This window comes from Salinibacterium sp. SWN139 (assembly GCF_015864625.1).
Classification (GTDB): domain Bacteria; phylum Actinomycetota; class Actinomycetes; order Actinomycetales; family Microbacteriaceae; genus Rhodoglobus.
This window is the reverse complement of record NZ_JADYWV010000001.1, coordinates 57,672-114,414: the sequence shown is the minus strand read 5'-3', so window position 1 is coordinate 114,414 and position 56,743 is coordinate 57,672. Positions and strand designations below refer to the sequence as shown.

Here is a 56,743-nt window from a genome sequence, read left to right as displayed (position 1 = left end):
GGTGTAGGCCGTCATCGCGGTGAGCAGATCGATGCTCTGTTCGGGCAAGAACGCGTCGTACTCGCCCTCTTCGTGGCCGGGAGCTGCCAGGCGATTCACGGCAACGTGGATGGCCGCCATCGGGTCGGGGCTCGATACCGACCAGTCGCTGCCCGACGCCAAGTGCGTTCCGGCGCGGTGCAGATCCGCCCACGGATACTGCCACGAGCTGCGCGGGTCACCCAAGAACGGCAGGGTCAGGTCGACCATCTGCGGTTCGAGCGCAGCCCAGTACGACTGCAGGTTGGCGGTGACGCCCACCTCAGCGAAGCGGTGGATGTCATCCGGGTGCACGACCTGAAGGTGCGCAATGTGGTGACGGTTGTCGTTGGGGCCGTTGATCGCTCGCGCGGCCTCCACCGCATCGAGGCACTCGCGCACGGCGCGGTCGCCGATGGCATGAAAGTGCACTTGGAAGCCGAGCGCATCGAGTTCGGTCACGTTCGAGATCAGCTGTTCGGCATCCACGAAGGAGATGCCCGAGTTGTCGGTGTGGTGACCGCAGCCGTCGAGGTAGGGCTCCAGCATGGCAGCCGTGAAGTTTTCGGCAACGCCGTCTTGCATGATTTTCACGCTCGTCGCGGCGAAGCGACCAGCGGCGTTCTTCTCGCGGCGCATCACGAGCTCGGGAATCTGTTCAGGGCCACGCGTGCGATCCCACCAGAGGGCCCCAACCACGCGAGCGGTGAGGTCTCCCGACTCAGCCGCAGCCATGTACGCGGGAGTGGCGTCGCCGGCATCCCCGTAACCACCGAGGATGGCGTCTTGCCACGCGGTCACACCGAGCGAGTGCAGATACTCCTGCCCGATCATGAGCGCGCGCGTGTAGTCCTCGGGCGAGGTTTCGGGCAGCAGCGTGTTCACGAGCGCCATCGCGCCCTCGTGCAGCGTGCCCGTCGGGTTGCCGTCGGCGTCGCGCTCGATGCGGCCATCGGCGGGGTCGGGGGTCTCAGCCGTGATGCCGGCAAGCTCAAGCGCGCGAGAGTTCACCCAGGCACCATGACCGTCACGGTTCGGGATGAATGCGGGCCGGTCGGTAACAGCCAGGTCGAGATCGGATGCCGTGGGCGTGCCCCCGGGAAAGGCCGACATGTTCCAGCCGCCCCCCAAAATCCACTCGAGCTCAGGGTTCGCCGCGGCATAGTCCTTCAGCCGCGCTACATACTCATCGCGCGTCGAGTCTTGCGAGAGGTCGCAGCGGATCAGGTCGAGCCCGCCCCACACGGCGTGCACGTGAGCATCCTGAAATCCGGGGATCAGCAACTTGCCATCGAGGTCGATGACCTCGGTGTCTGGACCGATAAACGGTTGGATGTCGGCGTCGACGCTGCTGAGCGCGATGATGCGGCCGTCGCGCACGGCCACGCTTCCGCGGCAGGGCTCATCGCCGGTAGCCGTGAAGACGGGGCCACCGGTAAAAACGAGGTCAGCAAACGTCATGGTCGTGCACCTTCTGGTTCATTCGAACTGCTGCGGTCAGGAGCGGGGGAGCGACCTAGCCGCCACCAACGGTCTTCGCGATGTCAGTGGCAGAATCGCCAGCTCGACGCAAGACGTAGGCCACGAGGCCGAGAGCCAGAAGCGTCAGCAGCAGCATGATCGTCGAGACGGCGGCAATTTCAGGCCGCAATCCGGTGCGCACGGCACTCAGCACATAGACAGGCCACGGAGTGGAACCCGAGACCTGAACGAAAGCCGAAACGATTGTGTTGTCGAGGCTCAAGGTGAACGAGAGCAAGCCGCCAGCGAGAACGGCGGGCATCACCAGCGGAAGAGTGATCTGCGTGAAGCGCTTGAACGGGGGAGCGTAGAGGTCAGCCGCGGCCTCCTCCAAGCTCTCATCGATCCCGACTAGGCGCGAGCGCACAATGTACGCCACAACGGCGGTCGCGAACAGAGAGTGACCAACGACGAGGCGCACGATTCCGTTGTCGAACATGCTGAGGCCGACATCCTGACCGAGGAAGACCATCCACGGCAAGAGTGAAACGGCATCCACAATTTCAGGGGTGACGGTAACAAGCACGAGCAAAATCAGGAACGCGGGTGCCCACTTGCCGGCCCGACGAGCAAGCGCAACGCCCGCCATGGTGCCGAGAGCGGTCGCGATGAGTGCCGCAATGAAGCCGGTCTGGATCGACACCAGCACGGCATCCGTGATGGCTGGTTTAGTGACGATGGCGGCGAAGGAGCCGAAACCGAACTCATCCCACGCCACCAGAAGGCGACCCTCGTTGAACGAGTAGATGATGATGACGGCGATGGGCGCAAAGAGGAACACGAAAACGATCACGGCCCAGACCTTGAGCGACACGTCAGTAAGTGTCAGGCGGTTCATGATTTGTCTCCCAACACGAGGCGCTGGTTGGCGCGAAGCGGCCAGGCCGCAAGCCACGCCACAAGCGCCGCGATGCCGACTGTGGTCAGGATGGTAAGCACAAGCACGACGGCCATGGCAGAACCGAGCGCCCAGTTCTGGGCGGTCTGGAACTGGTTAGCGACCATCTGGCCAGCCATGTTTCCCTTTGCTCCACCCAGAACGGTAGCGGTGATGTAGTCACCCATGAGCGGGATGTAGACGAGCAGGATGCCGACGACGATGCCGGGCTTCGCGAGGGGCAGTGTCACGTTCATGAACGTTGACCAGCGCCCGGCGCCGAGGTCTTTGCTCGCTTCACGCATCGGCAGCGATACGCGGTCGAAGGCCACGAACATCGGCAGGATCATGAGCGGCAGGTAGTTGTAGACGACACCGATAAGTACGGCGGTGCGGGTGTAAAGGATTTCGAGGGGCTCGTTCAGCATGCCAATCGACTGGAGGGCTTCTGAGAGGATGCCGCTCGGCGCGAGGATGATCTGCCAACCGATAGTGCGAACCAAGAAGTTGGTCCAGAACGGGATCATGACCATCGCGAGCAGAATTCCGCGGCGAGCGATGGGGGCTTTGAACGCGAGCCAGTAAGCGAATGGGATGGAGATGGCCAGACATATCAGGGTGCCGACCACCCCCACCCACAGTGTGTTTTGGAACGTTGTAAAGAACGTCGGAGACAACGCCTCGGCGTACCGGTCAAACGACAGCACGTCATTAGCGTGGGTTCCGAAGATGCCCGGTTTGTATCCGAAACTAAACCAGACCACGAGCGCGACGGGCGCGACGAAGAAGGCGAACAGCCACGCCCACGCCGGGATGGCGAGGGCAAAGCTGGGCAGCTTCAACCAGCGAGGGCGCTTTGATGGCGCCTTTCGCGGTGGGGCCGTTCGGCCTTCAACGGTAGTGGTCATAGTAAATTCCGGATGGTCGCGGGTTAGGCGCCGGCCGACGCCTTCGTCTTGTCCCAAATTTCGACGATGCGCTGCTGCGCGTCGCCGATGGCTTGAGTGTGCATGGTGCTGATCTGATCTTCATCGAAGAAGACGAGGTCGAGCATTTCGAGGCCCTCGGCACGTGCTGTGTCCTCGATGCCCGTTCCGCCGGTGTGGTAGCCGATGTAGTCGAGTTCGCGCAGCGATGCCTCTGGTGTGAGCACGTAGTTAATGAAAGCGTGAGCCGCTTCAGGGTTGGGTGCGCCCTCAGCGATAGCCCAGTTATCCATCCACAGTTCAGTGTCGGGGGAACCGAGCACCCACTGCCAGCGGTCGGGGTCTTCGCTCTCCATGATGCCGATGCGAGCGTCACCGTTCCACGACTGCATGAGCATGTGCTGCGCCTGCGGAATAGCGGCACCACCGGGGTAGGAGTCGAAAGCGGAGATGTGCGGGGCGAGCTGAGTGGTCAGGAACTCTTCCGCGGCAGCAAGGTCGGCCTCGTCGGTGGTGTTCCAGTCGATGCCGTTAGCCCAGTAGTAGATACCGAGCAGGGGAGCGGGGTCGTCGAGCACCGAGGTCTTGCCACTGGCCTCGTTCTGGGCGGCGTCGATGAAGTCAGTCCAGTTGGTGAGTTCGCGAGTGATCTTGGTCTTGTCGTAGACGAAACCAGTCGTGCCCCAGGCCTTGCAGATGGAGTACTCGTTGTTGGGGTCCCAGTCACGACCAAGGAAGTCGGGATCCATGTCGGCGATATTCGGGATGAGGTCGAGGTTGAGCTTGCTGAGCAAGCCGTTCTCGATCATCTGCGGAATGAACGGGCCGGTCGGAACGACGATGTCGTAGCCACTGGTGCCGCGCGCAGCAACCAGCTTCGAGATGAGCTCTTCGTTGGAGTTGAAGGCATCGAACGTGACCGTCGGGCCCAGCTCGTCAGTGAATTCACTGACCAGATCGGGGTCGTCATAGTCACCCCAGCTGTAGACCGAGAGGGAACTTTCAAGATCACCGCCGGTCGCCTGGGTCGCCGAGCCAGTGTCGGAATCTGTGCTGCACGCGGCTAGAGCGGCAGCGCTTGCTGCGGCACCCGACAGCGCGAGAAAGCGACGACGGTTCAGTTCGCTCTTCATGATCTTCGTTGCCGCGGTAGAGGCAAGAATGCGAATGGGCTGTTCGTGGGACATCGGGCTGCTCCTTCTAGAGAGAAATTGAACTGGTTGGTGGGGCTGGGTTGGAGACCGCGCGAGCAATATCGGCCTGAGCCTGACTCGCCTGATCGCTCGGGAAAAGATGAACGGATGCGGTGTCCCAGGTGCACAGCACTGAGTCGCCGACAGCCAGACGTGGCGCGTTCGGGCGCGGAACCCGAGAGAGCAGCGTCTGGTCGTTTCCGATCGACACCAAGAACTGAAGCGTCTCTCCCTGATGGGACACCCCAATAACCTCGCCGCGAATCTGGTTCGCAGCAGTGCTCGTTGAATCTCCGGTGGCGAGCGCAACAGCAACAGCTTCGGGACGCACGGCGGCCTGAGCATCCATGCCGGCCGCGAGATCTTCATGGGGACCCGAAGCGTTAATAATTCCGAACGGCGACTCCATGACAGACAGATCGTTTGTCATCGTGCCTGCGATGAAGTTCTGCTGACCAATGAAGCCAGCAACATAGGCGCTCGCCGGCGAATCGTAGATCGAGTCGGCGTCATCCAATTGCTCGATGCGGCCCTTGCGCATGATCGCGATGCGGTCACTCATCGAGAGCGCTTCGCCCTGGTCGTGCGTGACGAAAATGAAGGTGATGCCGAGGCGGGACTGCAGAAGCTTGAGCTCGATCTGCATTTCTTCGCGCAGTTGGCGGTCAAGTGCACCGAGGGGCTCGTCGAGAAGAAGAACGGCGGGGCGGTTGATGAGGGCCCGGGCGAGCGCGATGCGCTGCTGTTGGCCACCCGACAGTTGAGTGGGCTTGCGGTCGGCGAACGAGCGCATCTGCACGAGATCGAGTGACTCAGTGACGCGCTCGCGAATCTCAGACTTGGGAGTGCCCTTTTGGCGAAGACCGTAGGCCACGTTCTCGGCAACACTCATGTGCGGGAAGAGAGCGTAGGCCTGGAACACCGTGTTGACGTTGCGCTTGTGGGGAGGAATGCCCACGACATCCTGCCCAGAAATGCGGATGCTGCCCGAGGTCGGCTCTTCGAAGCCCGCGAGCATGCGCAAGGTCGTCGTCTTGCCGCAGCCCGAGGGGCCGAGCAGAGAGAGGAACTCACCGGGGCGCACGTTCAAGCTGATGTTGTCGACAGCGATAGCGCCACCAAACTTTTTGGTCACGCCCTCAAGGACAACAGAACCCTCTGGCTCGCTAGCGCCGGTCATTTCTGCACTGGACCCTCCCGCGGCTGAACCTGCGGGAGCTGTGTTCTGGGCTGACTCTGTCACGACGCTACGTACCTCCAAGATCGCGAAAAGTTATTCGCAACTGTTGGTGTAGTCAACCGGAAAAACCGGCGAGACGCAACGGTATACATGGTTAAGATCGTGTTACAGAACGGATTTCGTTGTTATTGGGCGTTTTTAGTGCGTAAATCTATGAGATTCCCCAGAACCACGACGGGGCGCATCGTTACTCGTAGCGTCGGTGAATCAACCGCGATAGAACGATGGAGCTGCGAGTGTTGTCGATGTTCGAGGCGGTGCGCAGCCGCTCGAGGGCAATTTCAAGCGAGTGGATGTCGCGCGAACGCATATGAACGACAGCGTCGGCAGACCCACTGACTGTTCCGGCATCCACCACTTCGGGAATGGCGCTGAGGATGCGTTTGAGTTCCTGCGGAGCGACGTTGCCACGGCAAAAGAGTTCTACGTACGCTTCGGTTCCCAAGCCATCGACGGCGGGATCGACCTGCACGGTGAAGCCGCGGATGGTGCCGTTGGCAACCAGGCGGTCGACGCGCCGTTTAACTGCGGAGGCCGAAAGCCCCACGGCTTCCCCTATATCTCCATAGCCTGCGCGGGCGTTGAGGCGGAGCATGTCGATGATTCCTGCGTCCAGCTTGTCCATCTCTTCAGCGTACGGTGGATTGTTGTGCGCTGGCTAGGGTATGCGCGTAAATAGTGCGCAGATTGCGGAGACATTGCGGATAGGTGCGTGAAACACTGGGGCTATGACGATCACTGACACCGAATCGACCACGCCTGCACGCCAGGCCATCGCGAAGACCGTGCTGATGTGCCGTCCCGACTTCTTTACGGTCACGTACAGCATCAACCCGTGGATGAATCCCAACGACCCCACCGACACCAGCCTCGCTGTGAAGCAGTGGCAGACGCTCTACGACACCTACATCAACCTTGGTTTCACCGTTGAGCTCATCGACCCCATCGATGGCCTGCCCGACATGGTCTACGCCGCTAACGGCGGATTCGTGATTGATGGCAAGGCCTACGGCGCTCTCTTCACCTACGACGAGCGCAAAGCAGAAGGCCCCGCCTACATGGAGTGGTTCGGCGCCAACGGCCTCGAGGTCTTCGATCCCGCCAACGTTAACGAGGGCGAGGGAGACTTCCTCCTTGTTGGCGACAACATCCTGGCCGGTATGGGATTCCGCACTTCCGTCGAGAGCCACCGCGAGCTTGCCGAGATCTCGGGCCGCAACGTTGTCTCGCTCAACCTCATCAACCCGAGTTTCTACCACGTCGACACCGCCATTGCGAAGCTCGACGAAACCAACATTGCCTACCTCGAGAGCGCCTTCGACGAGCCCTCGCTTGAGAAACTCCGCGCACTGTATCCCGACGCCATCCTCGCCACTGAAGAGGATGCGGCAGTGCTCGGACTCAACTCCTACAGCGACGGCTACAACGTCGTCATCGCCTCGCGCGCCAAAGACTTCGAGCGCCAGCTCAAAGAACGCGGCTACAACCCCATTGGCGTCGACCTCTCCGAGCTGCTGCTCGGCGGTGGCGGCGTGAAGTGCTGCACGTTGGAACTTCGCCGCTAGACAGCGCGGCACGGAACCCGTAACTTCGGCGCTCTCTGCGGTGGGTGCCTCGATTTCACCGGTGAGCGGCGCGATGCCTAGATCTCGCTGCTCGCCGGAGAAGATGCGCTTGGCGCACTGAACAGAACGAATGGCCTGCGCCGCGAGCGCGGGCCATTCGTGTTTTTGCTCACGGCTCGCGGACTAGCGCTCTTCGCAGATAACGACGGGGATGTCGCGCGTGGTCTTGGTCTGGTACTCGGCGTAGCGGGAGTTGGCGGCGACAATCTGAGGCCACAGCTCGGCCTTCTCGGCGGGGCTGGCGGTGTGAGTGTGCACCGGGAAGGTGCGTCCACGAATGGTGAGTTCAGCATCCGGATTCGCCTGTAGGTTGCGATACCAGAGCGGGTCGCGATCGTCGCCACCCTTAGAGGCCACGAGAACCCAGCGGCCCTTGCCGTGCACGGGAGCGGTCAGCATGGTCGACCGGCGGATGCCCGACACCCGGCCCGTGGTGTGAAGCTCGAGTGAGGGCATGCCCCCGAGGGTCCAGCCGAGGCGGCCGCCCGAGACGGCGAGGATCGTGCGGTGCACGCCGTTCATGAGTTTCATACCGAGGTCGCTGAGGCGGTTGCTGGTGCTCATGGTTCTATTGTCGCGCTTCTGCAGGAGTGTGGGTGCGCAGGGGCGTAGGAGCGTACGGGTGCGGGGTTAGGCGGGTTCGGACGTTCGGACAACCGCGCGACGCTGCGGCGGACGCACGAACAGCGCGAGCACAGCGACGGCAATGGGCAGGCTCGCGAACCAGAAGGCCGGCTCGGTGAAGTTGCCGCTGGCATCGACGGCGAGCGAGAGCGCGATGGGGCCGAGGGCCGTCGAGCCCAGAGCGATCGCGGTCGTGACGCCGCGAATGGAGCCGATGTGGGCGGTGCCGTAGTAGCGCACATAGGCGGCGGCCTCCATCCCGCGCAGGGTGCCGCCGGCAGCGCCGAGCACGAGGCCGTAGAGCACGGCGGTGCCGTCGGGGCCCACGACGGAGAGCAACAGCAGCGAACCCGCGAGCGTCAGCATCGAGAAGATGACGAACAGCTTGGGACTCACGCGGTCGACGAACGCGCCGACGACCAGCGTCGCGGCGATGCCCGTGACGGTTTGCGGCAAGAAGTTGGCAGCCGCTTCAAACGGGGTCAGGCCGCGCTCGCCGAGGATCGCGATCTGGTGGAACGCGAGGCCGGTGCTGAGCATGCCCGAGACGGCGAGGGAGGCCGCGATGACCCAGAACATGCCGGTGCGGGCTGCTTCGCCGAGCATCCACGATTCCTTCTGGATGACGATCTGCGCCGTCGAGAGGTCGTCGTCGCTGGCAACAACCCGGGTGCGCTTCGGCAGGATGAACGCGAGGGGCACGACGACGACGAGCACAATCGCGGCTTCCCAGCGCCAGGCAGCGTGGATGCCGACGGCCGAGATCAGCCGTTCGAGGCCGACGGGTGCGAGGGAGATTCCGGCCGATCCGATCGCGGCGGTGATGCCGAGTGCCAGCCCGCGGCGGTGGGTGATGGCGCGGGCGACAGCCGTGGTGGCGGCGAGGCTGAGGGCGCCCTGGCCGAGCATCCGCACGCCGACAAAGCCAGCGGTCAATCCGGCGATGCCGTCGACGAAACTGAGGGCGAGCAGCACGCTCGCGAAGAGGCCGCCGATGACGATGGTGACGGAGCGGGCCCCAAAGCGGTCAAGGGCGCGGCCGATGAAGGGTTGAGCCGAAGCTCCGACGATCGTGCCGAAGAAGTAGCTGACCGAGATGCCGGTGCGGGAGACGTCGAGTTCAGAGATGAGGGGGTCGGTGAAGACGGAGATTCCGGCGGTTTGACCCGGAGCGGTCATCACCGAGATCACGCCCGCTGCGGCGACGACGCTCACCCACGGCAACCACCGTGCTGACGAACGGCGACCCGTGCGAACCACGTTCACGTCAGAGGAAACCACAACCACTCAACCCTTCGAAGCCACCGTCGGGCTAGCGCGTGACGTTGCTGCTTCTGCCGTAACGCCTAGCCAAAATCGTACTCGTGTCTCGCGTGCTAAAAGTCAGGTGCGTGGGGCTGCGGTTGCGGTGGTGTTTGCGGGCGATTGCGCTTCTGCGTGGTCGTAGGCACGCCGATGCTCTTCAACCTGAAGAGAGTTAGCGAGCGCCCATTCGGCGAGAGCACGCACTGGCGGGAGGAGTCTTTGCCCGAGTGCCGTGAGTTCGTATTCGACGCGTGGGGGAACCTCCGGGTAGGCGGTGCGGGTGAGCAGCCCGTCGCGTTCGAGGTGGCGAACGGTGCGAGTGAGCATGCGCTGCGAGATTCCCGGAACTTGATGGCGCAGCTGGGTGAACCGGAGCGGGCCATCGGCCAACATGCCGACGACGAGCAGCGTCCACTTATCGCCGATGCGGTCAAAGGTTTCGCGCACAACGATGCCATCGTTCGAGTGACACATTTCTTCGAGCTCGCGGTCGGACATTCTGCTCCTTGGTTACCTCGGTGTGCCTTTTGTGAGGCTGCTCGAACCAGTCTAAGTTACTGATCGTGCCTTAGGCACTAATCATAACCAACTTAGAAAGAGCATCAATGATCATTGCCGTATGGATCGCCTCCGGACTTCTCGCCCTCGCCTACCTCGCCGCTGGCGGCCAGAAGGTGCGAATCGCGAAAGACGAAGCCTTCGTGACATTCCCGTGGGCTGAACGCGGTGGGCTCGGCATGCTGCGCGCGATCGGTGCCGTGGAAGTTCTGGGTGCTCTCGGGCTGATCTTGCCGGCGCTCACCGGCGTGCTGCCCATCCTGACCGCGATTGCTGCCGTGGGCCTCGTTCTCGTGCAGGTCGTCGCTGTGGTGTTGCACGTTCGCCGTGGTGAGTTCAAGACGCTCCCCGTGAACGCGGTGCTGTTGCTGCTCGCTCTCTTCGTCGCGATCGCACGGTTCTCCGGGGTTTAAGCGGTCGTTGCCGTTCGGGGCCGCTGGGCGCCGATCGAGGGTTGCGCGTGACTCGCAGCGGGTGTGGACTGTGAACGCACGCTAGCCCCAGCGCCCCATCGGTGCGCGCTAGCTGCGACAAGGATGGTGCACGATGTTTGCTCCGAAGAACGCATTCTCTGGATTCAGCGTCAACGATCTTGATGCCGCTGCGGCCTTCTACCGTGACAGCCTCGGCCTCACGGTTGCGGATGGCGGGATGGGCACGCTGCGCCTCACGCTGCCCGGCGGCGCCGAGGTCACGATTTACCCGAAAGAGAACCACGAGCCAGCGAGCTTCACCATCCTGAACTTTGCGGTGGAGGATGTCGAAGCTGCCGTCGATGCGCTCAACGAGCGTGGCGTGGTCACCAAGATCTATAGCGACGGCGACCTCATGGGGGAGCTCGGCACTGACGCGAAGGGCATCATGCGCGGGCACGGGCCGGAGATCGCGTGGTTCAAGGATCCCGCTGGCAACGTGCTCTCGGTTATTGAGGCGTAGCTATGGGACGAGCCTGCAAGACCCGCATCACCCACTAGATGGCTAAAGGCCAGATGATGCGCAGTGTCAAAACTATACTAATTTTGGTATAGTTTTGGCACGGAGGAACCATGACCTTGCGAACAGAGCTCTGGCCAATCGCTACAACGCAGTACGGATTCGTGACCACTCAGGATGCACGAGAGTTGGGTTTCTCGGCTGTGGAGCTGGCCAAGTTGGCATCACGAGAAAAGCTAGAACGCGTCTCGCACGGGCTCTACCGGTTCCCTGAGCTGCCTCACACTGAACGCGATGACTACATGCGTGCTGTGCTCGCCACCGGTGCGCCCGACGCGATCCTGTCGCACGACACGGCCTTGCTGGTGCACGACCTCTGCGACATCAATCCCGACATCATCCACGTCAACATCGGGAAGACGCGAGTGCGCCGCAACATTGCCGGCGTGCAACTCCATAGCGACCACCTTTCACCACGCGAACGAAGCTGGTGGGAGGGGATCCCCGTCGTCACGGTGCTCACGGCGATCGAACAAGGAATTGAGACAAAGGTTCCCAGGCATCTTCTGCATCAGGCAATCGAAGCCGCACGTGCGCGAGGGCAGCTGACCGCGGGAGAGATGATCGAGCTAGAGAGTAACCTGTGACCGGCATCTTCGAAGGGCTCCCGCCGCGCGACGCTCCGCCCAAGAACACCGCGGCTCTCAATTCGTTTCTTAATGCGGCGGCGAAAAAGACCGATCAGGCGGTTGACCGTCTTGGCTGGCTCGCCGGTTCCGTGATCGTGATGGCGGTGCTGCAAAGAGCTCTGGGCGCCGATGGTCGCCCAGAGTTTCTGGTCAAAGGTGGCGCCTATCTCGAACATCGTCTTGAAATTGGCGCGCGTGCGACGAAAGACGTGGACACTGTCTACCGGGGTGCGATAGCGGACTTTGAGTCCGCACTCGATACAACCCTTGCGGAGCCGTGGGAGCCATTCGAGTTGGCGCGCACTGAGATCGAGACAGTTGAGAATGCACGCACGACGAAAAAGCCGCGACGGTTTCACATCCAACTCAAGATTCGTGGACAGGTGTTCCGCAAAATCAAAGTCGAAGTGTCATTTTCCGAGGGCAAGATTGGGGAGGGTGACGAGCGCTTTACGGCTCCCGACCTCAGCGCTTTGGGTCTAGGTATTCCCGACGAGATTGCGGGAATAACTATGGCCTACCAGGTCGCGCAGAAACTCCACGCCTGCACCGATCCCGATGACCCAACCCCAGAAGACGGCGGCAAACCGTTCTTCAACGACCGGGTTCGCGACGTGGTCGACTTGCTTTTGCTGCGTGACGCCTTCTTTCCCACCGGTAGCGAACTCTTCACGGTGAAGGCCGCCGCCGAGGATGTTTTTGGAGCGCGCGCGGCTGAAGCGGAGAAACTCGGGCTCACGCCTCGTAGGTGGCCGCCCGAAATCACGACATGGGAAAGTTGGGTAGAAGGATGGCAGAAGCCGGCCGATCAAGCCGCGATCAAGGCGAGTCTCGAAGAAGCTCTGGCTACGCTCAACGAGTGGGTCGCAGAGATAGCACGAAGCGCGGCGCGGTAGCGTGAACCCATGACGGTACTCACCCCAGCACTGCTCAACCGCATCCGCTCGCGCGCCGAACGCTATGACCGCGAGAACATCTTCTTCACCGAAGACCTGCAAGAGTTGCGTGCCGTCGGCTACCTCAAGCCGCGCAGTCTGCGTGAGCTGTCGGATGACCAGCGCCTGCTTGCCGCGTACGCTCCGGCCACGGCGCTCGCCATCAACATGCACCTCGTCTGGATCGGCGTCGCCTGGGCTCTGCGCGAGCGCGGCGACTCGAGCCTCGACTGGTTGTTGGCGGATGCCGAAGCTGGCGAAGTCTTCGCCTTCGGCTTGAGCGAACCCGGCAACGATCTCGTCATGTGGGACTCGCTCACCACCGCCGAAACTGTCGAGGGCGGTTACGCGTTCACGGGCACCAAGATCTTCACCTCACTGTCTCCGGCGTGGACCCAGTTGGGCCTCTTCGGCAAGCACACCGCCGTCGATGGCACCGAAACCCTCGTGCATGGTTTCATCTCTCGCGACGAGCCCGGCTGGCGTTCGCTCGGCGACTGGGACACCCTCGGCATGCGCGCCACCCAAAGCCACACGACGGTGCTGGATGGCGCCTTCGTTCCCGCGAACCGGGTCGCCCGCGTGCTGCCCGTCGGCCCCAACGCCGATCCGTTCATCTTCGCTGTCTTCGCCAACTTCTTGCCGCTCATCGCGTCCGTCTATGCGGGGCTCGCCGACCGCGCCCTCGAACTCGGTGTCGAAGCGCTGCAGCAGCGCAGCTCGGCCATGAGCGGAGAGGCGTACTCCGAGCATCCAGATCTGCGCTGGCGCATGGCGGATGCCGCCCTTGCGCTCGATGCGATCGAACCCCAACTGCACAACATCGTCGATGACGTTGATGGGCTCGTGGATCACGGGGCTGGCTGGTTCCGCAAACTGACCGGTGTGAAGCACCGCAGCATCGAAACCGCACGCCACGTCGTCGACCAGGTGATGCGTTCAGCCGGGGGAGGAGCCTTCCGCAGCACGAGCGAACTCTCGCGCCTACAACGCGATGTGCTCGCCGGCATCTACCACCCCTCGAACCCGGAGTCGGTGTACAAGACCGTCGCTAGCGACCTGTTCGGTAACTAGCCAGCGCTGCCCCAGATGCTCACCCAGCCGAGGAGGGCGAGAACAACCACGACACCACCCAATGCGATTGCAATGAGCGGTCGCTTGCCCAAAACCAAGTAATACAGCGCGGTAGCGATGGGGGCGCTCCACGCCCCGCCAGCGATCATGCCCAGGCCTAGGAATACGGGAGGGTCTGCGTGGACGGTCAGTCCCGCTGTGAGGACGACAACGCCCGGCACGATCCCGACGAGAGGGCTCACCGCGATAAGTAGAGCGATCAGGAGCGGTCGAGCGGGAACCCTCGCGCTCAGCCACAACCATGCCGGCACCCCGAACAGTGCCGCTACCGGGAGACCCACCGCACTCGCTTGAGCCAGGGTGTGCAGCATTCGCAGGGCAGTCGAGCCGTAGTAGGGACTTGCCGCGACTACGAACACGCTGCCGAGAGCAACAGCGACCGCAACGCAGCCCAGAAAGGCGGCCATGTCCTTGATGCGTCGGTGTGGGCGAGAGCCCACCGGGGTCGGAGCGCTGTCAAGGCGTTCTTCTGGAGTCGCTGTCATCAGTGGTCCCCATTCCCTCGAGCCACCCCGAAATGTGACTCGTTCTCACTCGAGGTTACAGCGAAGGAACCTGCTCGCGCGCCCCGAGCCTCAAGCTCACGTCGTCGTCGCGACGCTCATCGTCGTGATGGCTAACGAGCACCACGATCTTGTCGGCGAGAGCCGTGCGCAGGTCGGTGATGAGTTGCTCGGCGCTCGCGGCATCCAAGTGGGCGGTCGGTTCGTCGAGCAGCACGACATCCGCCCGGGTTAGCAGCGTGCGCGCAACAGCCAGGCGCTGACGCTCGCCGCCCGACAGGCTTTCGCCCGCCGAGCCGACGCGAGTGTCGAGGCCGCGGTCGAGCGAATCGAAGAGCGGGCCAAGACCCACTTGGCGCAGCACCGCAACGAGCTCCTGCTCGGTCGGCTGGTCGTCGTGCGCACGACCCAACAGCAGGTTCGCGCGAATCGTCGAATCGAAGAGGTGCGACTCCTGCGGGCACCACGTCACCGCCACGCGCAGTCGCTCGGGCGAGAGCTCTCGGGCATCCACCCCGTTGAGGCTCCACGAACCCGCGGCCGCCGGAAGATACCCGAGCAGCGCCGCTAACAGCGTCGACTTACCCGCGCCCGATGGACCCTCCACGACAAGCCACTCGCCGCGCTCCACCCGAGCGGTCGCGCCCGAGAACGCCAGCGTCGGGCTCGAAGGCCAGCGGATGCCGAGCTCGCTCAGTTCGAGAACGGTCACGTCACCGAGGGGCTGGTCTGCGCTCGCGGCTCCGGCCTGCGCGCGGTTGCCGCGGCGCTTTCCCGCCGCGCTACGTGCCGCAGCGTCGTCTGCCGAAGCTCGGCCTGAAACGCCACCGCCAGCACCATCCGCACGCTCAACCCCTGCGGTAACCCCGCGCACCTTCGCCAGCGCGGCGCTGAGCGCCGGCCACTGCTGCACGGAGTCGACGAAGGCGATGAGCGAGTCAACGAGCCCGATGGGGATGAGCACGAGCACGGCGACGATTCCGATGGGGAGGGTGCCGGCGATGACGGCGGGCGCGGCGACGGGCAGCATCGCGACGGCGGTCACCGAGCAGGCGAGTACGACGACGGCGTTGCCGATTCCGAGGGCGCGGGCGCTGCGGCGGGAGAGCGCGCCGGCTTCGGCGTCGATGCGATCGAGGCGGGCGAGCATCCGCCCACCAACACCGTTGGCGCGCAAGTCGGTGGCAGCACCGGTCATGGCGGCGAAGGCGCGCACGACGCGGGATTGCACCTCGGCGATGCCGTTGGCGGCCGAGCGGTCCACGATCACGGCGATGATGGGCGCCGCCACAAGCCCGACGGCGAGACCCGCGAGCAGCACGGGAACAGCGGGAGCGTGCAGCAGCCCGACGGCGATGAGGGCGGCGAGCGAGGTGCCGAGAGCAACAGCGGGAGGCAGCACCACGCGGGGAACGAGATCGCGAACCCGGTCGGATGCAGCAACGAGATAGTCGAGCGCGACCCCGCCATTCGCGAGAGCACGCGAGCCCAGAGCGAGAGCACCCAGACCGTTCCAGAGGGCAACCCGCAGCTCAATCACCGAGCCGAGCACAGCGCGGTGGGTGGCGAGGCGTTCGGCGTAGCGCAGTGCCGCACGACCGATTCCGAAGAACCGCACGCCCACAATGGCGACGAGCAAGAACATGATCGGCGGCTGCTCGCTGGCCCGTACAATCAACCAGCCCGAGAGGGCGGTGAGGGAGAGAGCGAAGAGGCTCGCGCCCGTGCCGAGAGCGATCGCTCCGACGAGGGTTCCGAGGGTGGGGCGCACAAACTCGAGCAGGCTGGCGAGAGTCGCGCGGGTGGTGCGGGGCGCGTCGAGAGCGTCAGCATCCACGTCGCCGCCCACGGTCAATGGATCAACGCGAGCTTCAACAGCGCGGGTTCCGCCCGAAGCGCCCACCTCCACAACCTGGTCGGCCAACGCGGCGATTCCCGACTCGTGCGAAGCAACGAGCACTGTCACGGGACGACCACGAAGCTCAGCAAGCGCTGCTTCCACACGCGCAGCGGATGCCGGATCCAAGTGTGCGGTCGGCTCATCGAGTAGCAACAGGGTGGCGCCCGCTTCGACGCGCAGCAGTCCGCGCGCGACGGCAATGCGGCGCAACTCGCCGGGGCTTACCTGGCGAGGGTCGGCATCCGCGACACCGGTGAGGCCGAGGTCGAGCAGCACCGACTTGATCGCTTTCTCGTCGCTGCTGTACAGGCGAAGTTCGTCGAGCACGGTGTCAGCAACGGTGTGCGGATGCTGCGGAACCCACGCCACGCGGGAAACGTCGATGCCCCACACACTGCCGCCGCTGGGCTCGCGATTGCCCGCGAGCACCTCGAGAACACTGGATTTTCCGCTGCCGCTTGGTCCGTCCAGAGCGGTGATGGTGCCGGGGGCGGCGCGAAAGCTGAGCTCGTCGACCGCGGGAACGGCACGACCCTCATACGCGATCGTGAGGTTCACGACCCGGAAACCACCAGCACTTTGGCGGTGCTCCCGAGCGCGCGGCGCATCGATGATCGCGCGGGCGCGGCGCAGAGCGGTGAGTCCATTCTCGGAGGAGTGGAACGCGGCACCCAACTCGCGGAAGGGTGCGAAACACTCGGGCGCGAGCACGAGAGCGATGAGGCCGACGGTGAGGGAGAGCTGACCATCCACGAGTCGAACGCCGACGAAAACGGCGACGACCGCAACCGAAATGGTCGCGATGAGTTCCAGAACGAGCGCGGAGAGGAAGGCGGTGCGCAAGGTTTCCATCGTCTTCGTGCGGTTCTCGACAGAAATCGCGCGCAACGCTTTCGACTGCTCGCCAACTCGACCTAGCCCGACAAGCACGGGCAGACCGCGGGCCAACTCGACCAAATGGTCGGAGAGACGTTCGAGGCTGGCGCTGGCGGCATCGGCTCGCTCGCGCGTGTGCCCGCCCACAAGAATCATGAATACCGGCACGAGCGGCACGGTCAGCACAATGATGAGCGCACTCACCCAGTCCACCGAGAGGATGCGCGCGCCAATCAGCAGCGGAACCGTTGCGGTCGTGACGATCGCCGGCAGCACCACGCGGAAGTAGTTGTCGAGCTCATCGAGCCCCACCGTGGCAATCGCGGTGCTTGCGCCCGGGCGAGCATCGGAACCGGTGAGTACTCGCTCCGCGAGTTCGTGGCGCAGAGACTCCTTGGCGCCTAACGCGGCGCGGGTCGCGAAACTTTCAGTAGCCCAGGCAGTAGCCGCGCGGAGAAGGCCGGCGGCGACACCCAGCACGATCGCGAACTGCCAGGCTGTGGCATCCGCTTCAATAACGCCGACGACGCCGCGAGCGACGGCCTCGGCCATGAGCACGAGGGCCAATCCCTTGAGGGACGACAGTAGCCCCAGCCCGAACAGTGTGTGCACACCGCCCGGGCCGAAGCCTGCTGCGAGTCGTTCGTGGAGTTTGGCTCTCATGCCCTCCATCGTGCCCTAGCTAGCTGAAGAAGCGGGGGCAACCGCGGGCTTTACAATGTGAGCCTCGGGGAGGTGGTGCTCGCTCAGACGGTTGCGGAACACCCAGTACGTCCAGCCTTGGTAGATGAAGACCAGCGGCAGTCCAAAGGCGGTCACGACACTCATCACGCCGAGGGTGTATTCGCCACTCGCCGCGTTGGAGATCGTCAGGTTGAACGCGGGGTCGATCGTCGACGGCAGCACTACGGGGTAGACCGCGGCGAAGATGGATGACGCTCCCGCGACCAAGAACGCTGCGATGCCCACAAAGGCCCAGCCTTCACGCCCGGCTCGCGCACTGATCCAACCGAAGACGACCGCGATCACCGCGACCACAACGAGCAACCACGTAATGAGGGTGCCGTTCTGGAACTGAATGATGAGTACCCAGGCCACGATCGGCAGCAGAGCAACGGGGCTCCAGCGCACGACGAAGTTGCGGGCACGAACGCGCACGTCGCCGTCGGTCTTGAGGCCGAGGAAGACGGAGGCGTGCACGAGAGCGAAACCGACAACGGCAAGGCCACCGAGCACGGCGTACGGAGTGAACCACGCGAAAGCACCGCCAACGCGGTCACCGTTCGCGTCGATCGGGAGGCCGGTGGTGGTTAGCGCGAGCGCCGCACCGATACCGAAAGCGGAACCGAGCGAGCCGAGCCCGAGAGCGCGATCCCACCACATGCGCCACTTGTCGGTGGAGCCCTTACCGCGGTATTCAATAGCAACCGCGCGGAAGATGAGGCTCACGAGCACAATCGTCAGCGGGATGTAGAGCGCCGAGAAGAGTGATGCATACCAAAACGGGAATGCTGCGAAGGTGGCGGCTCCGGCCGTGATGAGCCAGACCTCGTTGCCGTCCCAGACCGGGCCGATGGCATTGAGCATGAGGCGACGTTCGCGGTCTTTGCGGGTGCTGAAGAGCAACAGCATGCCGACACCGAGGTCGAAGCCTTCGAGAAGGAGGTAGCCGATCCACAAAGCGGCGATCGCGATAAACCAGAGTGTAGGAAGATCCATGAGTAGCTGCCCTTCTGCTTAGTAGGCGAACGCGAGAACGTCGTCGCGCTTGTCTGGTTTGTTGGGATCGTCAGGGTCGCTGCCGTCGTCTTCTGGATGCCCGAGCTGAGGCATTGCCGAGGCAACGCCACCGCGTACGTACTTGACCAGCAGCTTGATCTCGAAGACCATCAGGAAGGCATAGACGAGAGCAAGCGCGGCGAGCGAGAAGATGATCTCTTCGCCGCTGACGCCGGGGGAGACGGCGGCGGCGGTGAACATGTAGACACCGTCAATGCCACCGGGCGTCGGGTTGGGCACGACCACGAAAGGTTGGCGGCCCATCTCGGTGAAGACCCAGCCGGCGATGTTGGCGCCGAAGGGGGCTGCGATGCTGAGCAGCGCTGTTCCCATGAGGAACTTCGACTGCGGCACGGTGCCCTTGCGAACGATCCAGAGCGTAAGGGCTGCAAACCCTGCCGCGAGCATCCCGAAGCCGATCATGAGGCGGAAGCCCCAGTAGGTGACTTCCATGAGAGGGAGGTAGTCGATCTCCTGGCCGGCACGCTCGCCATACAGCGGGTCATCGGGGAGGTTGGTGCCGTACAACTCTTGGTACTGCGGGATGAGGGTGTTCACACCCTGAATTTCGGTATCGAAATCGCCGTGAGCGAGAAACGAGAGCAACCCCGGAATTTCAATAATGCCCACGACATCTTCACAGTCTTGGCCTCCGAGCGGACCAATCGAAAGCACTGAGAAGCTCGTGCCGTCGTGGCACGCGGCTTCAGCGGCTGCCATCTTCAGGGGCTGCTGTTCAAACATGAGCTTGGCCTGAAGGTCGCCGGTAATGGAGAGCGCACCGAACCCGAGGATCGCGATGACGGCACCGATGCGGATGCTCTTGATCCAGACGCTGTGGTCCTTGCGGTCGCGGCCGGGGATGCTGAGGTTTTCGCCGACGACGACACGACCCGTGGCATCCACCGTGTCGATTCCGTCGCGACGGCGCTGCCAGAGCTGGTACCAGGAGATGCCGACGACGAAGCCAGCACCGACGGCGATAGCGCCGGTGACCGTGTGAGAGAAAGCGGAGAGGGCGGTGTTGTTGGTGAGCACGGCCCAAATGTCGGTCATGACGGGGCGGCCATCGATGAGTTCAACACCAACCGGGTGCTGCATCCACGAGTTCGCCACGATGATGAAGAAGGCGGAAACGATCGAACCGGCAACAGCGATCCAGAGGGTTGCAAGGTGAAGCTTCTTGGGGAGACGGCTCCAGCCGAAGATCCAGAGGCCAAGGAAGACGGACTCGAAGAAGAAAGCGAGCAGGCCTTCCATCGCGAGCGGTGCGCCGAAGACGTCACCAACGTAACGGGAATACTCGCTCCACGCCATGCCGAACTGGAACTCCTGAACGAGGCCCGTGGCCACACCCATGATGAAGTTGATGAGGTACAACTTGCCCCAGAACTTGGTCATGCGCAGCCACTTTTCGTCGCCGGTGCGCACCCACTGGGTTTGCATGAGCGCAACGATAGGGCCGAGACCCAACGTAAGCGGAACCATGATGAAGTGGTAAACGGTAGTAATTCCGAATTGCCATCTGGCGATCTCTAGGGGGTCCACTCCTGGCCTCTCTAATTGTGACGATTGCCCTCGTAACAGCAGCCAATGTTTTAGCTGGGTAAGTGCTGTATAACATTTCTACACCCTCGTAGAAGTTATTTCTACTTAGGGTAGAATTCGTTTATGAATTCGCTTGGTGAACTCGAACGCAGTGTCATGGACCTGCTGTGGGCGAGCGCCGAAAGTCTCTCAGCCTACGATTTGCAGGCCGCTTTGGCGTCCCCTGAATCGTCGGGCCGCGAACTCGCCGCCACCACTATTCTCACGGTACTTTCTCGCCTTGAAAAGAAGAGTTATGTAGTGCGCGAGCGAGATGTGCGCCCGCACCGTTACCGCGCAGCATCGGTTCGTGCTGAACATATGGCCGACCTCATGCACGAAGTCTTGGGCGGGGCCAACGATCGCACCGCTGTTCTTGAGCGTTTCGTCGGGCAAGTCTCCAACGAAGAAGCTGAGACCCTCCGCCGTATTCTCGCCGGGCGCTAACGGTGGTAGCCGCGGCGATCACGCTCGGAGTCATCGCCATCCTCTTGGCTTGGCCTGTGCCGGTGATCCTTCCCGGTGCGCGGTGGGCCTACCGTCGCCCCGCACTCGGACTGCTGGTGTGGCAACTTGTGGCCCTCATCGGTGGCTTCAGCATGATTGGTTCTCTCGTGCTGCTCGGTGCGGCCACCTTCGCCACCGATCTTCCGGATGCCGCAACCGGCATGTGGCGCTTCGTCACCCACAACGAACTCCCCGAAGGTTCGTCGGTGTGGTCGCTACTGGCACTCTCGGGAGCTCTCTTCCTCACCGCGCACCTGCTGCTCAATCTCCTCGTCACCGTCGTCTACGCGGAGCGTGAGCGAGCCCGCCACTCACAACTCATCACCCTCTTGAGCGAACCAATTGCTGGCCGCCCTGGTACGCGCCTCATCGACACTCCGGCCCCGGTCGCGTACTGCCTCCCGGGTGCGCTCACCTCCATCACCGTGTTGAGCGCCGGTCTGCTGCAGTTGCTCGACGAAGAAGAACTCCAGGCGGTGATCGAACACGAACGCGCCCATGTGCGATTGCGTCATGACATCGTGCTGATTTTCTTCACCGCGTGGAAAGTGTCGCTGCCCTGGCTGCCCACCGCCCGCAACGCCTCCCGCGAAGTCGCCCTCTTGCTCGAGATGCACGCCGACGACAACGCCCTGGTGCACGTGGGGCGGGGAAGCTTGGCTCGCGCCATCACGATCGTTTCTGAGGGAGGCGCGCTTCCCCGGCGCAGCGAACTCTCCTCAGCAATGCCCGAATCGACGCCTAAGGAGTTGCGCGCTCGACTGCTTCGTCTCGCCTAGAGCGACACAAGCTAGTCCGCCTTAATGACGACTAGATTGGCCCCCATTTGGGGTCTAGCGTTCAAGTAGAGAGAAAGCCTCAGGCTTTCGCTCACGCTACACAGTCGCATTAACCAGGCAGAGCTGAAAGCACGGGGGCAATTATGAACAGGAAAGTATTCGGGTGGGTAGTGGTTCTTCTGGCGAGCCTTACCGCCGCTGCGGCAGCCGCCGTCTGGCTGATCGTGGCCGGCACCGGGCTTGACGTAGCCGCGGGCATCCCGCCGCTTCCGACCCTGGTGTTGGGTCTTTCTGCTCTGCTGGCAATCGTTTCGAGCTTCGCGCTCATTCGGGCAGAGTTGCCACCTCACCGCTCCCACATGCGTGCGACGTACATCTCGCGTCGCACCGGAGCGGCCTAAGCTCGATGGCATGACAGTGCGCGCGCGGCGATCCTTGCTGCCTGCGCTCTGTGTCACGGCCGTGCTCGTCGTGCTGGCCGGATGCTCGGCCTCAGCTCCGCTAACAACTGAGCCCAGCGCCCCTCCCGCCGCTATCGCCTCGCCGGGCCTTTTCGCCGCGGGCGCCATCGCGGATTACCAGCTCGGCGGAGCGTACGAGCCCGACGCTGCCGTCACCGTCGTCGTGCGCGACGCCAGCGAAGAACCGCTCGCCGGCGCCTATTCCATTTGTTACCTCAACGGGTTCCAGTCGCAACCGGGGGAGTCGTGGCCGAGCGAGCTGCTGCTGCGCGATGCCGAAGGCGACCCGGTAATCGATGCGAACTGGCCGGATGAAACGCTGCTCGACATCCGTACCGCCAGCAATCGCGACGCTATCGCCGCGCGGATGGCGCCGCTGATTGAGGGCTGCGCAGGTAAGGGTTTCGCAGCAGTCGAGTTCGATAACCTCGACAGCTACACGCGCTCCGACGGGGTTCTTGAGCGCGAGCAGGCGGTAGCAATGGCCACGCTGTTCGTGCAGCTCGGCCACAGCAGCGGACTCGCGGTAGCCCAGAAGAATTCGGCCGAGCTGCTGGGGGAGGAGGCATCCGCCATCGGGTTCGACTTCGCGATCGCGGAGGAGTGCGACCAGTACTCAGAGTGCGGCGACTTTACCGGCTTTTATGGTGATGCCGTTATCGACATCGAGTACACCGATGAGCTGCGACGCCCGTTCAGCGAGGTGTGTGCGGATGCCGCGACACCGCCCATCACGATGCTGCGGGATCGCGATCTCACGTCGCCCGGCTCAGCCGAGTACACCTTCGAGCATTGCTGATGGTGCCTCGCGCTTTAGCTAGGCGGTGACCTTCGGCCCGCGCCTGAATGCGAGTGGCAGCGTGAGTAGGGAGATTGCGGCGGCTACCAAGATGGCGGGCGGGAAGCCGAATGCGGTCGCGAGGGTTCCGATGAGCACGGAGCCGAGCGCTGTTCCGAGATCGAAGCCGATGTTCCAAACGGCGCTAGCGGTGCCGTACTGCTTGCGTTGCACGGCGGCGAGCGAGATCACGAGGGTGAGGTTTTGCAGCCCGCCGTAGGCAATACCGACGAGGGTCATACCGACGAGGAACAACAGGATGCCGGTGGCGGCCGGATTCTGCACGGCTGCGGCAATCGCGAGCAGGCCCGCGACCGCGATGATGACGAGGGGCCACAGGAAGCGGTTGGCGCCGAAACGGTCAGAGAGCCCGCCAATGGCCCACCGGGTGACAGCGGCGCTCAGGGTGAGCAGAGCGAGAGAGCCTGCGGTTGCCGCTGCTGAGGAGCTCATTTGTGGCGCAAAGGTGATCAAGGCGCCGCCGGCAAGGGTGACGCCGCTCAGCAGCATCATGGGGCGCAGGAGCGTGACGGCGAGCATCCATCTGGCAGATTTGCCGCCGGGTGGGGGAGCGATTGGCGTCGCACCGGTGGCTGGTAGGGGTTCGCGCTCGGCTGCTTGCTCGCGCAAAATACGGGCCAGCCGGGGTGCCGAGCTGATACCGAGAAGGGGGAGCGCGCCGAGAGCGAAGACGGACCAGAAGCCAACGGTGTCGGCAAGGAGCGTCGCGGCTGGCACGAGCAGAATCTGCGGAATCGCGATTGAGGCACCGTAGATGCCGACCGCGGCGCCATGCTGGGTGCGATCGACGAGGTTCGCCACCACGGTCGACCCTGTGACAGTGAGGATGCCGAAGCCGACCCCGCGCACCGCTGAAATCGCGAGAATCCACGCCAGCTGATCAGAGACAAGCAGCAGCAGTGGCGGAACTCCGAGCAGCGCGAGCCCCGCAGCCAGCACTCGCCCTGTGCCCAATCGCGCCAGAAGGCGAGGCACGAAGGGCTGCGTCATCACGGTAACGAGCAGGAGGATTCCGTTGACCCAACCCGAGCCGGCTTCGGTTGCTCCGCCCTGGATCGCCCACAACGGAGCGACAGGAATGAGAACAACGAACCCGCCGAACCCTGCCGCCGTCAACACCAGCAGCGCGGGCATCCCGGGTGCGCGCCACACAGGCGGCGGAGTTGCGAGAGAAGGTTGAGTCACGGTGTTCAACCCTATGCCCCGCCGGGTGCTAGCTGACGAACGTCAGAAGCTAGACCCGGCGGGGACAGAGAACTCGCGCGGCAACCCACCACAACCTGCGGCGCGAGTGGCCTAATTATTTGGCAGCAGGCTTCTTGGCCGCGGGCTTCTTCGGTGCGGCTTTCGCGGATCCTGTGCGAGTCGTGCTTGCGATCGTGGCTTTCGCCGGAGTGGCTTTCTTTGTCGCTGGTGTGGCCTTCGTGGCCGCAGCCGTGCGAGGGGCAGCGCGCTTAGCCGGAACCGCGGCGGCAGCACTCGGCGCGACGGCTCGGGGAGCCAAGCGCTGCAGCTGGGTGACGTGCTTGGGCTCGAGCTCTTCGATGCTGGTGACTTCCAGCAGTTTCATGGTGCGCACGATTTGGCTGGAGAGAATCTCGATCGTGCGATCGACGCCTTCGCGGCCTCCGGCCATGAGGCCATAGAGGTAGGCCCGGCCGATGAGGGTGAACCTAGCACCGAGCGCCATCGAAGCCACGACATCCGCACCGTTCATGATGCCGGTGTCGACCATCACTTCGACGTCGTTGCCGACCTCGCGGGCGACCTCGGGCAGCAGGTGGAAGGGGATGGGCGCACGGTCGAGCTGGCGGCCACCGTGGTTCGAGAGCAGGATGCCGTCAACGCCGAGGTCAGCAAGGCGCTTCGAATCTTCAAGGTTTTGCACTCCCTTGATGACGATCTTGCCCGGCCACATGGCGCGGATGACCTTGAGGTCCTCGTAGTTGATCGACGGATCCATCGCCGAATTGAGCAATTCGCCGACGGTGCGGCCGCCGGTCGAGGAGAGCGAGGCAAACTCCAGCGGGGGAGTCGTGAGGAAGTCGAACCACCACCACGGGCGGGGGATCGCATTAGCGATCGTGCCGAGCGTTAGCTGCGGCGGGATCGAGAATCCGTTGCGAGTGTCCCGAAGACGGGCGCCGGCGATGGGGGTGTCGACGGTGAACATGAGGGTGTCGTAGCCGGCAGCAGCCGCACGTTCGACGAGTCCGTACGAGATTTCGCGCTCGCGCATGACGTACAGCTGGAACCAGTTGCGACCGTTCGGGTTCGCGGCCTTCACATCTTCAATGGATGTCGTGCCGAGCGTCGAGAGGGTGAACGGAATGCCCGCTGCCGCTGCTGCGCCCGCGCCAGCAATCTCGCCTTCGGTTTGCATGAGGCGCGTGAATCCCGTTGGCGCAATACCGAAGGGCATCGCGGAGGTGCCACCGAGAATCTGGGTCGTGGTCGAGACGTTCGAGGCGTCACGAAGGATCGACGGGTGAAACTCGATGTCTTCGAAGGCCTGGCGCGCACGGCTCAGCGAGATTTCGCCTTCGGCCGAGCCATCCGTGTAGTCGTAGGCGGCCTTGGGGGTGCGGCGCTTGGCGATGGCTTTGAGGTCGTAGATCGTGAGCGCGCTGTCGAGGCGACGCTTCTTGCCGTTGAGCTCGGGTGCCTTGAACTTCATGAGCTTCGCGAGCTCTACGGGGTTCGGAAATTGACGCTTAACCATGGTCTGCCTTAGTTGTTGGTGTCGAGGTTGGTGTCGGTGTCGAGGTGGGTGAGGAGGCGATCGCGCGCCCCCAGAATGTGGTCGCGGGTAAGGCGTTCTGCCGTTGCGACATCCCCGGCGGTGATGGCATCGAGGATGCCCTGGTGTTGTTCGGCCACCTCGTGGGCGGTGATGAGTTGGGCGGATTGAACCTGCCCAATGCACAACTCGACTTCGCCCATGAGCAGTTCGTGCAGGCGGGTGAGGCGGGGGCTGGGCTGACCGGCGACGAGCGCGCGGTGAAATTGGATGTCGTGGTGCGCGAAATCTTCGGTGGCGGTGAGCGCGCGGTGAGCTGCCAGCGCCGCCGCCGGTATCGCGCCGGCTTCGGCTAGCGCCACCATCGCTGCCGTCTCGACCACAGCACGAGTGTCGAAGAGGTCGAGCACGTCGTCATAGCTGAGCTCGGGCACGCGCGCGGCGCGGTGCGCTTCGCGGCGCAGGATGCCGTCGGCAACCAGGCGATCGATCGCGATGCGCGCGGTGGGGCGGGCGACGCCGAAGCGGAGGGCGACGGCCGACTCGGTGATGGCAGAGCCGGGGGCATCGCGCTGAGCAATGATGTCGGCACGAAGTTTTTGGGCAACGGTTTCGGGAAGCACGGCGGCGTTCTCGATCATGGTTGCTCCTTCTGCGCTGACGGGGATTGTCAGACAATCTAACAGAATGTAAGACAAAGTGAAATAGGCCCCTGCTACATTGGCGCTGTATGTTTTCGTGCGCAACAAAGGAGATGGCATGACGAAGCAAGTGGCATGGGGAATTCTGGGCACCGGATGGATCGCTACCCTTCAAACCAGTGACCTGAACGAGCACGGCCACAAGGTCGTCGCGGTCGGATCACGCACTCAAGAATCGGCAGACAAGTTCGCTGCCGAATACGGCATCCCGACCGCTCACGGCAGCTACGAAGACCTCGTTGCTGACCCCAACGTCGACGCCATCTACGTTGCGACTCCCCACCCCTTCCACGAAGAGCACGCGCTGCTCGCGCTCAACGCCGGCAAGCACGTGCTCGTAGAGAAGGTCTTCACGATGAACGCGGCGCAGGCCGAGAACGTCGTGGCCCGGGCAAACGAACAGAAGCTTGTTGTGTTGGAAGCCATGTGGACCCGCTACCTGCCGCACATGGTGCGCATCCGTGAGCTCATCGCCGAGGGCGCGCTCGGAACGATTCGCAGCGTGATCGCGGACCACAACCAGAACCTGCCCAGCGATCCGCTGCACCGCATCAACAACCCGCTCTTGGGAGGTGGCGCGCTGCTCGACCTCGGCATCTACCCCGTGTCGTTCGCGTACGACATTCTGGGCGCACCCTCAAGCCTCGTGGCCGTGGCTACCAAGACCGGTACGGATGTCGACCGCCAGACCTCGATGATCTTCAGCTACGGCACCGAAGCTCAAGCAGTGCTGCAGACCACCCTCGACCTGCGCGGCCCCACGCGCGCCGTCATTGTGGGCACCGAAGGCCGCATCGAAATCGATGAGACCTTCTACGCCCCCACGACCTTCACTCGCTTCGACGGCGAGGGCAACCTCGTCGAAGAGTTCGACGGCAGCACCACGGGTCGCGGCATGCAGTTTCAGGCCGCCGAACTCGAGCGCCTCGTTGCCGCTGGCGAGCTCACCAACGACATCCTCTCGCCGAGCGAGAGCATCGAGATCATGCACACGCTCGATGAGATTCGTCGCCAGATCGGGCTCACGTACCCGATGCTTGACGAGGGCTAGCCAGTACTAGCCCGGGTCGCGAGAGCGAACGCGGGTTAAACGACACAGCGCTGGCCACCGAGGAATCGGAGGCCGGCGCTGTTGCGTTAAGCGCACGCGAGTGCGCGGTGCATGCCGCGGGTAACTCCGGCGTGCACCGCGTGCAGCGGGCTAGCGCGAACGCGGCAGGTACTGCTTCGGCGAAAACGCGGCAGCTACGAGGCTGCGCAAGCTCTCGAGCGAACCCTCGACGAACCCCTGGGCGCGCGCCTGAACGAGCACGTTGCCGATGGCCGTGGCCTCCACGGGGCCGGCGAGCACCGGCATTCCGCTGCGGTCCGCGATCAGCTGGCAGAGCAACTCGTTCTGCGAGCCGCCGCCGACGATATGGATGACCGACACCGACTTTCCGGAGAGTTCTGAGGCCGTGCGTACAGCATCCACGAAAGCAACGCTGAGGCTTTCAATGATGCTGCGCACAAACTCCACGCGCGACTGCGGCGTGGGCAGGTCGTGCTCGGTGCACCAGGCGGCTATGCGCTCGGGCATGCCGTCAGGGGCGAGAAAGCGGGCATCGTTCGCGTCAAAGATCGGCACTGCCGTGGTGAGAGCGGATGCCGCAGCGAGCAGGTCAAGAAGGTCAACGCTGGCGTCATCCTTCTGCCATTCGCGCACGCATTCGCTCAGCAACCACAGGCCCATGACGTTGTGCAGGTAGCGCACCCGCCCATCGACGCCGCTCTCGTTGGTGAAATTGGCGGCGAGGCTTGCTTCGGTGAGCACGGGGGAGTTGAGTTCGATGCCCACGAGCCCCCAGGTGCCACAGGAGATGTACGCGAAGTCGTCGCTCGTTGCCGGAACCGCGACGACAGCGGATGCCGTGTCATGCGATCCGACGGCGACCACGTCGGCACGGATGCCGAGCTCGTCGCGCACCGGCCCGAGGTGGGTGCCGGGGGTAACCAGCTCGGGGAAGAGGCCCCGGGAGAACCCGAGTTTCTCGATGAGTGCGTCATCCCACTGTCCGGTCGCAATGTTGAGCAATCCCGTTGTCGATGCGTTTGTCTGTTCAGCAACCTGACGCCCTGTCAGCCAGTAGTTGATGAGGTCGGGCACCAGCAGGAAGCCGTCGGCGTCGGCGAGATTCTCTTCGGCGGCGAACTGATACAGCGTATTGATGGCGAGAAATTGGAGCCCGTTTGAGGCATAGAGCTCGGCGTGACCGGCAATCGCGTGCACGCGCTCTATGCCAACAGCGGTGCGTTCGTCGCGGTAGTGGAACGGGGGAGCAATCATTTGCCCGCCCGCCATCAGCGCGTAATCGACCGCCCACGAGTCGACGCCGATGCTCGACAGTTGTGGCTCATCACTAACAGCAGCAGCAAGCCCGGTAAGTACGCTCGAATAGAGCGCATCGATGTCCCAGTGCAGGCCGTCCGTGCGGCGCACAGGACCATTAGGAAAGCGCGCTACCGGGCGAACAGCGAGCTCGTTGTGACCCACCTGGCCGAGCATGACTCGGCCACTGGTCGCACCGAGATCAACCGCAGCTACTACCCCGGCGTTCATCGGAGGAAGGCCGCCGCAACACCAGCATCGACGGGAATGTGAAGACCGGTGGTGTGGCTGAGATCAGGGCCCGTGAGCACCGATACGGCATTGGCAACGTTCTCCGGCAGAACCTCACGTTTGAGGATCGTGCGCTGGGCGTAGAACTTGCCGAGGTCTTCTTCTTCAACGCCATAGGTCTTGGCGCGGTTGGCGCCCCAGCCGGACGAGAAGATTCCCGAACCACGCACAACGCCGTCGGGGTTGATGCCATTGACCTTCACGCCGTGTTCGCCCAGTTCCACCGCCAGCAGTCGAACCTGATGAGCCTGGTCAGCTTTCGACGCCGAATACGCAATGTTGTTTGGCCCAGCGAAGACCGCGTTCTTTGACGAGATGTAGATCACGTCGCCGCCCATGGCCTGCTCAATGAGAACGGGCGCGGTGGCCTTCGAGACCAAGAACGAACCCTTGGCCATGATGTCGTGCTGGAAGTCCCAATCCTTTTCCGTGGTCTCCAGCAGCGACTTCGAGAGCGAAACACCTGCATTGTTCACGACGATGTCGATACCGCCGAAAGCGAGCACGGCATCCTGCACCATGCGCTCAATTGCCTCAGCATCGGTCACGTTGACCTTGAGCCCGATCGCGACATCCGTGTTGCCGATTTCGGACGCCGCGGCCTGAGCCTTCTCGAGGTCGAGGTCAGCGATGATCACGCAGGCGCCATCCGCAGCTAGGCGGGTAGCAATCGCCTTGCCGATGCCGGATGCTGCGCCAGTCACGAGAGCGATGCGCGTCGCGTGCGACTTGGGTTTCGGCATCCGCTGCAGCTTGGCTTCTTCGAGTGCCCAGTATTCGATGTTGAACTTCTCGGCATCGCTGATCGGAGCGTAAGTTGAGATTGCTTCGGCGCCGCGCATCACGTTGATGGCGTTGACGTAGAACTCGCCAGCAACGCGGGCGGTCTGCTTGTTCGCTCCGTAGCTGAACATTCCGACGCCGGGCACGAGAACGATGAGCGGGTCAGCGCCGCGAATCGCGGGGGAGTCGTCGGTCGCAAACTTGTCGTAGTAGGCGGTGTAGTCCTTGCGGTACTCCTCGTGGAGTTCCTTCAGGCGCTCGATGCTCTTCTCGATCGAGGCGTTGGCGGGCAGGTCGAGCAACAGCGGCTTGACCTTGGTGCGCAAGAAGTGGTCGGGGCAGCTTGTGCCGAGCGCCGCGAGCTTGGGGGCGTTGGCGCTGCTGAGAAACTCGAGCACGCGCGCGTCGTCAGTGAAGTGGCCGACCATCGGCTTGTCGTGTGAGGCGACGCCGCGGATAGTGGCGGCGAGTGCGGCAGCTTTTGTGCGGCGTTCATCTTCGGCAAGCGGAGCGTTGGCGGCGACGGGAGCGCCGAACGGGGATTCTGAGCCTTCTGCATCGATGTAGGCCTGTGCCGTATCGATTATCCAGCGACTGTTCTCTTCGCACTTGGCGGAGGTGTCTCCCCAGGCGGTAATACCGTGGCCGCCGAGGATGCAGCCGATAGCGTCGGGGTTCTTTTGTTTGATGGCCGCGATGTCGAGCCCAAGCTGGAACCCCGGGCGGCGCCAATCAACCCACACAACGCTGCCGCCGAAGATCGTCTCGGTCAGTTTTTCGCCGTCTTTGGCCGTGGCGATTGCAATTCCGGCATCGGGGTGGAGGTGGTCTACATGGGGCGCATCAACGAGCGAGTGCATGGCGGTGTCGATGGAGGGCGCTGCGCCTCCAGAGCCGTGGAGGCAGTACGCGAAGGCGTCAACCATCTCGTCTTCGCGGTCGAGGCCAGGGTAGATGTTTTCGAGGGCGCGGATGCGGTCGAGACGTAGAACGGCGAGGCCCGACTCTGTCAATGTGCCGAGGTCGCCACCTGAGCCCTTAACCCACAGAAGTTCAACCGGTTCGCCCGTAACGGGGTCGATGTCGGTGCCCTTGGCAGAGGTATTGCCGCCAGCATAGTTGGTGATCTTGGGGTCGCTGCCTAAAGCGTTGCTTCGAGCAACAAGTTCGGCCACGGTCGAGTTCTTCATCGAGCTCCTGACTCTGCGTCTGTGAAGGGGTCTGATCGACGATGATACGCCGCGTGTGAGCAATTGTGAAATATAACAAGAAATAACACAAGAAGTCACAAGGATGTTATGGGCGGCTACCGCAACTCAACATAGTTGCGAAATTCGTCGAGCCGTCCGTCGGTGGGAGCAAGCTCGGTGATGAGTACAGTGATCTGCGACAGCTCTAGGGCCGCTGCTGTGGCTTCCTGGTCGAGCTTGGATGAGTCGACACAGAGCACGATCTCTTTCGACACTTTGGCGAAGACTTGTTTCATCTGTGCCTCAGCAAGGGACACCTCAGTGGTGCCGGACTCGGCAACTACTGCGCTCGACGAGGCGAAGAATCGTGCGTACCGCAGTGATTGCGCGGTCTGCACAGCCAACGGGCCGACGAACGCGCCGGTTGATTCTTCGGTTTCGCCGCCAATGAGGATCGGAGTCACGCCAACCGTGCCGTTGATGGTCGTGTACGTCGGATAGGAGTTTGTGGCAACGATGAGGCCTGACCTCGGCCCCAACTTGCTCGCCATGATGCCAACAGTCGTTGAGGAGTCAAGAGCAATTGAACCGAATCGCGGCACAAAAGCGAGAGCCTTGTCGGCGATGATTTCCTTGGCACGGGAACGCACCGAACGTCGTTCTTCAAACGGGCGAGGGCGAAGTACTGAGATAGCACCGCCGCGAACCCGCCGCAGTAGCCCCTCGGACTCAAGGTCGGCGAGGTCTCGACGGATGGTCATGGCGGAGACCCCGAGCGAGTCGGCGGCATCAGCGAGGCGGATAACGCTCTCTTGCTCGAGGGCATCGAGTAGTTGCTTGCGTCGATCCTCGGATTCAGCACTGCCCGTAGTAGCCATTTTCACCCGTTCGTTTGTGGTACTAATTTGACTAAAGATAACAATATCTTGTTTATGCCCTTTATTCGCCTGCTTTCTATTACGTGTTGATCTCCATCGTTGACACACAATTGGCGTGGTGCTACATTCCCTAAACGGGGTTCATTGAACCCACAATTATTGGCAGCGTTGCCACTCCGGCAACGCGCAAACTTCAAGGGAGAGCGTCGCTGATGACCGCTGAGGCCTACGACAACGTTGTGACATCGGCAACGGCATACGATCGCGTACTCGACGCAGGCAAGGGCATCGTCCGATTGGCGCCAGCGTGGGTTCCCCGGGCATTCTGCACACCAGGCAAGCGCATCCGCCTTCATCCTGACGACTACTTCCCGCTCGGTCACGGCCGTGGCGGTATCGATGAACGCTGGCTTTCGTCATCCATCCGTGCCGACAACGGTCCGCTCACGGGTGCTTACGAGGGACTCAGCCTCGTCGTCGATCCCGACGGCGGACTCCTGCCGTTCGATGAGTTCATCGCTCACCACAAAGACGGCCTCATCGGTTCACGCCTCTGGGAACGTTTCGGTGCATGGACGATGTATTCCAAGTTCTACGACAACCTCATGCCGCTGCCATTTCACGTGCACCACTCGGATGAGAAGGCAGCGCTTGTCGACAAAGTCGGTAAGCCCGAGGCCTACTACTACTCGCCTCACATGAATGACAACCTCGGCATGCAGCCGATCTCGTTCTTCGGATTTCAGCCGGGAATTACTCGTGACCAGGTCAAGGAGCGTCTCATGCGCTTCGCCGACGGTGGAGATAATCGCATTACCGACCTCTCTCTCGGATACCGCACCCAGCTCGGCACCGGATGGGACATCCCCGCGGGAGTTCTGCACGCCCCCGCGAGTATCTGCACGTACGAACCGCAATCCGCCAGCGATGTGTTTGCAATGTGCGAGTCCTGGAGTAATAACAAGGAAGTCCCAGAAGAGCTGCTGTGGAAGGACGTGCCCGAAGCGCACCACGGTGACTATGACTTCCTGCTTGATCTCCTTGACTGGGAAAAGAATGTCGACGCGGACTTCGTTTCGAACCGTTTCATGAACCCGTACCCCACAACGGCATCCATCGCCGATGGCGGAAGTGCGTATGTTGAAAACTGGATCGTCTATCGCTCGGATTCGTTCAGCGCGAAAGAGCTCACGGTGCGTCCAGGTCAGACGGTGACCATCACGGACCAAGACGCCTATGGGGTCATTTTCGTTCAGGGCTCAGGCACTTTCGGTGCACATGAGGCGCAGGCAGCAACCGTTATTCGTTATGGACAACTCAGCCAAGACGAGTTCTTCGTTTCTGAGGCTGCAGCTCGTGCCGGAGTCACGATTACCAACCGCAGTTCGACTGACGACATCGTTATGCTCAAGCACTTTGGCCCTGGGAACCAGGAACTCGGTCATGTCGGCTGATGTTTATGGAAGCTCAGTTGATGAGGCCCTCCTTCGCGTAGGCACGATTGATCAATTCGCCCGGGTGGACCGTTTCGTCGAAGACGACGGTCCGGCGCGGGGCGCTCGCCGCTTTCGAGTTGTTAACGGGGGCGGACTCGAATTTGATGTTCACCCCGACCGTGCGCTCGACATCGGTGCGGCGACCATTAACGGAATTCCGCTCGCATGGTTGTCGTCGACCGGATTCACCCGGCCCGAGGCCCGCGAACCCGAGGGGCGTGGATGGCTGCGCAACTTTGCTGGTGGACTCGTTACGACGTGCGGCCTCGACAATTTCGGCCCACCGGTGGATGACGAGGATGGCGTCTCGGGAATGCACGGACGCATCGGCTCGATTTCGGCCCGCGTCTCCGAGGTAACCGTTACTCCCGAGCTGATCACGATTGCCGGTGAAGTGCGTCAGGCTGCTGTCTTCCACGAGAACCTTGTTCTTCGTCGCCGAATTACTTCGCGCGTTGGGTCGTCGTCGTTCAAGATCGAAGACACGGTGACGAACGAAGGCGAGAGCGCGAGCCCGCACATGGTTCTGTACCACGTGAATCTCGGATGGCCACTGCTCGACGCTGGTGCGGTCATCGAAATACCCTCTTCTTCTGTTGAATCTCGCGATGCAGACGCAGTAGCTGGTTTCGACCAGCGCGCCGAGATCGGCGAACCCGTAGCGGGTACATGCGAACAGGTGTACGTGCACGCCCCAAGCGCCGACCGCGTTGCCCGAGTCACTAACGCCGCTCGTGGACTCACTTTCACGCTTCGCCATTCCGAGACCCTTCCGGCGCTGTTCCAATGGAAGCTCACGGCGACGAAGCACTATGTTCTGGGTCTTGAACCCGCAAATACCGCTGAAATTCAGGGCCGTTCCGCTGCTCGAGACAACGGCAGGTTGCCGAGCCTTGCGCCGGGCGAAAGCCGTTCATACGCGATCGAGATTGAGGTGGATGCAGCATGACCCACACCCCGTTATTAGAGCTCAAAGGCGTCACCAAGTCGTTCGGTGCCGTCGCAGCTCTCGTCGATGCTGACCTCTCGCTCGATCATGGATCGATTCACGCGGTCATCGGTGAAAATGGCGCAGGAAAGTCAACCCTGGTCAAGATCATCGGTGGGCTGTACCGCCGCGACAACGGCGAATTCTTGATGGAAGGTACGAGCGTCGATTTCCAGAATACCCATGAGGCTAAGGCCGCGGGAATTTCTGTGATTTACCAAGAGCCAACACTGTTTCCCGACCTGTCCGTCGCCGAGAACCTTTTTGTCGGCCGGCAGCCGTACACCCGGTTGGGGTTTCTTGACCGTGCCCGGATGCGTCGCGAAACACGCGAGCTGACTCTGCGCCTTGGCGTTCCGATCGACCCCGACCGCGAAGCGCGGGGATTGTCGATCGCCGACCAGCAAGTGGTTGAGATCGCTAAGTCAATCTCCGTCGGCGCCAAAGTGATCATTATGGATGAACCGACTGCGGCTCTTTCTGGCATCGAAGTCGAACGGTTGATGGGCATCGCTCGTCAATTGCGAGACGAGGGCAAGGGCATCATCTTTATCTCACACCGTTTCGACGAAGTATTTGCTCTATGCGATGTGCTAACCGTGATGCGTGACGGAAGTTACGTCGCCACCAACCAGACCGCTGAAGTCACAGAAGACGAGATCATCCGACAGATGGTCGGTCGCAGCGTCGAGAACCTCTTCCCGAAAGAGGTCGCAGAGATTGGTGACGCCGTCCTTGAAGTCGAAAACCTCACCAGCATTGGCGTGTTCGAAGATGTGAGCTTTACGGTTCGTGCTGGTGAAATTGTCTGTTTCGCCGGCCTCGTCGGTGCCGGTCGAAGTGAGATTGCGCGGGCAGTGTTTGGCGTTGACGGCTACGACTCCGGGGTTGTCCGTCTCGGCGGAGCCAAGGTGCCCCGCAAAAACCCCGCAGCCGCTATGCGTTTGGGCATGGGATTCGTTCCCGAAGACCGACGCAAACAGGGCTTAGCGATGACGGCCGGTGTGCAAACAAATATCACCATGGCGATCCGCAATCGACTTGCGCGTTACGGAATCATCACGTCGACTCTTGAAGAGCCGAGCGCGCGAAACTGGGCAGCCCGTCTACACGTAAAAACCAACGCTCTCGATACCGAGGCGCAGATGCTGTCCGGAGGCAACCAGCAGAAGGTCGTCCTCGGCAAGTGGTTGGCTACCGAGCCCAGTTTTCTGATTGTCGATGAGCCGACGCGAGGAATCGACGTCGGCACCAAAGCAGAGGTCCATCGTCTGCTCTCCGAACTTGCAGGCAACGGCGTCGCCCTTCTGATGATTTCTTCTGAACTGCCCGAAGTTTTGGGAATGGCAGACCGAGTGCTTGTCGTGCGAGAGGGTCGAATTACGGCTGAGTTCTCGCGCGAAGCGGCCACCCCCGAGAACGTAATGTACGCCGCAACCCACGCACCGGAGGTGGCAGCATGACCACGACCCTGAAACTCCCGCCAACCGAGACGGGCCGGTCTATGTTCGGCAAAATTATCCGCGCTCGCGAAGTCAGCCTCATCGTGCTCATCATCGCGCTCGTCGCGGTCACGACAGCGATCCAGCCATCGTTCCTTTTCAGCGATGGGGGATTCCGTGAGCTTCTTCGCCAGCCCACCATCCTGATTCTGATCGCGCTCGGCCAAGCGATCGTCATCATCACCCGAAATATCGATCTCTCGGTCGGCTCGATTTTGTGCCTGTGTACCTATCTTTCCGGCTGGCTCTTCGCGAACGTTCCCGGCATCCCGATTCCGGTCGTCGTCGTGATCGGTATCCTGCTCGGTGCCTTCCTCGGATTGATCAACGGCTTGCTCGTTGCGTTCCTTAAGGTGCCTTCGCTGGTGATTACTCTCGGCACGCTTTACGCGTACCGCGGTATCGCAATCCTGTGGATCGGCCCTCACTTCATCCGGTCAAGCTGGTTGCCTCCCGAATACCGCGAGATCGGCACCATGCAGTTTTTTGGTATCCCAGTGCTGTTGATGATTGTCGCTATCGTGGTGCTCTTGGTCGCCTGGTTCATGACGAGCCGGCGAGCAGGTCGCAACCTATATGCACTGGGTTCAAACCCAGAGGCGGCGACCCTATTCGGTCTGAGCGAACGTCGGCTCACGCTCAACGCCTTTGTCACGAGTGGGGCGCTCGCGGGCCTCGGCGGGCTCGTCTATCTTTCGATCTACGCCACGGGTGACGCCAAGGTGGGCACCGGCTACGAGCTCGAATCGGTCGCCGCAGCGGTGGTCGGCGGTGTCGCCATCATCGGCGGATCGGGCACGATCTGGGGCGTGGCGCTTGGAGCGTTCTTCCTGGCCACCATTAGTAGCGCACTACCGGTTCTTGGTGTTCCGAGCCTCTGGCAGCAGTCGATCGTCGGTATCTTCATCGTCGGCGCGATCGTACTCGACCGGCTTATGTTCCTCAACCGAACACGTCAGGCTAAGAGAAAGGGACAGTCACTATGAGCGCTGTCATGACTGACCCCGCCGCGGCAGCAAAGTACCAGCGCTACGGCCGCCCGCTCTGGCGTCGACTACTGTTGCGCACCGAAACCGCCATCATCGCGGCGATCGTGCTCCTGATTGTTATTGCGACGGCAACCGTGCCCTACTTTGCCCAGCCGTATACGTATTCCACGATGATCCTGAATTCCGCACCGATCCTGCTGATGCTGATCCCGGTCACGTTGATCATCATCACCGGCGAAATCGACCTGTCGGTCGGCAGCGTGCTCGGCTTCTCGAGCGCCATCTTCGGGTTGTCTTACGCGGCCGGTGTTCCTCTCTCGCTGGCTGCCGTGCTGGCGATCGTGGGTGGGGGCCTGATCGGGCTGTTCAACGGGGTGCTCGTTACCGTCGTCGGATTACCTAGCCTCGCGGTAACCATTGGCACGTTGGCGCTCTTCCGGGGAATCGCTGTCGGGCTGCTCGGTACTCGGGCCGTTACTGACTTTCCTCAAGAGGTGCTCAGCTTCGCAATCTCGCCGGTCTTTGGCTCGCCGCTTCCCATCGTGACTGTTGCGATCCTGGTGCTTGTCGTCGCATTCGCGGTCCTCCTGCACTTCACTCCCTTCGGCCGTGGTGTGTTTGCGATCGGATTGAGCCCGGAAGCGGCAGCGTTCTCTGGCGTGCGGGTCAATCGCACCAAGCTCATCCTCTTCGTGCTGAGTGGACTCGTTGCATCAGCGACCGGTGTCTACTACACGCTGCAGTACAGCAACGCGATCGGTACTAACGGATTCGGATTCGAACTTCAAGTCGTCACGGCAATCGTGCTTGGCGGTGTCTCAATTTGGGGTGGCCGCGGAACGTTGCTTGGAGCGCTGGCTGGCGGAGTGCTTATCGCAGCGCTCAACAAGACGCTGCAGCTCGCCGGAATCGGGTCCGACACCATCAGCATCGTCACCGGTGCTGCCCTCATCTTCTCCGTCGTCGTCGCAAGTGTCTCTGGCTCAATTTCGCGCCGACGCCGAGGGAAGGCTTCCGCGGTCTCCGCGGGAGCTTAGCGCCAACCAGCTTCACCATCCCAACCACAATGCACCACAATCCACACAGGAAGGCAGAACAATGAAGTTCACATTCAGTAAAACTTCGCGCAAGCGCGGGGTAGCAGCTGTAGTAACCGTCGCGGCCTCCGCGATGCTGCTCACCGGCTGCGTTGCCCCCACGGGCGATGACAGCGGAGACGGTGACGCGAGCGCAAGCGGAAGCATCACCGTCATCCCTAAGAGCCTTGGCAACAAGTACTTTGAGGCGTCGGACAAGGGAGCTGCCGCTGCAGCTGCGGAACTCGGTCTTACCTTTACCGAGGCAGGCCCGACCGCAACCGGTTCGGCTGACCAGGTTCCATTCATCCAGACTGCAATCCAGACGGGCCAGGGAGCAATCGTCATTGCGGCGAACGACCCCGCAGCTGTATGCAACGACTTGACTGCTGCGCAGACCGCGGGCGTCAAGGTTGTTGCCTACGACACCGACACTGATTGCCGCGACGTCTTCATCAACCAAGCAACGGTCGATGGAATCGCACAGGGTCTTGTTGACCTCACCGCGGCTCATCTCGGCGCTGATGGTGGAACCATCGCGATCCTGTCTGGTGGAGCAAACGCCGCCAACCTGAACGCCTGGGTTGACGCTATGACCGCAATCATCGAAGAAGACCACCCCGAGATCACGATCGCTAAGGTCGCTTACGGTGACGACATCGATGAGAAGGCATACCAGGAGGCTCAGGGACTCATCCAGAGCATCCCGGACCTCGACGCGATCATCGCCCCCGACACCGTTTCGGTGAAGGAAGCCGCTCACTACCTCGCAGACACCCCTGAGTACCAGGGCGAGGTCTGGGTTACCGGTCTTGGTCTTCCGAGCGAAATGGTTGAGTACATCGACAGCGGTGTAATCGAGCAGTTCGGTCTTTGGAACCCAGAAGACCTTGGTTACCTTGCTTCATACGCAGCTCAAGCACTCATCAACGGTGACATCACTGGCGCTGAAGGAGACACTTTCGAAGCAGGCACGCTCGGTGAATACACCGTCGGCGCCGGCGGAGAGGTCGTCCTCGGCCCGATGTTCGTCTTCGATGCGAGCAACGTAGGCGACTTCTCCTTCTAAGGACGAGTTAGCTCCTAAGATTCGTCGAGAGGCGAACGGAATATCACGGTAGAGCCCGCGGCAGCACTTGTTGCGGGCTCTACCTATCCAGCGCGAAGGAGGCCGATGATGGCGACCATTCATGACGTCGCACGCCACGCGGGTGTGTCTGCGGGAACGGTGAGCAACGTGCTCAACCGCCCGGCGTATGTTGCCTCCTCCACGCGCGAACGGGTTCAGGCCTCAATCTCTGAGCTGGGGTACGTTCCGACCCCCAACGCCCGACGTTTTCCGGCCGGCCGCCAGCGCACGCTGGGGCTCGCCTTGGCTGATCTATCCAACCCATTCTTTGTGGATGTCGCACTCGGGGCGGAAGCGGAGGCCAAGTCCCTTGGCGTAGGCGTGGTCATTACCCACAACGGCAACGATGTGGGTCGTGAGCACGACAACCTCAACCTCTTGGTTCAGCAACGTGTACACGGCATCATGATTGCGCCCGTGCAGGCTGACGACGTAGCACTCGACCGTTTCGATTCCCGCAACGTTCCATTGGTGTACGTCGACAGGGTCGCGGAACAGTCCAGCCGTTGCTGGGTTAAAACCGACGACTTTGCCGGCGGACGACTTGCTGGAGCACACCTAGTTTCTCTCGGACACCGCGATGTCGCTTTCGTTGGGGACCTCGGCACTAACCCCCAGGTAGATCGGCGTTTCGCCGGTTTCATGGAAGCACTGTCACCGGTCAGAATCGATCCTCGCCGTATCGTCACAGACTCCTGGCAAATTCAGGATGGACGGCAGGCGGCCGCGAACCTTGCGATGCTTCCTGCCCGCTCACGTCCCACCGCAATCATGTGCGGCAACGACCTCCTTGCTCTTGGCGTGCTCTTGGAGTTCGCCCACCGGGGCATCCGGGTTCCGCAGGAGATCAGCATTGTCGGATTCGATGACTTGGTGTGGGCGCAGGCAGCGACGATTCCGCTCACTACGGTGCTCCAGCCGCGAGAAGAGCTGGGGCGGCGTGCCGTTCGGATGCTTCTTGACGAAATTGACCGCGGCGAATCCCATACTCACCACCATGACTTGCTTGTCCCTGAATTGGTGGTGCGCGATTCAAGCGCGGCACCGCCATCGTCCCGTCTTTCGGCGTGACGAATACACCATCAGACTCCGAGAAGGAACGAATTATGACTACCAACTGGCAACCCAGCCTCGTTACTGAGGACCTCGTCGCGCTCACTCGTACGCTCGGGGAGCCCGCCAAGGACCTCGTGATCCTCGCAGAGGGAAACACTTCGCAGTTGCTTGCAGATGGGCGTCTCGTTGTGAAGGCATCCGGCGTATATATGGCTCGCGCCGACGCAAATGATTTCGTGGTGACGGACGTGCAACCGCTCATCGACCTCATGGATGATCCTGAGTCGACGCAAGAAGATCTGACAGCGCTGCTCGATGCCGGTGAGCACGATGGCGTTCGACGCCGAGGGTCCATTGAGACCCTCGTGCATGCTGCGGTGCAGTCGGTGCTCCCGGCAGCGTATGTCGCGCACACTCACCCCACTGCTGTGCTCGGTCTGCTCTCAAGCATTCATGCGGACACTGCTTTTGCGGAGTGGGTTTACACCGATGAAGCAGTCGTGATCGGCATTCCGCTCTTCGTTCCGTACGCTGCGCCGGGAATCGCTCTGGGGCGACTGTTCCTCGAACGCTTGCGAGACTACTTCGCTGAGCATGGCGCGCTACCGTCGGTCGTGCTGTTGGGCAACCACGGCATTGTCGCCATCGGAGGATCTGCGGATGCTGTTGAGGCAATCACTCTCATGACTGTTAAAGGCGCGCGAACCCGCGTGCAGGCGCTATCGGTTGGGGGAGTTTCTGGCCTCGGTAGCGAAGCTGTGGCGCACTACTTTGAGCGCACGGACATGATTGAACGTCGCAAGAACCTCGCAGGAACCGTCTAATGTCGCCGCTGAACGGGTGCTGACGGTGGCGGCGCTGTGGGTTGGCATTGACCTGGGAACCCAGAGTACAAAGGTATCCATCGTTGATGATGACGGCGCTGTTGCGGCCTCGGCATCGTTACCTTTGGTCAGCCATCGCGATGGCGAACGTCACGAGCAAGATCCCGGAATGTGGGTCGCCCAAGCGGGTGCGGCACTTTCGGTAGCGATCGACTCGCTCGCAGCGAACTCAGTGCATCGTATTGCCGGGGTGTCGATTTGCGCGACCTCCGGTACCGTCACCACGGTGGATTCCGCGGGGCGTCCCCAATCGCCGGGCATTATGTATGACGATGCTCGGGCAGGTTCGCTCGGGCAGGAAGCAAACGAGGCTGACCCTCAGCGGTGGGCTCGACTCGGCTATCGCATCCAACCCACGTGGGCACTCCCGAAGATTGCGTGGCTTGCGCGTAACGGCATGCTTCCTGAGGGTCGGTGGGTTGCCCATCAGGCCGATGTGCTCGCAGCGGCTATGGTCGGAACACGAGTGTCTTCTGACTGGAGCCATTCGCTGAAATCGGGCTACGACCTGGGTGAGTTGGAATGGCCCGTTGGCGCTCTCACCACCTTGGGAGTCGCTCCGGCGAAGTTGCCAGAGGTCGTCGCCCCTGGCACCGAGCTTGGGCAGTCGAGTGAGCGTTGGGCAGAACTCACCGGGCTTCCGGCTGGCACCCCGATCTTTGCCGGTATGACAGATGGGTGTGCCGCCCAGCTCGGCGCCGCCACTCTTGGCCTTGGTGATTGGCACACAGTGATCGGTACAACGATGGTGCTCAAGGGAGTAACGGATCGCATCATCATTGACGACGCCGGCGCTGTTTACTCCCACCGCGCTCCTCATGACGGGCTGTGGTTTCCGGGCGGTGCTTCCAGCGTCGGCGCTGGGGCAATCACGGAGGCGCTTCCGTCGATTGATCTCGCCGGAGTGTCTCAACGCCTTAGCGCTTCAGGGGATCAACTTTCTGCGATACCCACGAGTTATCCTCTTGCCGGGGTCGGTGAGCGGTTTCCGCTGATTCGCCCGGACGCTCGAGGTTTTGTGACTATCTCGGGAGTTGATTACAGCCTCAAAGAAGCCGCAACGCGCGAGGATCCCGACCTGCTAGCTGCAGCGATCATGCTCGGTGTCGCGTGCGTTGAGCGGCTCAGTTTCGAGACGATGGCCCACGCGGGCGCTGCCGTTGATGGAACGTTGAGTTCATCAGGTGGGGGCACGAAGAACAAATGGTGGACGCAGTTGCGCGCCGACTTGCTCGGCCGCAGCATCACCATCCCGCGCTCATCGGAGGGTTCGATTGGAATGGCAATTCTTGCAGCATGGGCCGGAACGGCGAACGCCGTATTGCCCGAAACCGCGTCGCGTATGTCCATTGTGGGCAGCGTTGTCGAACCGCGGTCCGAACATGTGACGCAGTGGAACGATCGCTATGACGAGTTCGTTGCTGAACTTGTCTCGAAAGAGTGGATAACCGAATGACCACCCTCTTGCTCGCGCGCCACGGCGAAACAGCCTGGCATGCCGAAAACCGCTACGCCGGGAGCACGGATGTTGCGCTCACCGAGCTCGGCATCTCTCAAGGTGAGCAACTGGGGCGCTGGGCAAAAACGCAGCCCATCGATGCCGTCTACGCCTCTGATCTTTCTCGTGCGGTAATCACGGCGACGCCGGCAGCCACCGCGCTCGGATTGCCTCTCAGGATTGAACCTGCGTTGCGGGAAGTGCATTTCGGTCGAGGCGAGGGTCTTACTTCCGCTGAAATGCGTGTCACGTTTCCGGATGAGGCAGCACGCTTCGTTGCCCACCCTGGCACCGTCCCGCTGCCCGACGGGGAGTCGGGGGAGGACGCCGTTGCTCGTGCGTGGGGTGCGCTTGAGAGCATCACCGCGCGGCATCCTGACGGCACCCTGCTTGTCGTTATGCACTCCACGCTGATGAGGCTCATCCTGTGTCGCTCGCTCAGGATTCCGCTCGACAGATACCGCACGACGTTCCCGTCGGTAGCGAACGTAGCGATCACCACCGTCGCGTGGAACGCCGACACCGATATCAGCGCCGACTTCAACGGGCCAGCGCTTCTTGGATACAACGTTCCTACCGCTCCTACCGCTCCTACATCTCCTCCAGAAACTAACTGAACTCACAACTCAACCCACGAATTCACCAGCGTTAACGAAGACAGGAAAACATCATGACCGGTTTCGCTCAGATTGAATCATTGCTCGCCCAGCAGGCTATTGAACTGCCATCGTGGGCTTTCGGCAACTCAGGAACGCGTTTCAAAGTGTTCGGGACGCCCGGAACTCCGCGCACCCCAGAAGAGAAGATTGCGGATGCAGCGCAAGTCAATATGTTCACGGCGCTGTCTCCGTCTGTTGCTCTGCACATCCCGTGGGACAGGGTTGATGACTATGAGGCGCTCGGTGCCTTTGCGAACGAGCACGGTGTTGCTCTCGGCACCGTGAACAGCAACACTTTTCAGGATGACGACTACAAGTTCGGGTCGCTCACGCATGTCGATCCGACGATTCGCCAGAAGGCGATCGACCATCACTTCGAGTGCATCGACATCATGGGTCACACTGGTTCTCGCGACCTGAAGATTTGGCTTGCGGATGGCTCGAACTATCCCGGCCAGGTCGACCTCCGTGGCCGTCAAGATCGCCTTGCCGACTCGTTGCGGCAGATCTATGACCGCTTGAGTGGTGAGCAGCGGATGGTGCTCGAGTACAAGTTCTTCGAGCCCGCTTTTTATCACACTGACGTTCCCGACTGGGGCACCTCGTACGCTCAAGTGTCTGCGCTCGGAGAGCGTGCGCTGGTCTGCCTCGATACGGGTCACCATGCTCCGGGCACCAATATCGAGTTCATCGTGATGCAGCTGCTGCGCCTCGGCAAGCTGGGGTCTTTCGACTTCAATTCGCGCTTTTATGCCGATGACGACCTCATCGTCGGCGCTGCCGATCCCTTTCAGCTGTTCCGCATTATGTTCGAAGTGGTGCGCGGCGGTGGCTACGGCGCCGACAGCGACGTCGCCTTCATGCTCGACCAGTGCCACAACGTTGAAGACAAGATTCCAGGCCAGATCCGCTCGGTGCTCAACGTTCAAGAAATGACAGCACGGGCCCTTCTTGTCGACAGGGATGCTCTCGCCGCAGCCGAGATCGCTGGCGATGTGCTCGGGGCCAACGCTGTCATGATGGATGCTTTTTACACTGACGTGCGCGGCGACCTCGCTGCGTGGCGAGAGTCGCGCGGGCTTGCGGCCGATCCTATGCAGGCGTACGCGGCATCCGGGTATCAGCAGAAGATCGCGACGGAGCGGGTGGGCGGCGTCCAAGCAGGGTGGGGCGCCTAAGCAACGGCTGCATTCCCGACGATGCTAGCGCCCGTCAATCACCACGTACGCGAGGGGCTCACCGGCGACGAGCCGCCGCGCTTGCTCGCGCATCACGGCATCCACTCGGGCGTGCATGGCTGAGGTTGCGCCGCCGATGTGCGGCGTTATCGTCACGCCGGGAATCGTCCAGAGCGGGTGGTCGCTCGGCAGTGGTTCCGGCTCAGTGACGTCGAGCGCCGCGCGAACGTGACCGGTGGATGCCGCAGCCACGAGGGCGTCGGTGTCAACGATCTTGCCCCGAGACACGTTCACGAGAAGCGCGCCAGGTTTCATCGCCTCGAGGAAGGCGGCGTCCACGAGCCCCGTGGTGTCGTCGCTGAGGGGCACGGCGATTGCCACGATGTCGGCTTTGGCGAGCAGCGCAGGCAGCGCATCCATTGATTGCACGGCGCCGCGGGCATCGCTGCGGTTGGTGCGGGCGACGCGCACAACGTTGGCGTCAAAGGGGGCAAGCTTGTCGGCGATCTGGTTGCCGACGCCACCGGCGCCGACGATGACGACGGTTGTGCCCGCAACACCGGGCTGTTCGTGCTGGTCCCACGTGCCGGTCTGTTGGTTGGCGAAGTGCTGAGGAAAGCCGCGCTGCTCAGAGATGATCATGCCGACGGCGAGCTCGGCGGTGGAGGCTTCGTGCACGCCAATGGCGTTGCAGTAGGTGATGCCTGCGGGGAGACGGCTCTCGACGCCGTCATAACCGAGGGATTGCGACTGGAGGGCTGCGACATCCATTCCGGCAAATGATGCGAGACCGCCACTCGCGCCGAGGTAGCCGAGGAGCGCGAGGTCGATGTGCACTGGGGGAGCGCCGTCGGCCGGACCCCACACGATGACGTTAACGTTGGACAGTTGCGGCGCCAGTCGGTCGAACGTCTGCTGGTCGGGAAGGGCGATTGTGATCATGGCGCAGGTCTCCTGAGTGTGGCGTCGGGCGGCGATCATTCCAGCATGCCTTATGGAAGGTTATTCAAGTCGTAACGCCCTGCCACTATGCTGGCGGCCACATCATTGGTCGAGGCGGGGAGGCAGGTCATGGCACGGTGGCCGGTTCTGCCCCGTGAAAGTGAGCGGGATGCTGTGCTTGCGGCCCTTCGCGGCCCTCGACCGCGTTCGGTGATGTTGCGCGGCCCGAGTGGCGTGGGCAAGACCACATTGGGCGCCCACATCTCGCACGCGTTGCGCGCCGATGGACGCACTGTGGTGCCTGTGATCGGTCTCGCTGAGCTCGTGGATGTTCCCCTCGGTGCCCTTGCCCCGGTGCTCGCCAGTTCGGGCAGGCACGATCTCGAGAGTGTGAGCGACCGCGTTCAGGCCCTCGTCGGTGTGGTGGGGGAGAACCCGCAGAAGTTTGTGCTCGTCATCGATGATGCTCCACTCCTCGATGCCGTTTCGGCGAGCGTGCTTTACCAACTGGTACGTGTCTTCGGCGTCACGACGCTCCTGACAGCCCGGGATTCGCACGAACTCGACGGCCCCATCGCGCGACTGCTGCACGAAAACCTCATCGACATCGTTGAGCTCGAAGGGTTGAGCCTCGAACACAGCCAGTCGATCCTCCAACAGTATTTGGGCGGAACGTTGCGCCCCGAGAGCCTGCGCGGTCTCTTCGAGGCGAGCCGCGGCAACCCACTGATGCTGCGCGAACTCATTTTTGCGGCAGCGCGAGCGGGTGGCATCCACAGCGGTGATTTTGGGGTTGAAGTGTCGATCGCGACGCTGCCGAAGCATGTGCGCGCAACGATTGCCGATCGCGTTCAGCAGCTCACAACCGCGCAGCGTCGTCTGGCTCAGCTCATTGCGATCGCGCAGCCGATTCCCCGTGCAGCCATGAGGGCCGAGGAGGCGGATGCGCTTGCCTTCCTTACGAGCGAGGGCATTGTCGAAGACGCTGGCGACGAAACAACACCTCTTCTGCGGCTTGCGCATCCTCTCTTTGCCGAGGCGCTCACGATCGAGCTGACGCAGGACGCACGCGCAGAGTTGGTCACGGAGATCGCGGGCCGACTGATTCCGATGGGCGATCAGCAACTGCGATTCACGGCAACGGTATTGCTCATCTCGACGGATGCCGTGATCAGCAACGACGATCTGGATTGGGCGGCAAGCTACGCCCATGCCGCCGGCGACCATGCTGTTGCGGCATCGCTCGCGGAACGCGCCCAACTCAGTGAGCGACGTTTCGCGCCCGAGCTGGTGCTCGCGAGTGCGCTCTCGGCTCTGGCCCAGTCCGACCGGGCGTCCGCAGTGTTCGAGTCGGCGATTGGTCTCTCCGGTGATGACGAACAGCGGGCTATTGCCCTCGCCCGCTGGGGTCAGCACATGGTTTATCGCCTCTCTCGACCCTCGGATGCTGTCGACCGGGTGACGTGCGAATTATCGCGAATGGATGCTCGCGCTCAGCCGGTGCTGCGTCCGGAACTGGCCAAGTGGCAACTCATGACGGGAGACGCTCAAGCTCTCGCCGAGGTCGCCGACCCGGTATCTCCCGAGGGTGGGCTCGGCGCCGTGAACGCGGGACTCACCGCGGCAATGATCGCGACGATGGCGGGCAATCCCGCCGATGCGTTTGCCGCCATTCTGCAGACCCGACCCCTCGCCAACGCTTTCCGCTTTGAGGCGCCGTTCGCGAGCTCGCTTCTCGATCTCTCCGAGTTCTTGGCGCTCGTTGCCTCAGCCGAGATCGGCCGCGCCCGCGATTTCGCAACCCAGCGCCGCCTCGACCGGTTCGCAGATTCTGCCGGGGTGTGGTCGTACGCGCTGGCCATTGTGCGCCTTCACGAGGGGCGATTGAGCGACGCCCAATCGCTCGCCACTCTGGCAGTTGAACAGTTGAAGTGGCGCGACTTCACCGGGTTGTTTGGCACCGCGATTGCCTTGCACGCCACCGTCGACGCCCAGTTGGGTGAGCCAGAAACAGCCAGAGAACTGCTCTCCGAAATCACCCCAGAGCATGCTGGCGACGCCAAAGTCATTCTGCAGCGCGCCGAGTGCGAGGCCTGGTTGTTGGCGGCCGAGGGGCGCACCGACGAAGCGGCCGGCGTGATCGTCGCGGCTGCCGCCGAGGGCATCATCCTCGGTCACTTCTTGCTGAGTGCCCTCACTCTTACTGTGGCGATTCGGGTGGGGCACCCCGCTGTCGCGCGCGAGCAACTGGAACTGCTGACGCACCTCTCGCCTTCGCCGCTGGTGGCCAGCATCCGCGACTGGGCAGAGGTGGCAGCCGAAGCGGATGTCGCCCGCCTCTGTGTGATCGCTCCCGCTCTTGCCTCCTCGGGATTAGCGGCACTCGCGGTCGATGGTCTTCTCGCGGGTGCACGCACCGCGGCGAAGGCCGACCGGCGCGAGTTGGAGCGCAAAGCAACGTTGCTCGCCCGCCGCCTCGCGGCCGACATGGATCAGGTGCCGGGGGAGTCTCACGCCGCCGAGCTCACTGAGCGAGAGTGGACAATTGCCCGGGCTGCTGCTGGCCGCAAACGCAGTCGTGAGATTGGCCAGCAGCTCGGGTTGTCTGTCAGAACCGTTGACAACCATTTGGCTCGTATTTATCGCAAGCTGGGGGTCAAGGGTCGGGTTGAGCTTGAAGAGGTTCTTGCCGAGCTGTAGCAGCGGCGAGAACGAAGCGGGTCTTTACTCCTCGTTCGCGGACACGATCATGTTCACGAGAGTGCCGTCTTCTTCGGTGGTTCCCCACGAGTATTGAATGATCCAGTCGTCACTTTGTAGACCGTAGAGAAAGCCCTCGTCGCCGAGCGAGAGCTCGGAAATCATTTCAAAGCCACTCGAGACGAGCTTGTCGTAGCCAGCTTGCGCTGCCGCTTCATCCCCCACGTTGATGGTGGCGCTGTAGCCCCCATCGATGCCGAGCGAGAAGAGAATGTCGCCGTCCGGCGCGGGTACTTCTGCGGGCCACGACTTCGGCAGCGAGCCTCCAGTACCGTCGCCATCGACATCCACGTCGACACCGGTTGCGCCCTCAATCGCGTTTTCAACGGTGTTCTCGATGAGGTTGTCAGTGAAGTCCTCGAGCGGGTTGCCGAAGCAGCCGGAGAGGGAGACGGAGAGCCCTGCCGCCAGGGAGATGGCGATGGCGCTTTTCAGCGCGCGCTGTGAAGTGATCATGCGCCAAGTAAACTCCTCGGCCGTGCTCGGGCGCGTGAGTAAAAACTACCTATCTCTGAGTAACAGGCTCAGGTGTCGGCAGGTAACGTGGAGCCATGCCGCTTACAGGAGAGTACGAACCCAGCACGTCAGAGTGGGCCCGCAATCAGGCCGACGTTTTTGAAGCCAGCAACGGCCACGAGGGCAACCTCATGCGCGGGATGCCGATCATTGTCTTGACCACGGTGGGTGCCAAATCCGGCAAGCTGCGCAAGACCGCGCTCATGCGAGTGGAACACGATGGCAACTATGCCGTTGTTGCCTCGCTCGGTGGGGCACCGAAGCATCCGGTCTGGTACTACAACATCGTCGCTCAGCCGCACGTTGAGCTGCACGATGTGGGGATCAAGGGTGATTTTATGGCCCGCGAGGTGACCGGTGACGAGAAGGCTCTCTGGTGGGAGCGTTCGGTCGCGGCGTACCCCGACTATGAGGATTATCAGGCGAAGACCGAGCGCGAGATTCCGGTCTTCGTGTTGGAGCCGATCAGCGCCTAAGTGCGCCGTCGGGACTCAGCGAACGGCTGGGTCAGAGCGCCCGGCCGATCATGAGTCCGAGCGCCGCTACCAGCACGGCGACAGCAAGCATGCCGAAGGAGTTCGCGATGGCGAGCCACACCCGGTTTTCTTGCAGCAGCCGCAGAGTCTGAAAGCTTGTCGTGCTGAACGCGGTGAAGCCGCCCACCATGCCGACTCCGGCGTAGAGGCCGAGTTCTTCGGGCACGAAATGACCGGCCGTCATTCCCGTGATGAGGCCGAACAGAAACGATCCGGTGATGTTGATGATCGACATTGCGACGGGATAGTTGGTGCGGATGCGGCGGTGCACGAACGCGTTCACGGCTAGGCGTAGGGCGGCGCCGAGTCCGCCCGCGACGGTGATGAAGAGTGCTCCGATGATCATCGAACCAACCGTTCGTGCTGGCGCAGAATGCGGAACCAACTCTTCGACGTAAAGACGCCCAGCCAGACGGCTCCCGCTCCGGCAATGAGCGTTGCGCTACCGTAAGCAACCGCGAGCAGCACGTGGTGGCGTTCCGAGACGATCACAATGTCAACTGCGAGCTGCGCGTAGCTCGTCAGGGCTCCCAAGAACCCGACGGCAGTAAGGAGCCGGATCACGCGCATCCGCCTAGATTCTTGACGTTCGGCCAGACTCTGCAGCAGTAGCCCGAGCAGGAACGGCCCCGCGACGTTGACGATCACGGTCCCGAGCGAGAGGGTTTCCCAGATCGGAGTCGTCTGCGCGATGATGAATCGCACAGCAGCACCAAGGCCACCACCAAGGGCGGCGAGTGCAAGATGACGGGGGCGGATGCGGATCATCTCCGGCATCCCCACAACCGTGCGGGTGATCTCGATATCGCTGTTCATCGGCAGCCGGGCTCGCAAGCGCCGTCGCCAGCGCGGGAAATGCCACGGGCGGCGCAGCGGCGCGTGGAGCTCGTCGGCGTCGGCGGGCAGCCGGTGAGCCTGCGGCCGGTCGTCCGGGGCGTTGGGCACGGCGAGCCTCCGGTCGTTGCAGTGGTTGCTCTTAACAGTAGCGAATGAAAAGTCGTGACGATTGGCCCCAAACAGGCGTACTGTATCCCGGTGCACAACATCCTTCGCGGGACGGGTAATAGGCGAAAACTGGTTCACCCAGCGCAGCTCACTCTTCTCGGGTTTTTGATTGGTATCGCAGCGGGCACAGCCCTGCTGGCGCTACCCATTTCGCGTACCGGTCCGGGCGGCGCAACCCTCGTGGAGGCGTTCTTCACTGCGGTCTCCGCGATGTGTGTGACCGGTCACGTGATCGTCGACACCTCCACGTATTGGACCGGCTTCGGCCAGGTCGTCATCATGGTGCTGATCCAGGTTGGTGGCTTCGGCGTCATGACGTTCGCCTCCATCATCGGTATCGCCGTCGTGCGAAGACTGTCGCTGCGCTCTCGCATTACGGCCGCGGCAGAGACCAAGAATGTTGGTTTCGGTGACGTGCGGTCGCTGATTCTCGGTGTGCTCAAGATTTCCCTCATCATCGAGGGTGCCGGTGCGGTCATCCTCTTCTTCTGGTTCCTGCTTCGCTACGGCTACAGCGTGGGCGAGGCGGCGTGGTTCGCGCTTTTCCATGCAGTGTCGTCGTTCAACAACGCTGGCTTTGCGCTCTTCAGCGACAACATGATGTCGTTCGTTGACGACCCGGTGGTCTCGCTCACGCTCTGTGCCGAGATCATCCTCGGTGGTCTCGGCTTCCCGGTGATCATTCAACTGCTGCGCTTCGGCGGAAACCGTCTCAAGTGGAGCATGAACACGCGCATCGTGATCGCCGCGACTCCACTGCTTCTCGTCGCGGGTGCCGTCTACATCACGCTCATCGAGTGGAACAACCCCGCGACCCTCGGCCCGCTCGACTGGCACACCAAGATTCTCGCCGGGTTTTTCCAATCCGTGCAGACCCGCACCGCTGGCTTCAACAGCATCGATATCGGTGCCATGAGCGAAGCGACCCAGTTCGGGATGACCGCGCTCATGTTCATCGGAGGCGGCCCGGCCGGCACTGCCGGTGGCATCAAGGTCACGACGTTTGCGGTGCTGTTCTTCATCCTCCTCGCGGAGGTGCGCGGAGACGGCGTCGTGAATGTTTTCGGCAAGCGACTGTCGCGCGCGGTGCACCGCCAAGCGATCGCGGTGGTCTTGCTGTCGGGGGGAGTCGTGGCGACATCCACGGTCACGATCATGTTGTTGTCGGGGTTGCCGCTGAGCCCGGTGCTGTTCGAAACCGTCTCGGCCTTCGGCACGGTCGGGCTCTCAGAGGGCATCACCCCTGAACTGCCGGTCGCGGCGCAACTGATCCTCGCTGTTCTCATGTTTGTGGGCCGCCTTGGTCCAATTAGTTTTGCTACCGCGCTCGCTCTGCGTGAGCGCGCTGTCCTGTATGAACTTCCCAAAGAAAGGCCGATCATTGGCTAAATTGCGCATGTTCTCTGGTTCGGATGCTTCGAGTGTGGCTGCCGCAGATTCGGTGGCGGTGATCGGGTTGGGCCGTTTCGGTCGCGCCCTCGCGCTGGAGCTCATGGCCAATGGCACTGAAGTGCTCGGCATCGATCTGGATGAGTCGATCGTGCAAGAACTCAACGGCCAGCTCACTCATGTGGTCGCCGCGGATTCAACGCGTGAAGAGGTGCTGCAGCAGTTGGCGGTGCCTGAGTTCGATCGCGTGGTTGTCGCGATCGGCAGTGACATTCAGGCGAGCATCCTCACGACGTCGCTGCTGTTGCGGTTCAACGTGGCGCACGTGTGGGCGAAAGCGGTGAGCGACGCGCATGGCACGATTCTGGAACAACTCGGCGTGGGCCACGTGATCTACCCCGAAAAGGAGATGGGTCGCCGGGTAGCTCATCTCGTGCGCGGTTCCATGCAGGACTACCTTGAGATCGGCGACGATTTTTCGCTCGTCAAGATGGCGCCGCCCGTCGCGATCATCGGCAAGACGCTCGGGGAATCGCGGGTTCGTTCAACGGCGGGCGTCACGGTCACTGCGGTGCGTCCGCACGGCGGAGCGTGGACCTACACTGACGAGAAAACGGTCATTGCTGCCGACGACACCATTCTGGTTTCCGGCCCCACGAGCAAGGCAGAAGCCTTCAGCTTGCGTCGTTAGCGGAATGAACAGGCAGTCGGCGCGCGCGAGCGGCTGTTAGCGCAGCGAGCTCAACCAGATCTCGCAGAGCGCCTGCCACGCTTCGGCTGGCGTGCCTTCTGCAAGGCCCAAGCCGTGCTTGCCGTCCGCGAAGACGTGCAGTTCGTGGCGTACTCCGGCCTCTGCCAGCGCGGTAGCGAGCGGGTAGGAGTGCTCTGCGACCGGAACGGGTTCGTCGGCGGCGGTGTGCCAGATAAACATGGGGGGAGTGGCGGGCGTCACCAGCAACTCAAGAGAGGTGTCTTCCCGAAGATAATCGTTGGCATCCAGCCCAATGAGTTCTTCGCGTGACCCGGCGTGCGTCGGCGTCACCATGCTGACAACGGGGTAGCTGAGCACCGCGAAATCGGGGCGCTCTTCTGGCTTAGCGACGGGCGCGACGGCAGCGTGACCAGCTAAATGGCCGCCAGCGGAGAAGCCCAAAACGCCCACGAGCGGGGCCCCTAGCGCACGTTCTTTCGCAATTTCAGACTGAATTGCCAGCAAAGGGGCTGGATGTTTGGTGCTCACGGGGTATTCGACGACGCGGGCATTCCAGCCAATCGATCGCAACCAGGCAGCAACGGGCTCGCCTTCGTGGGGTGCGAGTCGCGAATAACCTCCGCCGGGGAGAACAAGAATTGTGGGGAGGTTGGCAGCCATTACTTAACTGTAAATTGTGCAAGACATTTCGGCTGAATCAACGCACTAGCGAGCGAAACTGTTTCAATCGGCCTAGTGTCTGTACATGGCAGATTTGTTTGACGGATACACATCAAGCGCCTCCAAACGCACCGGACCAGCCGCGTGGGATGAGATGTTCTCTGCCGATAGCGAGATACGTCGCCCCTACCGCGAGATTCATGACGCGCTGGCGCAAATGACGCAAGAAGAGTTGCGCGGACGTACTGAAGCACTCGCCGACAGTTACCTCGCCCAGGGCGTTACCTTTGACTTCGCTGGCGAAGAGAGGCCCTTTCCTCTCGACGCGGTTCCTCGGGTTATTGACCTCTCCGAGTGGAAACAGGTCGAGTCGGGAGTTAAACAGCGTGTTCGTGCGCTCGAAGCATTCCTGGCCGACATCTACGGGCCGCAGAATGCCATCAAAGATGGTGTGATTCCTGCTCGCATGATCACCTCATCCAGCCACTTCCATCGGCAGGCGGCCGGCATTGAGCCCGCCAACGGCGTGCGGATTCAGGTCAGCGGTATCGACCTCATCCGCGACGAAGTGGGAGCGTGGCGCGTTCTCGAAGACAACGTGCGCGTGCCCAGTGGCGTGAGCTACGTGATCTCGAACCGTCGAGTGATGGCGCAGACGCTTCCCGAGTTGTTCGTCTCGATGCGGGTTCGCCCCGTCGGTGACTACCCCCACAAGTTGCTGCAGGCACTGCGCGCTAGTGCACCCGGCGGCGTAGATGAACCCAACGTCGTTGTGCTCACTCCGGGTGTCTACAACTCTGCGTACTTCGAGCACACGCTGCTCGCCCGCCTCATGGGCGTCGAGCTCGTGGAGGGCCGTGACCTGTTCTGCTCCGGTGGCCGGGTCTGGATGCGCACCACTGCCGGTCCCACCCGCGTCGACGTGATCTATCGCCGGGTTGACGACGAGTTCCTCGACCCGCTGCAGTTCCGTGCCGACTCGATGTTGGGCAGCCCGGGCATGATGCTCGCTGCTCGCCTCGGAAACGTCACGATCGCCAACGCGGTCGGAAACGGTGTTGCCGACGACAAGCTCGTCTACACCTACCTGCCCGATCTCACCGAGTACTACCTCGGCGAGAAGTCGATCATCCCCAACGTCGATACGTGGCGACTCGAAGATCCGGGAGCGCTCGAAGAAGTGCTCGACCGTCTTGATGAGCTCGTGATCAAGCCCGTTGATGGCTCCGGCGGTAAGGGCCTCGTGATCGGCCCAGCGGCATCCAAAGCTGAATTGGAGACGCTCAAGAAGCAGCTCCTCAAGGATCCCCGGGGCTGGATTGCGCAGCCGGTTGTGCAGCTATCGACGATTCCGACGGTCGTGGATGACGGCATGCGACCGCGTCACGCCGACCTTCGCCCCTTCGCGGTCAACGACGGAAACGATGTGTGGGTGTTGCCAGGTGGCCTCACTCGGGTCGCGTTGCCCGAGGGACAGCTGGTGGTCAACAGCTCGCAGGGTGGTGGCTCGAAAGACACGTGGGTTGTCGGTCGCGAGAAGGTCGAAGCGTCCGAGAGCACGCTCCAAGGTCTGGTCGAACGTCAGGCCGATACCGAAGCCATCACGGTCATTACTCCCGAAATGCTTCTCGAAGCCTCCGGGCATGCTGACCATGTTGAAGATCAGGACAGCACGCGAACGCTCACTCAGCGTCAACGTCAAGAAGAGCAGCAACAGCAGAGTGTCGACACCGAGGGAGGTCAATCATGCTGAGCCGCATTGCAGAATCACTGTTCTGGATCGGGCGCTACATTGAGCGTGCTGACGGAACCGCCCGCATCCTCGACGTTCACCTTCAGCTGTTGCTCGAAGACCCGTGGATTGAAGAAGACGATGCCTGCCGCGCGCTCTTGAGTGTGATGGGCAGCGAGGCTCCCGCTGATGCTGTTCTCACGCGGGGCGACGTGCTGTCGATCCTTGCGGTCGACCGTACCGAACCAGCATCGATCGCCTATTCGCTCGGTGCTGCTCGTGAAAACGCGCGTCGTGCTCGCGAGATCGTGTCGACCGAACTATGGGAGTGCCTCAACACGACCCAGGCTCGGATGCCGCGCCGCATTTCCGGAGACAAAGTCAGCGATTTCTTCGCCTGGGTTCGCGAACGCTCCGCTCTTGCCGTGGGAATCATCGAGTCCGCGACGAGTCGGGACGAAGCGTGGCAGTTCTTCACGCTCGGTCGCAGCCTCGAACGCGCAGACATGACGGCGCGACTTTTGGCAACCCGCAGTCTCACGGAGGCCAGTGGTCCGTCGTGGACGACCATCCTTCGTTCCTGTGGTGCCTACGAGCCTTACCTGCGCACCTACCGTGGTGTGCCGAGCGCGAGCAACGCGGCCGAGTTCTTGTTGCTCGACCGCTTGTTCCCGCGCAGCATTCTGTTCTCGGTATCGCGGGCAGAGGATTGCATGCGCGAACTTGAACCGCGGCGCATGAACCGCGTGGGGGTTGGCGACGACGCGCAGCGGCTGTTGGGCAAGATCCGCAGTGAGCTCGAATATCGACCGATCGCTGAAATTTTGGATGACCTGCCGCACCACATGGATCGTGTGCAGGCAGCAACGAGTGCGGCTTCGGAGGCAGTGCGTCAGCGCTACTTCCCGACGAATGCTGCTCCCGAGTGGGTTGGAGAGATCTCATGAAGCGTCTCAGGATCGTTCACTCCACAGGGTTCAGCTACGGCGGCGAAGTTACGGCGTCCTACAACGAGGCGCGGATGCTTCCCGCCAGCGTTGAGGGCCAACTCGTATTGTTCTCCAACTTGGACATCTTGCCGCTCTCAAGCCAGAGCAACTACGTCGACTATTGGGGAACCCGCGTCGCCTCCTTCGAGGTGCTGACGGGCCACAAGGAGCTGTCGCTCACCGCGACGAGTCTGGTTGAGGTGCATGAGCGCACCCACGACTTCGAGTCGATTGGCTGGGACGAGATGATCGCCACGGCCGAGCTCTCGATGGAAGCCGTCGAGAACTTGACCCAGACGCGGCGCACTGAGCCCCCAGCAGAGGTGATTGCGCTCGCGAAAGATATCGCAGCGAAGTCAGATGATGCCTGTGCTGGTGCCCTCGAAATTTCGATGGCCATCGGTAACGCGATTCAGTACATGAGCGGCGTCACTGGGGTGGCGACGACGGCGACAGAGGCCTGGGCCGGGGGAAAAGGTGTCTGCCAAGACATCGCGCATCTCGCTTTGGGCGCGCTGCGTTCCGTGGGGGTTCCTGCCCGCTATGTGTCTGGTTACCTGCACCCGAAACCGGATGCCGCGATTGGTGAAACGGTCGTCGGGGAATCCCACGCGTGGATCGAATGGTTCTGCAACGGGCAGTGGCGTGGCTACGACCCCACGAACCTCATCGACATTGGTGATCGGCACGTGCTCGTGGGTCGCGGTCGCGACTACAACGACGTGCCGCCGCTGCGCGGTGTGTACGCGGGCCCCTTCGGCTCCAAACTGTTCGTGAGTGTGGAGATTACCCGCGAGGCCTAACTAGTGCGTCGCGTGGTGGTTTCAACGATCGCGATCTCTTGGGTGGCGAGCTCACGCTCTTCATCGGGCGTGGGCTCGGGCGGGAAGCGCAAGCGCAGACGGAAGCGGCTTTCGGGCACGCGACCCACGCGCATCCCGCGGCTGTAGACGAGCCAGATGATGGCCGCCGCAGCGGCGAGTAAACCGGAGAGGGCACCGATACCGAGCGCCCAGCGGGGCCCGAGTTCGTTGGCTGCCCAGCCCACGATGGGGGCGCCGATCGGCGTGCCGCCCGCGAAGATCGCGAGGTAGAGAGCCATGACGCGACCGCGCATGATGGGCGTTGTCGAGGTCTGCACGTAGGCGTTGGCGGTGGTCATCATGGTAAGCGAGAAGACGCCGATGATCGTGAGGGCGGCGCCGAACGTCCAGTAGCTGGGGGCGAAAGCCGCGAGGAGACAGGCGAGCCCGAAGAAGGCAGAACC

54 protein-coding genes (2 of these 54 only partly in view) are annotated in these 56,743 nt (G+C 62.3%); 29 read left to right on the top strand and 25 right to left on the bottom strand.

Features of this window, described 5'->3' with window-relative positions; genetic code table 11:
* The 6 genes from I6E74_RS00555 to I6E74_RS00530 all read right to left on the bottom strand — a co-directional run.
* On the bottom strand, positions 1-1,479 hold the 5' portion of the coding sequence (locus I6E74_RS00555) for an amidohydrolase (RefSeq protein WP_197121989.1). It extends 183 nt beyond the left edge of the window; the window shows 1,479 of its 1,662 coding nt (coding positions 1-1,479); it begins with the start codon at positions 1,477-1,479; its stop codon lies off the left edge, out of view.
* A 55-nt stretch (positions 1,480-1,534) separates the two neighbouring features.
* The gene (locus tag I6E74_RS00550; RefSeq protein WP_197121987.1) at positions 1,535-2,377 is read right to left on the bottom strand and encodes an ABC transporter permease; all 843 of its coding nucleotides are present in this window, start codon (positions 2,375-2,377) and stop codon (positions 1,535-1,537) included.
* Positions 2,374-3,324, bottom strand: coding sequence for an ABC transporter permease (locus I6E74_RS00545; RefSeq protein WP_231601081.1), 951 nt, complete (start codon positions 3,322-3,324; stop codon positions 2,374-2,376). Before I6E74_RS00545 ends, I6E74_RS00550 begins: the two co-directional genes overlap by 4 nt.
* Before the next feature lie 23 nt (positions 3,325-3,347).
* Positions 3,348-4,529 (bottom strand): spermidine/putrescine ABC transporter substrate-binding protein, encoded by a 1,182-nt coding sequence (locus I6E74_RS00540; RefSeq protein ID WP_197121986.1) that lies wholly within the window; start codon positions 4,527-4,529, stop codon positions 3,348-3,350.
* Positions 4,530-4,542: 13 nt separating this feature from the next.
* A complete protein-coding gene (locus tag I6E74_RS00535) occupies positions 4,543-5,715 on the bottom strand; it encodes an ABC transporter ATP-binding protein (protein WP_197121984.1) in 1,173 nt (390 codons plus the stop codon).
* A 247-nt stretch (positions 5,716-5,962) separates the two neighbouring features.
* Complete coding sequence (locus I6E74_RS00530; protein WP_197121981.1) at positions 5,963-6,400, bottom strand: Lrp/AsnC family transcriptional regulator; 438 nt, start codon at positions 6,398-6,400, stop codon at positions 5,963-5,965.
* 103 nt (positions 6,401-6,503) lie between these two features.
* Between I6E74_RS00530 and ddaH the strand changes: the two genes are divergently transcribed.
* Positions 6,504-7,340, top strand: coding sequence for a dimethylargininase (ddaH, locus tag I6E74_RS00525; protein WP_197121979.1), 837 nt, complete (start codon positions 6,504-6,506; stop codon positions 7,338-7,340).
* A gap of 183 nt (positions 7,341-7,523) precedes the next feature.
* On the opposite strand, the gene I6E74_RS00520 is transcribed toward ddaH, so the two are convergent.
* The 3 genes from I6E74_RS00520 to I6E74_RS00510 form a co-directional block, all read right to left on the bottom strand.
* Complete coding sequence (locus tag I6E74_RS00520) at positions 7,524-7,964, bottom strand: nitroreductase family deazaflavin-dependent oxidoreductase (RefSeq protein WP_197121977.1); 441 nt, start codon at positions 7,962-7,964, stop codon at positions 7,524-7,526.
* A gap of 66 nt (positions 7,965-8,030) precedes the next feature.
* Positions 8,031-9,305, bottom strand: a complete 1,275-nt coding sequence (locus I6E74_RS00515) for an MFS transporter (RefSeq protein WP_307784340.1) — start codon at positions 9,303-9,305, stop codon at positions 8,031-8,033.
* Positions 9,306-9,407: 102 nt separating this feature from the next.
* The gene (locus tag I6E74_RS00510; protein WP_231604441.1) at positions 9,408-9,827 is read right to left on the bottom strand and encodes a helix-turn-helix domain-containing protein; all 420 of its coding nucleotides are present in this window, start codon (positions 9,825-9,827) and stop codon (positions 9,408-9,410) included.
* 107 nt (positions 9,828-9,934) lie between these two features.
* On the opposite strand from I6E74_RS00510, the gene I6E74_RS00505 reads away from it, so the two are divergent.
* The 5 genes from I6E74_RS00505 (at position 9,935) to I6E74_RS00485 (ending at position 13,518) form a co-directional block, all read left to right on the top strand.
* Positions 9,935-10,300: a DoxX family protein gene (locus I6E74_RS00505; RefSeq protein WP_197121973.1), complete on the top strand. Its 366-nt coding sequence runs from the start codon at positions 9,935-9,937 to the stop codon at positions 10,298-10,300.
* A gap of 133 nt (positions 10,301-10,433) precedes the next feature.
* Positions 10,434-10,823 carry a VOC family protein gene (locus I6E74_RS00500; RefSeq protein WP_197121971.1) on the top strand — a complete coding sequence of 130 codons (390 nt, stop codon included), beginning with the start codon at positions 10,434-10,436 and terminating at the stop codon, positions 10,821-10,823.
* 110 nt (positions 10,824-10,933) lie between these two features.
* On the top strand, positions 10,934-11,467 hold the full coding sequence (locus I6E74_RS00495; protein WP_197121969.1) for a type IV toxin-antitoxin system AbiEi family antitoxin domain-containing protein: 534 nt from the start codon (positions 10,934-10,936) through the stop codon (positions 11,465-11,467).
* Positions 11,464-12,405: a nucleotidyl transferase AbiEii/AbiGii toxin family protein gene (locus tag I6E74_RS00490; RefSeq protein ID WP_197121967.1), complete on the top strand. Its 942-nt coding sequence runs from the start codon at positions 11,464-11,466 to the stop codon at positions 12,403-12,405. Before I6E74_RS00495 ends, I6E74_RS00490 begins: the two co-directional genes overlap by 4 nt.
* A 9-nt stretch (positions 12,406-12,414) precedes the next feature.
* A complete protein-coding gene (locus I6E74_RS00485; protein WP_197121965.1) occupies positions 12,415-13,518 on the top strand; it encodes an acyl-CoA dehydrogenase family protein in 1,104 nt (367 codons plus the stop codon).
* Here I6E74_RS00485 and I6E74_RS00480 read toward each other — a convergent pair.
* Genes I6E74_RS00480 through I6E74_RS00465 form a run of 4 tightly spaced genes read right to left on the bottom strand, consistent with a single transcriptional unit; the run spans position 13,515 to position 20,184 of the window.
* Positions 13,515-14,063 (bottom strand): hypothetical protein, encoded by a 549-nt coding sequence (locus I6E74_RS00480; RefSeq protein ID WP_197121963.1) that lies wholly within the window; start codon positions 14,061-14,063, stop codon positions 13,515-13,517. The genes I6E74_RS00485 and I6E74_RS00480 overlap by 4 nt on opposite strands.
* Before the next feature lie 55 nt (positions 14,064-14,118).
* On the bottom strand, positions 14,119-17,520 hold the full coding sequence (gene cydD / locus I6E74_RS00475; RefSeq protein WP_197121961.1) for a thiol reductant ABC exporter subunit CydD: 3,402 nt from the start codon (positions 17,518-17,520) through the stop codon (positions 14,119-14,121).
* 15 nt (positions 17,521-17,535) lie between these two features.
* Positions 17,536-18,576, bottom strand: a complete 1,041-nt coding sequence (gene cydB / locus I6E74_RS00470) for a cytochrome d ubiquinol oxidase subunit II (RefSeq protein WP_197121958.1) — start codon at positions 18,574-18,576, stop codon at positions 17,536-17,538.
* Positions 18,577-18,594: 18 nt separating this feature from the next.
* The gene (locus tag I6E74_RS00465) at positions 18,595-20,184 is read right to left on the bottom strand and encodes a cytochrome ubiquinol oxidase subunit I (RefSeq protein WP_197121956.1); all 1,590 of its coding nucleotides are present in this window, start codon (positions 20,182-20,184) and stop codon (positions 18,595-18,597) included.
* Positions 20,185-20,307: 123 nt separating this feature from the next.
* Here I6E74_RS00465 and I6E74_RS00460 point away from each other — a divergent pair, with 123 nt between their 5' ends.
* From I6E74_RS00460 to I6E74_RS00445, 4 genes are all read left to right on the top strand, one after another.
* Positions 20,308-20,670 (top strand): BlaI/MecI/CopY family transcriptional regulator, encoded by a 363-nt coding sequence (locus I6E74_RS00460; RefSeq protein WP_197121954.1) that lies wholly within the window; start codon positions 20,308-20,310, stop codon positions 20,668-20,670.
* 2 nt (positions 20,671-20,672) lie between these two features.
* Positions 20,673-21,509: a M56 family metallopeptidase gene (locus I6E74_RS00455; protein ID WP_197121952.1), complete on the top strand. Its 837-nt coding sequence runs from the start codon at positions 20,673-20,675 to the stop codon at positions 21,507-21,509.
* Between the two features lie 143 nt (positions 21,510-21,652).
* Positions 21,653-21,910: a hypothetical protein gene (locus I6E74_RS00450; RefSeq protein ID WP_197121950.1), complete on the top strand. Its 258-nt coding sequence runs from the start codon at positions 21,653-21,655 to the stop codon at positions 21,908-21,910.
* A 10-nt stretch (positions 21,911-21,920) separates the two neighbouring features.
* Positions 21,921-22,769, top strand: coding sequence for an endo alpha-1,4 polygalactosaminidase (locus I6E74_RS00445; RefSeq protein ID WP_197121948.1), 849 nt, complete (start codon positions 21,921-21,923; stop codon positions 22,767-22,769).
* Positions 22,770-22,787: 18 nt separating this feature from the next.
* On the opposite strand, the gene I6E74_RS00440 is transcribed toward I6E74_RS00445, so the two are convergent.
* From I6E74_RS00440 to I6E74_RS00430, 3 genes are all read right to left on the bottom strand, one after another.
* A complete protein-coding gene (locus I6E74_RS00440; RefSeq protein ID WP_307784339.1) occupies positions 22,788-24,014 on the bottom strand; it encodes an MFS transporter in 1,227 nt (408 codons plus the stop codon).
* A 115-nt stretch (positions 24,015-24,129) separates the two neighbouring features.
* The gene (locus I6E74_RS00435) at positions 24,130-25,551 is read right to left on the bottom strand and encodes an alpha-hydroxy acid oxidase (RefSeq protein ID WP_197121946.1); all 1,422 of its coding nucleotides are present in this window, start codon (positions 25,549-25,551) and stop codon (positions 24,130-24,132) included.
* Positions 25,552-25,559: 8 nt separating this feature from the next.
* Complete coding sequence (locus tag I6E74_RS00430; protein ID WP_197121944.1) at positions 25,560-26,210, bottom strand: GntR family transcriptional regulator; 651 nt, start codon at positions 26,208-26,210, stop codon at positions 25,560-25,562.
* A gap of 118 nt (positions 26,211-26,328) precedes the next feature.
* Here I6E74_RS00430 and I6E74_RS00425 point away from each other — a divergent pair, with 118 nt between their 5' ends.
* Complete coding sequence (locus I6E74_RS00425; RefSeq protein WP_197121942.1) at positions 26,329-27,321, top strand: Gfo/Idh/MocA family protein; 993 nt, start codon at positions 26,329-26,331, stop codon at positions 27,319-27,321.
* Between the two features lie 150 nt (positions 27,322-27,471).
* Here the strand turns inward: I6E74_RS00425 and I6E74_RS00420 are convergent, their stop codons facing one another.
* The 3 genes from I6E74_RS00420 to I6E74_RS00410 all read right to left on the bottom strand — a co-directional run bounded on the left by I6E74_RS00420 (position 27,472) and on the right by I6E74_RS00410 (position 31,780).
* Entirely contained in the window at positions 27,472-28,869 is a 1,398-nt protein-coding gene (locus tag I6E74_RS00420) for a rhamnulokinase family protein (RefSeq protein WP_197121940.1), read from the bottom strand.
* Entirely contained in the window at positions 28,866-30,902 is a 2,037-nt protein-coding gene (locus tag I6E74_RS00415) for a bifunctional aldolase/short-chain dehydrogenase (RefSeq protein WP_197121938.1), read from the bottom strand. The genes I6E74_RS00420 and I6E74_RS00415 overlap by 4 nt, the downstream gene beginning before the upstream one ends.
* A 116-nt stretch (positions 30,903-31,018) precedes the next feature.
* Positions 31,019-31,780 (bottom strand): DeoR/GlpR family DNA-binding transcription regulator, encoded by a 762-nt coding sequence (locus I6E74_RS00410; protein ID WP_197121936.1) that lies wholly within the window; start codon positions 31,778-31,780, stop codon positions 31,019-31,021.
* 212 nt (positions 31,781-31,992) lie between these two features.
* On the opposite strand from I6E74_RS00410, the gene I6E74_RS00405 reads away from it, so the two are divergent.
* The 11 genes from I6E74_RS00405 (at position 31,993) to rhaI (ending at position 44,235) form a co-directional block, all read left to right on the top strand.
* Entirely contained in the window at positions 31,993-33,234 is a 1,242-nt protein-coding gene (locus tag I6E74_RS00405; RefSeq protein ID WP_197121934.1) for a hypothetical protein, read from the top strand.
* On the top strand, positions 33,224-34,225 hold the full coding sequence (locus I6E74_RS00400; protein WP_197121932.1) for an aldose 1-epimerase family protein: 1,002 nt from the start codon (positions 33,224-33,226) through the stop codon (positions 34,223-34,225). The genes I6E74_RS00405 and I6E74_RS00400 overlap by 11 nt, the downstream gene beginning before the upstream one ends.
* Positions 34,222-35,727 carry a sugar ABC transporter ATP-binding protein gene (locus tag I6E74_RS00395; RefSeq protein ID WP_197121930.1) on the top strand — a complete coding sequence of 502 codons (1,506 nt, stop codon included), beginning with the start codon at positions 34,222-34,224 and terminating at the stop codon, positions 35,725-35,727. Before I6E74_RS00400 ends, I6E74_RS00395 begins: the two co-directional genes overlap by 4 nt.
* The gene (locus I6E74_RS00390; protein WP_197121928.1) at positions 35,724-36,752 is read left to right on the top strand and encodes an ABC transporter permease; all 1,029 of its coding nucleotides are present in this window, start codon (positions 35,724-35,726) and stop codon (positions 36,750-36,752) included. Before I6E74_RS00395 ends, I6E74_RS00390 begins: the two co-directional genes overlap by 4 nt.
* An 8-nt stretch (positions 36,753-36,760) precedes the next feature.
* Positions 36,761-37,792 carry an ABC transporter permease gene (locus I6E74_RS00385; protein ID WP_231604439.1) on the top strand — a complete coding sequence of 344 codons (1,032 nt, stop codon included), beginning with the start codon at positions 36,761-36,763 and terminating at the stop codon, positions 37,790-37,792.
* 61 nt (positions 37,793-37,853) lie between these two features.
* A complete protein-coding gene (locus I6E74_RS00380; RefSeq protein WP_197121924.1) occupies positions 37,854-38,900 on the top strand; it encodes a rhamnose ABC transporter substrate-binding protein in 1,047 nt (348 codons plus the stop codon).
* 105 nt (positions 38,901-39,005) lie between these two features.
* The gene (locus I6E74_RS00375; protein ID WP_231604438.1) at positions 39,006-40,031 is read left to right on the top strand and encodes a LacI family DNA-binding transcriptional regulator; all 1,026 of its coding nucleotides are present in this window, start codon (positions 39,006-39,008) and stop codon (positions 40,029-40,031) included.
* A gap of 35 nt (positions 40,032-40,066) precedes the next feature.
* Positions 40,067-40,840 (top strand): class II aldolase/adducin family protein, encoded by a 774-nt coding sequence (locus tag I6E74_RS00370; RefSeq protein ID WP_197121922.1) that lies wholly within the window; start codon positions 40,067-40,069, stop codon positions 40,838-40,840.
* Positions 40,806-42,356, top strand: a complete 1,551-nt coding sequence (locus I6E74_RS00365; protein ID WP_197121920.1) for an FGGY-family carbohydrate kinase — start codon at positions 40,806-40,808, stop codon at positions 42,354-42,356. Before I6E74_RS00370 ends, I6E74_RS00365 begins: the two co-directional genes overlap by 35 nt.
* Positions 42,353-43,015, top strand: a complete 663-nt coding sequence (locus I6E74_RS00360; protein WP_197121918.1) for a histidine phosphatase family protein — start codon at positions 42,353-42,355, stop codon at positions 43,013-43,015. Before I6E74_RS00365 ends, I6E74_RS00360 begins: the two co-directional genes overlap by 4 nt.
* 53 nt (positions 43,016-43,068) lie before the next feature.
* A complete protein-coding gene (gene rhaI, locus I6E74_RS00355) occupies positions 43,069-44,235 on the top strand; it encodes an L-rhamnose isomerase (RefSeq protein ID WP_197121916.1) in 1,167 nt (388 codons plus the stop codon).
* A gap of 24 nt (positions 44,236-44,259) precedes the next feature.
* On the opposite strand, the gene I6E74_RS00350 is transcribed toward rhaI, so the two are convergent.
* Positions 44,260-45,177, bottom strand: coding sequence for an NAD(P)-dependent oxidoreductase (locus tag I6E74_RS00350; protein WP_231604437.1), 918 nt, complete (start codon positions 45,175-45,177; stop codon positions 44,260-44,262).
* A 129-nt stretch (positions 45,178-45,306) separates the two neighbouring features.
* Between I6E74_RS00350 and I6E74_RS00345 the strand changes: the two genes are divergently transcribed.
* The gene (locus I6E74_RS00345) at positions 45,307-47,877 is read left to right on the top strand and encodes a LuxR family transcriptional regulator (protein WP_197121912.1); all 2,571 of its coding nucleotides are present in this window, start codon (positions 45,307-45,309) and stop codon (positions 47,875-47,877) included.
* A gap of 24 nt (positions 47,878-47,901) precedes the next feature.
* Here the strand turns inward: I6E74_RS00345 and I6E74_RS00340 are convergent, their stop codons facing one another.
* A complete protein-coding gene (locus I6E74_RS00340) occupies positions 47,902-48,393 on the bottom strand; it encodes a hypothetical protein (RefSeq protein ID WP_197121910.1) in 492 nt (163 codons plus the stop codon).
* A gap of 95 nt (positions 48,394-48,488) precedes the next feature.
* Here I6E74_RS00340 and I6E74_RS00335 point away from each other — a divergent pair, with 95 nt between their 5' ends.
* The gene (locus I6E74_RS00335; protein ID WP_197121908.1) at positions 48,489-48,929 is read left to right on the top strand and encodes a nitroreductase family deazaflavin-dependent oxidoreductase; all 441 of its coding nucleotides are present in this window, start codon (positions 48,489-48,491) and stop codon (positions 48,927-48,929) included.
* Positions 48,930-48,960: 31 nt separating this feature from the next.
* Here the strand turns inward: I6E74_RS00335 and I6E74_RS00330 are convergent, their stop codons facing one another.
* Entirely contained in the window at positions 48,961-49,335 is a 375-nt protein-coding gene (locus I6E74_RS00330; protein ID WP_197121906.1) for a CrcB family protein, read from the bottom strand.
* Positions 49,332-49,934, bottom strand: coding sequence for a CrcB family protein (locus I6E74_RS00325; RefSeq protein WP_197121904.1), 603 nt, complete (start codon positions 49,932-49,934; stop codon positions 49,332-49,334). The genes I6E74_RS00330 and I6E74_RS00325 overlap by 4 nt, the downstream gene beginning before the upstream one ends.
* 90 nt (positions 49,935-50,024) lie before the next feature.
* On the opposite strand from I6E74_RS00325, the gene I6E74_RS00320 reads away from it, so the two are divergent.
* A complete protein-coding gene (locus tag I6E74_RS00320; protein ID WP_197121902.1) occupies positions 50,025-51,383 on the top strand; it encodes a TrkH family potassium uptake protein in 1,359 nt (452 codons plus the stop codon).
* Entirely contained in the window at positions 51,376-52,074 is a 699-nt protein-coding gene (locus tag I6E74_RS00315) for a TrkA family potassium uptake protein (RefSeq protein WP_231601076.1), read from the top strand. The genes I6E74_RS00320 and I6E74_RS00315 overlap by 8 nt, the downstream gene beginning before the upstream one ends.
* 36 nt (positions 52,075-52,110) lie before the next feature.
* Here the strand turns inward: I6E74_RS00315 and I6E74_RS00310 are convergent, their stop codons facing one another.
* Positions 52,111-52,755 carry an alpha/beta hydrolase gene (locus I6E74_RS00310; protein WP_197121900.1) on the bottom strand — a complete coding sequence of 215 codons (645 nt, stop codon included), beginning with the start codon at positions 52,753-52,755 and terminating at the stop codon, positions 52,111-52,113.
* An 85-nt stretch (positions 52,756-52,840) separates the two neighbouring features.
* Between I6E74_RS00310 and I6E74_RS00305 the strand changes: the two genes are divergently transcribed.
* Genes I6E74_RS00305 through I6E74_RS00295 form a run of 3 tightly spaced genes read left to right on the top strand, consistent with a single transcriptional unit; the run spans position 52,841 to position 56,279 of the window.
* Entirely contained in the window at positions 52,841-54,508 is a 1,668-nt protein-coding gene (locus tag I6E74_RS00305) for a circularly permuted type 2 ATP-grasp protein (RefSeq protein WP_197121898.1), read from the top strand.
* On the top strand, positions 54,502-55,434 hold the full coding sequence (locus tag I6E74_RS00300; protein WP_197107043.1) for an alpha-E domain-containing protein: 933 nt from the start codon (positions 54,502-54,504) through the stop codon (positions 55,432-55,434). Before I6E74_RS00305 ends, I6E74_RS00300 begins: the two co-directional genes overlap by 7 nt.
* Entirely contained in the window at positions 55,431-56,279 is an 849-nt protein-coding gene (locus I6E74_RS00295; RefSeq protein WP_197121896.1) for a transglutaminase family protein, read from the top strand. Before I6E74_RS00300 ends, I6E74_RS00295 begins: the two co-directional genes overlap by 4 nt.
* On the opposite strand, the gene I6E74_RS00290 is transcribed toward I6E74_RS00295, so the two are convergent.
* A protein-coding gene (locus tag I6E74_RS00290; protein WP_197121894.1) for an MFS transporter crosses the window boundary here: on the bottom strand, positions 56,276-56,743 show its 3' portion. 870 nt of this gene lie beyond the right edge of the window; the window shows 468 of its 1,338 coding nt (coding positions 871-1,338); its start codon lies off the right edge, out of view; it ends in the stop codon at positions 56,276-56,278. The genes I6E74_RS00295 and I6E74_RS00290 overlap by 4 nt on opposite strands.

Bases quoted from the DNA above. Each gene is read 5' to 3' on its own strand.
- I6E74_RS00500 (WP_197121971.1), top strand. From the start codon at position 10,434: ATGTTTGCTCCGAAGAACGCATTCTCTGGATTCAGCGTCAACGATCTT.
- I6E74_RS00550 (WP_197121987.1), bottom strand. From the start codon at position 2,377: ATGAACCGCCTGACACTTACTGACGTGTCGCTCAAGGTCTGGGCCGTG.
- I6E74_RS00410 (WP_197121936.1), bottom strand. From the start codon at position 31,780: ATGGCTACTACGGGCAGTGCTGAATCCGAGGATCGACGCAAGCAACTA.
- I6E74_RS00415 (WP_197121938.1), bottom strand. From the start codon at position 30,902: ATGAAGAACTCGACCGTGGCCGAACTTGTTGCTCGAAGCAACGCTTTA.
- I6E74_RS00360 (WP_197121918.1), top strand. From the start codon at position 42,353: ATGACCACCCTCTTGCTCGCGCGCCACGGCGAAACAGCCTGGCATGCC.
- cydD (WP_197121961.1), bottom strand. From the start codon at position 17,520: ATGAGAGCCAAACTCCACGAACGACTCGCAGCAGGCTTCGGCCCGGGC.
- I6E74_RS00510 (WP_231604441.1), bottom strand. From the start codon at position 9,827: ATGTCCGACCGCGAGCTCGAAGAAATGTGTCACTCGAACGATGGCATC.
- I6E74_RS00305 (WP_197121898.1), top strand. From the start codon at position 52,841: ATGGCAGATTTGTTTGACGGATACACATCAAGCGCCTCCAAACGCACC.
- I6E74_RS00480 (WP_197121963.1), bottom strand. From the start codon at position 14,063: ATGACAGCGACTCCAGAAGAACGCCTTGACAGCGCTCCGACCCCGGTG.
- I6E74_RS00460 (WP_197121954.1), top strand. From the start codon at position 20,308: ATGAATTCGCTTGGTGAACTCGAACGCAGTGTCATGGACCTGCTGTGG.
- I6E74_RS00310 (WP_197121900.1), bottom strand. From the start codon at position 52,755: ATGGCTGCCAACCTCCCCACAATTCTTGTTCTCCCCGGCGGAGGTTAT.
- I6E74_RS00535 (WP_197121984.1), bottom strand. From the start codon at position 5,715: ATGACCGGCGCTAGCGAGCCAGAGGGTTCTGTTGTCCTTGAGGGCGTG.
- I6E74_RS00295 (WP_197121896.1), top strand. From the start codon at position 55,431: ATGAAGCGTCTCAGGATCGTTCACTCCACAGGGTTCAGCTACGGCGGC.
- I6E74_RS00505 (WP_197121973.1), top strand. From the start codon at position 9,935: ATGATCATTGCCGTATGGATCGCCTCCGGACTTCTCGCCCTCGCCTAC.
- I6E74_RS00430 (WP_197121944.1), bottom strand. From the start codon at position 26,210: ATGATCGAGAACGCCGCCGTGCTTCCCGAAACCGTTGCCCAAAAACTT.
- I6E74_RS00395 (WP_197121930.1), top strand. From the start codon at position 34,222: ATGACCCACACCCCGTTATTAGAGCTCAAAGGCGTCACCAAGTCGTTC.
- I6E74_RS00520 (WP_197121977.1), bottom strand. From the start codon at position 7,964: ATGAGCACCAGCAACCGCCTCAGCGACCTCGGTATGAAACTCATGAAC.
- I6E74_RS00435 (WP_197121946.1), bottom strand. From the start codon at position 25,551: ATGGTTAAGCGTCAATTTCCGAACCCCGTAGAGCTCGCGAAGCTCATG.
- I6E74_RS00345 (WP_197121912.1), top strand. From the start codon at position 45,307: ATGGCACGGTGGCCGGTTCTGCCCCGTGAAAGTGAGCGGGATGCTGTG.
- I6E74_RS00380 (WP_197121924.1), top strand. From the start codon at position 37,854: ATGAAGTTCACATTCAGTAAAACTTCGCGCAAGCGCGGGGTAGCAGCT.
- cydB (WP_197121958.1), bottom strand. From the start codon at position 18,576: ATGGATCTTCCTACACTCTGGTTTATCGCGATCGCCGCTTTGTGGATC.
- I6E74_RS00425 (WP_197121942.1), top strand. From the start codon at position 26,329: ATGACGAAGCAAGTGGCATGGGGAATTCTGGGCACCGGATGGATCGCT.
- I6E74_RS00340 (WP_197121910.1), bottom strand. From the start codon at position 48,393: ATGATCACTTCACAGCGCGCGCTGAAAAGCGCCATCGCCATCTCCCTG.
- I6E74_RS00335 (WP_197121908.1), top strand. From the start codon at position 48,489: ATGCCGCTTACAGGAGAGTACGAACCCAGCACGTCAGAGTGGGCCCGC.
- I6E74_RS00375 (WP_231604438.1), top strand. From the start codon at position 39,006: ATGATGGCGACCATTCATGACGTCGCACGCCACGCGGGTGTGTCTGCG.
- rhaI (WP_197121916.1), top strand. From the start codon at position 43,069: ATGACCGGTTTCGCTCAGATTGAATCATTGCTCGCCCAGCAGGCTATT.
- I6E74_RS00390 (WP_197121928.1), top strand. From the start codon at position 35,724: ATGACCACGACCCTGAAACTCCCGCCAACCGAGACGGGCCGGTCTATG.
- I6E74_RS00385 (WP_231604439.1), top strand. From the start codon at position 36,761: ATGACTGACCCCGCCGCGGCAGCAAAGTACCAGCGCTACGGCCGCCCG.
- I6E74_RS00400 (WP_197121932.1), top strand. From the start codon at position 33,224: ATGTCGGCTGATGTTTATGGAAGCTCAGTTGATGAGGCCCTCCTTCGC.
- I6E74_RS00545 (WP_231601081.1), bottom strand. From the start codon at position 3,324: ATGACCACTACCGTTGAAGGCCGAACGGCCCCACCGCGAAAGGCGCCA.
- I6E74_RS00420 (WP_197121940.1), bottom strand. From the start codon at position 28,869: ATGAACGCCGGGGTAGTAGCTGCGGTTGATCTCGGTGCGACCAGTGGC.
- I6E74_RS00495 (WP_197121969.1), top strand. From the start codon at position 10,934: ATGACCTTGCGAACAGAGCTCTGGCCAATCGCTACAACGCAGTACGGA.
- I6E74_RS00485 (WP_197121965.1), top strand. From the start codon at position 12,415: ATGACGGTACTCACCCCAGCACTGCTCAACCGCATCCGCTCGCGCGCC.
- I6E74_RS00445 (WP_197121948.1), top strand. From the start codon at position 21,921: ATGACAGTGCGCGCGCGGCGATCCTTGCTGCCTGCGCTCTGTGTCACG.
- I6E74_RS00530 (WP_197121981.1), bottom strand. From the start codon at position 6,400: ATGGACAAGCTGGACGCAGGAATCATCGACATGCTCCGCCTCAACGCC.
- ddaH (WP_197121979.1), top strand. From the start codon at position 6,504: ATGACGATCACTGACACCGAATCGACCACGCCTGCACGCCAGGCCATC.
- I6E74_RS00540 (WP_197121986.1), bottom strand. From the start codon at position 4,529: ATGTCCCACGAACAGCCCATTCGCATTCTTGCCTCTACCGCGGCAACG.
- I6E74_RS00350 (WP_231604437.1), bottom strand. From the start codon at position 45,177: ATGATCACAATCGCCCTTCCCGACCAGCAGACGTTCGACCGACTGGCG.
- I6E74_RS00405 (WP_197121934.1), top strand. From the start codon at position 31,993: ATGACCGCTGAGGCCTACGACAACGTTGTGACATCGGCAACGGCATAC.
- I6E74_RS00450 (WP_197121950.1), top strand. From the start codon at position 21,653: ATGAACAGGAAAGTATTCGGGTGGGTAGTGGTTCTTCTGGCGAGCCTT.
- I6E74_RS00300 (WP_197107043.1), top strand. From the start codon at position 54,502: ATGCTGAGCCGCATTGCAGAATCACTGTTCTGGATCGGGCGCTACATT.
- I6E74_RS00330 (WP_197121906.1), bottom strand. From the start codon at position 49,335: ATGATCATCGGAGCACTCTTCATCACCGTCGCGGGCGGACTCGGCGCC.
- I6E74_RS00370 (WP_197121922.1), top strand. From the start codon at position 40,067: ATGACTACCAACTGGCAACCCAGCCTCGTTACTGAGGACCTCGTCGCG.